Raw genomic sequence first — 46,642 nt, 5'->3', positions numbered from 1 at the left:
GCGAGCTGCTCGATCTCCGCCTCCGCCACCGGTTCTCTGACCAACACCGCGACCGTCAGCGCGCCGGCCGGCGTCACCGATCCGACACCGGCCAACAACAGCGCCACCGACGTCGATGCGCTCGGCGCCAGCGCCGACCTGTCGATCACCAAGACCGATGGCATCACCTCGGCGACGCCAGGCGGCAGCGTCACCTACACGATCACTGCATCGAATGCCGGGCCGAGCAACGCGACCGGCGCGACCGTGGCCGATACGTTCCCCGCCTCGCAAACCTGCACCTGGACGTGTGTGGGGGCTGGCGGTGGCACCTGCACAGCCAGCGGCAGCGGCAACATCGCCGGCAGCGTGAACCTGCCGTCGGGCGGCAGCGTCACCTACACCGCGAGCTGCTCGATCTCCGCCTCCGCCACCGGTTCTCTGACCAACACCGCGACCGTCAGCGCGCCGGCCGGCGTCACCGATCCGACACCGGCCAACAACAGCGCCACCGACGTCGATGCGCTCGGCGCCAGCGCCGACCTGTCGATCACCAAGACCGATGGCATCACCTCGGCGACGCCAGGCGGCAGCGTCACCTACACGATCACTGCATCGAATGCCGGGCCGAGCAACGCGACCGGCGCGACCGTGGCCGATACGTTCCCCGCCTCGCAAACCTGCACCTGGACCTGCGCCGGAGCTGGCGGCGGCACCTGCACAACCAGCGGCAGCGGCAACATCGCCGACAGCGTGAACCTGCCGTCGGGCGGCAGCGTCACCTACACGGCGAGCTGCTCGATCTCCGCCTCCGCCACCGGCACGCTGACGAACACCGCCACCGTTACCGCGCCAGGCAGCGTCACTGATCCCACGCCGGGCAACAACAGCGCGACCGACAGCGACACGCTGGGCGCCAGCGCCGACCTGTCGATCACCAAGACCGATGGCGTCACCTCGGCGACGCCAGGCGGCAGCGTGACGTACACGATCACGGCATCGAATGCCGGGCCGAGCAACGCCACCGGTGCCACCGTCGCCGATACCTTCCCCGCCTCGCAAACCTGCACCTGGACCTGCGCCGGAGCTGGCGGCGGCACCTGCACCGCCAGCGGCAGTGGCAACATCGCCGACAGCGTGAACCTGCCGTCAGGCGGCAGCGTCACCTACACCGCGAGCTGCTCGATCTCCGCCTCCGCCACCGGCACGCTGACCAATACCGCCACCGTTACCGCGCCAGGCAGCGTCACCGACACGAACCCGGCGAACAACTCGGCCACCGACAGCGACACGCTGGGCGCCAGCGCCGACCTGTCGATCACCAAGACCGATGGCGTCAGCGCGGTCGCCGCAGGCGGTAGCACCACCTACACCATCGTCGCCAGCAACGCCGGCCCGAGCGCTGCGCCGGGCGCCACCGTGACCGACACGTTCCCGGCCGGCCAGACCTGCACCTGGACCTGCGCCGGTGCCGGCGGCGGCACCTGCACCGCCAGCGGCAGCGGCAATCTCAGCGACACGGTGAATCTGCCCAGCGGTGGTAGCGTCACCTACACCGCGGCCTGCGCGATCTCGGGCGCCGCCACCGGCACCTTGACCAACACCGCCACGGTGACGGCGCCGGCGGGCACCACCGATCCGACCACGGGCAACAACAGCGCCAGCGATACGGACAGCGTCACCGTCACGCCGCCGAGCGGAGCCACGCTCAGCGGCACCAAATCGGTGAGCGGCAGCTTCCTGGCAGGCACGAACGTGACCTACGTGATCGTGCTGAGCAACAGCGGCGCGGGTGCCCAGGCCGACAACACCGGCGACGAGTTCGTCGATGCGCTGCCGGCGGGCCTCACCCTGGTCTCCGCGAACGCCACCGCGGGCACCGCCTCCAGCGCCGGCAACACGGTGCGCTGGAACGGCGCCATCCCGGCGACGGGCAGCGTGACCATCACCCTCGTCGCGTCGATCAACGCGAACGCGAGCGGCCAGATCACCAACCAGGGCACGATCAACTACGACAGCGACGGCAACGGCAGCAACGATGCCACCGCAGTCACGGACGATCCCACCCGCCCCGGCACCACCGACGGCACGGGCTTCGCCGTGGTGGTCGGCATCAGTCCGCCGGTGCCGGTCCCGACGCTCGATCGCCTGGCGATGTTGCTGATGCTGCTCGGCCTCGTCGGTCTCGCCTGGCGACGCTACGCGACGCGATGACGGGAAGCGCCTGCCGGCATGCCCTGCCGGCAGGCGTCACGTCGAGGGCCAGCGCACGGTTGCGCTGCTATGCGCAGCAACGCTGTGCGTTTCCGGCATGCCCGAATCACCGTTGTGCCACCCGCTATCCACGCGTGCACACACGGCGCAGGCGACAGCGTTCCGCGTTTCGTTCTCCGCTTCGTGAAGACGTCCTCGCCTCGCCGCTGCGCTTCGCTCTACAGTCGCGCGGTCGGCCCACAAGGGGCATTCGGGGTTATCCATGACGACAGCAACACAGGAACAAGCGGCCAGCGCGCCAGCGATGACGTCGGCCGAATGGCCGGCCGCACTCACGGCCTTGCTCGCCCCCGCGGCCGATGCCGATGGCCGCCTCACCGAGGCCGTCTCGCTCGCGGATATCGCGCGGTACATCGCCGACGGCGAGCCCGCCGGCCTGCCGGCGACCCTGGGCAAGCACCCTGCCCTGTCCAAGCTGCTGCTCGACAACAGCGCCACCACCTGGAAACGCGCGCTGGAGCCGGTCTATGCGCACGTCGCGTCCATCGACCCGGCGATGCTGGTGCGCTGGGGCGAGATCGTCGCCAACCTGCTGGAAAACCCGTACTACTGGGCGGGCGCGCTGCAAGTACCGCCGCGCGCGCGCTGGGCCGAAGCGCTGATACACCAGATGATCGGCTGGTCGCGCCTGTGGCCGGAGCGGCCGCTGTACCGGCGCGTGACCTCCACCGTATTCGAAAACGCGCTCGCCGCCGATGGCCTTCCGCCGTCCGCGCTCGTGGTCGCCGCGTTCGCGACGCCGCTGGAGCATCACCGACATACGGAAACCTGCGCCCTGTCGATCGGCGCACTGTGCGATCTCAGCGATGCCGTGCTGCGCTACGCCGATCTGATACTGCCGCACCTCACACCAGCCGACGCCGCCCAGCGCCTGCACGTGCTGGCACTGCTATCGCCGTTGAGCGCCGCTGCGCTGAAGCCCTTTGCTGCGCCGCTGGCCGAGCTGTCCTGCGCCACGAGCAAGCAGGTGAACAGCCTGGCCCAGGGCCTGGCCTGGAAGGTCATCGACGATGTCGTGCCCGTGCTGCGCGAGATCGCGCCCAAGGCCAAGCCCGACCAGCGCGTGCAGGCGCTGCGCTTTCTCGACGACATTGCGCGCCGGCGCAACGACGCGACGCTGCGCGACTTCGTGCGCGATACCGCACGCGCCGACAAAGCCACCTCGGTGCAAGCGCTGATCACGGAGTGGGAAGCCCGCGAAGACGCCGCGCAAGGCCCCGTCAACGCCTATACCGTTCCCGTGATCGCCTGGAGCGTGCCCGACGACGCCGCGCTTACAGCGCTGCTGGAGCCGTTCTGGCACGAAGTCGACGCGGCCATCGAAACAGCCAATGCGCGCGTCGCCCAGGACAACCACCGCGCGCCACCCATCACCACGCAGACGCGCCAGCAGCTGCGCGACTATCTCGTGGCGGCCGAGCCCACGCCGGCGACACCCCTCACCCTGCACCACATTGCCGAAAAGGCCGTCTACGCCGCGCTGGAACAGATCCCACAACGCGACGGCGCATCGCTGGTGCTGCTGCTCAAGCTGTATCGCTACTTCGGACTGCTGGTGAATCACTCCGGATGGCTCAACCACCACGGCATCGACGCGGTGGAGAAGCTGCGCCGCCGCACCGGCCAGCCCGCGATGCTCGGCTACGCCATCGCGCTGTCTGAACTCGGCGTGCCCACGGACAAGCTGCTCTACGCGTTCGGCCACGTGCGCGAGCGCCTGCGCCCCGGCGAACGCAGTGCCGAAGACCGCTGGCCGTTCTTTGCGCACTATCTGAACGCCGTGGTGCACGCGCTGAAAGGGAACGTGCAGAACTACCCCACTGCCGACCACAGCGCGCGCTTCCGCGCCATTGGCCTGCTGCCGCAGGTGCCGCCGGAACTGGTGGCCTGGCTGCTGGAAGTGGCACTGACCGGCCCCAAGGCGCAGCGCGGCCCAGCCCGGGCCGTGCTGGCACGCCTGCCCCAGCGCGACGGCCATGTCATCGCCGCGCTGTCCGACGGCAAGGCCGATGTCCGCGCCGCTGCCGCTGCGTGGATACGCGACCTGGCCCTGGAAGCCGCCGTGCCCGCGCTGGAAAAAGCCGCCAAGGCGGAAAAACAGGAAGCCGCCAAAGGCGCGCTGCTGGAAACGCTGATCGCCCTGGGCCGCAGCACCGCGCCCTTCGTCGATCGCAAGGCCCTGGCCAAAGAGGCGGAAAAAGCCTGGGCCAAAGGCGCCGGCAAGGATCTGGAGTGGTTCCACTGGGAGGCCTTGCCCACCGTCACCTGGGCGGACACCGCCGAAGCGGTCGACCCCGTGCTCATTCGCGGCATGGTCATCCAGGCCGCCAAGCAGAAGACGCCGGAACCGCATGCGCTGCTGCGCCAGTACTGCGCGATGTTCGAAGCGCGCAGCCGCGAAGTCCTCGGCCAGCACCTGCTCGACGCCTGGATAACCGAAGACACCCGGCCCATCGACAAGGCACTGGCCACGCGCGCGGCCCAGGAAAGCGCCCGCAACACGCACCAGTTCATGGCGCAGTATCCCCAGTATTTCACCGGCAACCCGCAGCTCAACTACACCATTGAACAGTTATACGAAGCGCTGCTGCCGAAATACCTCAAGCAGCCCTCCGGCAGCGCCATCGCCAGCAAAGGCATCCTCGCCCTGGCCGCCGCCTGCGCCAGCGGTGGCGCCGTACCCGTGGTGGCGCGCTATCTCAAGGACTACTACGGCACGCGCGCGGCCCACTGCAAGGCACTGATCGCCATGCTGGCCTGGATTCCGCACCCGACCGCCGTACAACTGCTGCTCGCCGTCGGCAACCGCTTCCGCACCAAGGGCATCCAGGAAGAAGCCGCGCTGCAGGTCGACGCCCTCGCCGAACGCCGCGGCTGGACCGTGGCCGAACTGGCCGACCGCACCATCCCCGCCGCCGGCTTCGACGAAACCGGCAGCATGACCCTGAGCTACGGCGAGCGCGCCTTCACCGGGCGATTGATGCCCGACCTGACCCTCCAGCTCCAGGACGAAACCGGCAAGACCCTCGCCGCCCTGCCCGACCCGCGCAAGGACGACGACGAAGCCCTGGCCAAGGAATCCAAGAAGAGCTGGACCGACGCCAAGAAAACCCTGAAGACCACACTCACGCAGCAGACCGACCGCTTCTACGAGGCGCTGTGCACCCAGCGCGAATGGCCGTTCGAAGACTGGAACCGTTACCTGCTGCAGCACCCCATCGCCCGCCACCTGGTCGAATCCCTGGTCTGGGCCGTGGTCGACGGCAGCGAGGTCAAAGCCACCTTCCGGCCGCTGGGCGACGGCTCCCTCACCGACGTCGACGACAACCCCGTCACGGTGGCCGACACCGCGAAAATCCGCATCGCCCACGCCTTCATCCTGCCCGCCGAACTGGCCGCCCGCTGGCAGCAACACCTCAGCGACTACAAGGTCATGCCGCTATTCCCCCTGTTCGGCCGCGGCGTCTACCGCCTGCCGGCCGAGCTGCACCAGGCCCAGGAACTGAAAGAGTTTGAAGGTTACGTATTACCCAATTTCACCTTGCGCAGCCGCGCACAAAAACTCGGCTACGCCCGCGCCAACCACGGCGAAAGCTGGTTCACCGACTACACCAAGACCTGGCGCGGCCTGGGCATCACCGCCACGATCGAATTCAGCGGCAGCAGCTTTCCGGAGGAGAACAAGCCAGTGGCGCTGCTCAGCCTGAAATTCCTGCGTGCCGACGGGGACTACCAGGAAAGCCTCACCCTGGGCGAGGTGCCCGGGCTGTTGCTGTCGGAGTGTTACCAGGATTTGCGGCAACTGGCGGCGGAGGGCAAGGGGTTTGATCCGCAGTGGGCGAAGACGTGTGGGGTGTGAGGTGAAATAGGGGGGCACGCGACCAGCCACGGCGCTGAGAGTCCGCCTGCAAGGAATCGCCCTCTCCGGAAAGGGTTTTTGTCGTTCCGGAAGGGCTTTTTGCATGATCGATCGGGGGACTGCGTGGGCCGGCGTATGGTCCCCGGGGGCGCGGGCGCAGGCCGGTGGTTTCGCCGTAGCGGTAGCGCGTGGACGGACGGCTGGTACTCGACGGCGCACCTCGTGCACCCGGTCGGCTACCTTGCGTGAAAGGTTCGAAGCCTTGCGCGCGAGGTCGAAAGCGCGGAGTGCGAGGTCGTTTTTCGCTCGTTTTGGGGGCCAAGCCGCTAGGACAGGTCGAAAAGACGTGGCAGCGGCGGTTGGGGGCCAAAATTCCGGAAAACTCGGGCTTGGGGCAAGGGTTTGAACCTTGCGGTTAAGGTTCCAACGGCGGAGTGCAAGGTGGAAAGCGCGGAGCGTGAGGTCGGCAAGCTTGCGCGCAAGGTTCAAACGGCGAGGCTTCGGACTTTCGACCTAGCGGTAAGGGGTCTGAAGCTTGCGGACACGGTTCGGCACCTCGCGTTCAGGGGTTTTGACCTTGCGGAACGGGACGGCGACCTCGCGTGCAAGGGTATTGACCTTGCAGATCTGGACGAGGGGCTCGCGGTTTCAGTCGGCAGTTTCGAGCGCGCGACGTGGCGCACGGCCGGTCAGATCTCGGTTTCGGGCAGCGGCTTGGGGCTACGCGATGCACGGCGTTGCCCCCTCACCCTACCCTCTCCCCCGACAGCAGTCGGGGGAGAGGGAGTCGCGTTGTAGCCACCGTGTCGCGTGGTTATAGATTCTTCAGTGGCCAATACGGCCGCGTGCTTGACGGTGCGGTTGACAGTGCCCTCCCCGATTCCGAACTGCTTGGTTAGGACTACTCCTAGCCATCAGAAGATTGGGCACGATGGCGTCATCTCCTCGAAGTTGTTTCTGAAAACAACATCGGCGGTATTGAGCACCGTGACTCTCAGCGGTGAACTCGTACTCGTTCCATTGTTTTGATCGCCGTTGTAGCGTGCGGTCAGGTCGAAGGTGTCCTGGCTATTCGACCCGATCGTCGCAAGTGTGCTGACCGTGCAACTGGCGCTGCCGGCAGTCAGCGCCACCCTGTCGCAGAGAACGTCTGGAGCACGCTCGAACGTCACGGTACCGGTGGGGCTTGAACCGCTGACGGTCGCGGTGAGCGTGAACGGCTCGTTGTTGATGAACGTCGTTTGGCAGTTCGTGGACACGGCCGTCGCGCTGGATACCGGATTGACGACCTGCGACACCGGCGGCGATGTCGACCCCGCATTGACCGCATCGCCGCTATAGGTCGCGCTGACGCTGTGCGTTCCCGTCGTGAGTGAACTCGTCAGGCACAGCGCGGTCGGGCTGTTGCTCGTTCCACCGCTGAAGGCGACCGCGCTGCAACCGGCGATGACGTTCGTTCCGTCGTTGAACGCAACCGTTCCGGTCGGCGCGTTGCCGCTGACAACGGCTGTGAACGTCACGCCTTGACCGAACGCACTGGGATTGGCACTGCTCGTGGCAGCGGAGGTCGTGGCGATTTGCGTGACGGTCAGGCTCGCGCTGCCGCTGTTGCCGGTGAAGTTCGCATCGCCGGCATAGGTGGCCGTCAGCGTCTTGCCGCCGGCAGTCGTCGGCGTGAGTTGGCAGGTGCCGGCGCCGTTGCCGTCGAGCGTCGGGATCGTGCACGTGTCGCCGGTGCCGTCGCTGATGTTGACGCTGCCGGTTGGCACTCCGGCCGCCGGAGCCGCCGCGGTCACCGACACAGTGATCGGGTAGGCGCTGCCCACGCTGACCGCTCCACTCGGCGGCGAGATCGTGACCGTGGTACCGCCTTTGTTCACCACGTGCATTTGCGCCGCACTGGTGCTGGGCGCGAAGATACCGCCGGCCGGGGCCCCGTAGACCGCGGTCAGCGCGTAGGTGCCGGTGGCGAACCAGGCGATCGTGCACGTCGCGGTTCCGCCCGAAAACGTAACCGGTCCGCAGGTATTGGGCGGTATCGCATCGTCGCTGACGCTGATCGTCCCGCTAACAGGCGTGCCGCCGGCCATGCTGACCGTTACGGCGATCGCATAGGGCTGCCCTGCCACCGAAGGCGCCGTGGACGTGATGGTCGTGGTAGTGGCCCGGGTCACCCAGACCGTGCTGCTTGGGGACGACCACGGCCCGGTGCCTGCGGCCGTGTTCGCAGCGACAGTAAACGTATACGCGCCCCAACCGATCGGATTGAAGACGATGCTCGTGCACGGCGCGGTGCACGATGCTGTCGCCCCTCCCGGCGTTGCCCTCGCGGTGTAGCTCGTGATGGGGGTGCCACCGTTGTAGAAAACCGGCGTGAAATTCACGGTCGCCTGCTCGATGGCTGCGCTCGCGGTCGGTGTGGCCGGTTTGCCGGGCATCACCGCCAGTGTGCTGTAGCTCGCAGCGCTGGGGACGCCATTCACCCACGCGCGCACCAGCACGGGGCCCGCGGGGAAGCCGGCGAACGCCGTCGCACTACCGGTGAAACTCGTATTCGAATAGTTCACCGTCGGGTCGTTGGCGATGAATATCCTCTGCTGGTTGTCGAGGCGCTCCACTTGAAATACCGGCACATTGGATGCCGAATTGTTCACCTCACTACTACTGCCCTCCAGGCTCGGCCGAAAGCCGCTGCCAGTCACCGCGAGCGCACTGGTCTGAAGTACAAAGGCGTTGCTGGTCGTGATCGTCGGCTGGCGCGCTGGGTCGGGACTCAAGCCGGGATTGGCGAGTTCCGCCGAGCTGAAGCCCGTACCCGCCGCAATGAGCACCCGACCGGAGGGCAGCAGGCTCGCCGTGTGTCGGCCGCGCACCGTGGCTATCGGGTTGATCGTGGACCACGAATTGCTGATCGGATCGAACAGCTCGACCGAGCTGAGATATCCAAGGATGTTCACGCCACCGACAACGAGCACCTGGGACGATGGCAGCAAGGTCGCGGTATGCGCGTAACGCCCTGTTGCGAGCGGGCTGGCTGCCGACCAGATGTTGGTGACCGGATTGTAGATCTCGACCGAAGCCGCCACTCCGCTACTGAGCTGGCCACCGGTCACGAGCACTTTCCCCGAAGGCAGCAGCGTTTGCGTATGCGAATAGCGTGCGCTGATGAGCGAACCTGCCGCGGACCACGTATTGCTCGGCGGGTCGTAGAGCTCGCTGGTACCCAAGGCACCGCCGCTTTGACCACCGGCCACGAGCACCTTGCCCGAGGCCAGCAGCGTCGCCTTGTGCAGGTTGCGCGCGGCGGCAAGCGATCCGGCCGCAGACCAGGTGTTGGTCGCCGGATCGTACAGTTCGGCCGTGGCTATCGTCGTGGCGGTATTGATTCCGCCAGCCACGAGCACCTTGCCCGAGGGCAACAAGGTTGCCGTGTGCGAATCGCGCGCTGTTGTCATCGAGGCGCCTGCCGACCACGTATCGGTGGCCGGATCGTAAATCGTCGACGAAGCGAGCGTGGCTCCGTCGATGTCGCGACCGCCGGCAACGAGCACCTTGCCTGACGGCAGTAGCGTTGCAGTGTGCGAGTAGCGCGCGATGGCGAGCGCGCTGGCCGCGGACCAGGTGTTACCGGCCGGATCGTAGAGTTCCGTGGAGACAAGTCCCGAATTGCCGAGTTGGCGACCGCCAGTGATGAGCACCTTTCCCGACGGCAGCAGCGTCGCGGTGTGCAGGTCCCGTTCGGTGGTTGTCAACGACCCTGCCGCTGACCAGGTAACGCTGGCCGGGTAGAACACCTCGCTGCTGCCGACCGCGCTGCTGCCGTTCAGTCCACCGGCTTGCAGCACCGCGCCGGAAGGCAGCAAGGTCGCGGTGCTGTAGGCGCGTGCCGTTGCGAGGAAATTGGACGCCGGCGACCACGCATTGCTGGCGGGATCGTACGTTTCTGCCGACAGCAGCGCGCTGCCTCCGCTCACGCCCGCCGCAACGAGCACCTGACCCGAAGGCAACAGGGTTGCCGTATGCACGTAGCGTCCGGCCGCCAGCGAGCCCGCTGCCGACCAGGTATTGGTCGTCGGATCGTAGAGCTCCGCCGCGGCAATGCCGGCGAGGGTACCGGGGCTGCCGCCCACGACAAGCACTTTGCCGGAAGGCAGCACGCTCGCGGAATGCAGACTGCGGGCTGTCGCGAGTGTGGAAGCGGACGACCAGATGTTGGTGGCCGGATCGTAGATCTCCACCGAAGCCAGAGACCCGGTGCTGCTGGCTCCACCCGCAACCAGCACCTTGCCCGACAGCAACAGGGTCGCCGTATGCTGGTAGCGTCCGGTCGCGAGCGAGCCGGCCGCGGACCACGCGTTGCTGGCGGGGTCGTAGAGTTCGGCCGACGCGACGAAATTGCTCGCGTTGTCCCTCCCGCCGACGACGAGCACCTTGCCCGAGGGCAGTACCGTTGCCGTGTGGTACCTGCGCGCCTTTGCGAGCGAGCCGCCGGCGGTCCACGTGTTGCTGGCCGGATCGTAAACCTCCGCCGCGGCGACAAAGCCGGTACTGTTTTCGCCACCGGCGACGAGGACCTTGCCGGACAGCAGCAGCGACGCGCTGTGCAGATTGCGTGCACTCGCGAGCGGGCTGGCAGCGGCCCAGGTGTTGCCGGCCGGATCGTAGAGCTCGACCGAAGCCAGAGGAACGGCGTTGTAACCGCCAGCAGCGAGCACCTTGCCTGAAGCCAACAAGGTTGCCGAGTGGAAGTAGCGGGCGGTTGCTAACGAGCCGGCCATCGTCCAGACGCCCGGACCGTAGAGTTCGACCGATGTGAGTGCTCCGCCCGTGCCTTGACCGGCAACGAGGAGCACCCGGCTCGAGGCGGGCAGCAACGTGGCGGTCTGGTACTTGCGAGCGTTTGCGAGCGAGCCTGCCGAGGACCAGGTGTTGCTCGTCGGGTCGTACAGCTCGGCGGAACCCAGGGTGCCGGCGGTACCTGTCCCGCCGACAACGAACACCTTGCCGGTCGGCAGCAAGGTGGCGGTGTGGTAGTAGCGCCCGGTCGCCAGTGGGCCGGCAGCGGACCAGGTGTTGGTGGTCGGATCGTAGAGTTCGGCGGAGGCCAGGGAACCGGAATTACTGTTTCCACCCGCAACCAGCACCTTTCCCGACGGCAGAAGGATCGCCGTATGACGATAGCGTGCGGCGGCGAGCGGGCTCGTCACCGACCACGTATTCGTGGCCGGGTCGTAAATCTCGGCGGAAGCGAGCGCACTGCCGGTCGAGCCTTGTCCGCCGGTGACGAGCACCTTGCCGGATGCCAGCAAGATCGCGGCGTGGTTGGTGCGCGCGGTCGTGAGAGTACCGCCCGCCGCCCAACCGACGGCGACCGGATCGTAGACCGCCCCTTGAGGAAGAACCCCATCGGTTCCGTTGAAGCCACCCACCACGAGCACCTTTCCGGATTGCAGCGAGGTCGCGGTATGGCTTTCGCGTGCCCGGGAAAGTGCCGGAGTTCCCGACCAGGTATTGGTCGTCGGATCGAAGAGTTCGCTCGAGGTTGTGATGGCGCTGCCCGAGATGCCGCCCGTCACCAGCACCTTGCCCGACGGCAGCAAGGTCGCGGTATGGCGTTCGCGTTTCGTCGTGAGCGAACCGACCGGCGTCCAGGTATTCGCCGTCGGATCGTAGAGTTCGCAGGAGGAAAGATTGTCGCTACCGCTGTTACCGCCCGCGACGAGCACCTTGCCCGACGACAAGGTGGTCGCGGAATGCAGGTAACGGGACTGTGCGAGCGAGCCACCGGCCACGAACCCCGTCGCATGAACCAGCGGAGATGCCGCGAGCGCGATCAAGCCGATGCCGCAGATGTGCGTACGCGATGTTCTCGCGGTTGTCGAACCCGAGCGGTGATGGCGCACGTCCATCTCGGCGAACGGCCTCGACAAAATGCGGACCACGCAGCGCATGCTGTCGTTTGCGGCCCGAAGAATGGCCGCCCAGGTGACGAAACGCACCAGATCACCACGCGTGCAGATGCTGAGCTTCAAGGAAATTTCTCCAGTAACGAAGAGTCGGCAGCGAACGTCCGCGAACATCAATGGGAGCAAGCGGACTTTCCCGACGGCTCACACTGGAACATGCTGGCTGGACATGCTGGGGCCGCCGGCAGTCGCTAGCGCAGAGGGGCGTCCCCGGCTATCAGTCTTGTCGTCGTTGCTGTCGGGATGTTGCTGCGCGCCACTAGTTGACCAGGGAAACGCGTTTCTGCGCGAGGGCACGGACCAGGTCGGCCGGTGCCCGATTCATAGAGAACAGTGCCGCTCACAGTGCTGAATGTGACCAATCTTCAGTGCGCCGAGATGCTCAGCTTCGAGCGCGCGGCAACAGGCAACGGCAATCGGATCTCCCCGAGGGTGATGTCAAAGGCGCCGGCAATGTCTTTGTAGGTTCTCATGAAGTATCCCCAGTCCTCGCTATTTCGGCGGTTCTCGAACCAGGAATCCGGCGCTGCCAGAATCAATGCGCGCCTGATATCGCCGCCATTCTTGCGTTGGAGTGTCGTTGCGAGCAGGTGGAGAAAGTAGCGTATGACTTGGGAGTCGGCTCTGCCGTAGCCCAGCACATGCGTGTATTTGACTTCGATGATGGTCCGGTTTTCGCCCGACGACGTGGAGCGGATAACCACATCCGGTGTCATATTCCCGGTGATGTCGATCAGCACGTTCTTGTGCTGATTCCAGTTGCTGGTGTCCGCGAGCAGTTCGAAATCCTTGTCGCCAATCAGATCGGCGAGGTTCCTTGCGTCGCTTGTGCTGTTGTCGATTCGTACTTGCTCCAGAGCATGGGGATCTCTTGGCAGTATTCGTTTGCAAAGTTCCGACTCAAGCTGCTTTTCGTCCTCGCATTTCTGCTCGGTCATGGTGAAGCCTCCGCTGGCTGCTGATCGTAATCCTGCCGTCGTGCCAAACCGTTGGCTGGGAAGAGGCGCAGCGCAATCCCAGCTCTCCCTCGCGTTCCCGCACGCCCTGGAATCGGTGCGATAGGAACTGCCAATACTTTGCGCTAAAAGATATTGGTATAGCAGACCCATCCACCGGACGACCGATCGGCGCTAGTGCTGCCAGGGTGCTGCACGGCGGCCGTTTGGCATCGCGCTCCCCCTGAACGGAGTCCCGCCCATGAGCGACACCACCGAGACGAACGAGGCTACTTCCGCGCGCGCCGAAGGCGACGCATCCACTACTGAGAATCCGCGGCCGGTCACGTATCCGCGTGACCGGCGCAAGTACACGCGCTTCCTCGATCCGCTGTACACGGGGCCTGGTCTGCAGTTGTTCGAAGGGCCGGAGCACGAGGCGTTTGGTGATGGACTGTGGTTCGTCGACGGGGACGGCAAGCAGTTCCAGCAGTCGGCGCCGAGCACCAACTATTTCCTCAGCCAGGGCGGGCAGTCTTTCAGTTTCGGGCAGATCCTCGCACTGGCCGGCGATTTCTACGGCATACCCAGCCAACCCATCTCCGACGCCCCCGACCCGGCCTCGCAGCAGCAGGCGTTTCTCAACGCGTTCAACACACTGTGGACGGAGCCGCTGGTCATCCTGTTCAACGCCAACGTGTCGCCGGCACAGAAGATCCTGTCGTTGATGCAGCAGCAGTCGGCTGACGCGACCAATGCGCAGGCGGCCATCCTGGCCAACGACCCGACCGCGACCGACTCCTGGTCGCAGGCCTATTCGCAGATCAACGACGACGATCAGTACGACATCGCCTACAACAACGCCACGGGCGGGAATCCGGATATCCACCCGTGGTGGTGGTCGCAAGGACGCTACCTCAAGCTCGCCGCCACCAACTGGGACCATTTCGGGGCCAATGCGCTCGCCGCCTACAAGGCCGGCCATACCGCGGCGCTGCAGGCGGCGGGCCAGGGCAAGTGGTCGCAGGCGTACGCGATGGAGGCCTTCGCCTGCCACTTCCTCACCGACCTGTTCTCATCGGGCCACCTGCGCACACCGCGCAAGTCGCTGCACACGGGCAACTCGTTTTCCGATCTGTGTTCGCGGCTGATGCACGACGAAGACTGCTACAACGGGCTGGTCGTGCAGAACAACCGTGGCGACTCCTGGACCGCCTACGGCGACAAGCGCCTCAATGATCTGGCCAACAGCCAAAGCTTCTCCATCGCGCGCAACGCGGTCCAGGCTTCGCTGCAGGACGTCTGCAACGCGGTGACGTCGGGCGATGGCAGTCCGGTGTTCAGCGCGCTGGACTTTATTCCGAATCTGGATTCGGCGTCGGACCGCAACAGCCCCTACAACTGGTCGCCGCTGTTCGTCGTCGACAACGGCACGGTCAAGTTTCGCGAGGTATGGAACGACCTGACCTGCCGCTACTGGACCAGCAACTTCTACTATGCGTCGGTCTACGACGTGGTGCCCAATGGCGGCGTGCACAGCATGGCCGGCGCACCGCCGCGGCAGGGGGCGGGGCCTGCCCACGCGCTGAGGTGGCAGAACAACCGCATCATCGGCAGTAGCGAGGACGACCTGGCGCCGGCCGCGGCCGTCGTCACCCTGAGCACGACGATCGGCAACACCCAGCCCACCGACGAGTTGAGCCCCAGCCAGCAGGAAACCGCGCTGAATGCGGCGCTGCAGAACATCCTCTGCGTGGTTTTCCGCAAGACGAGTACCGACAACTCCAACCACCATCTGCATTTCCTTGCGATCCCGATGACGGACGCACCGGCCTTCAAGATCTATACGCCGACGGAGATCGCCGTCGGCGGCCAGTCGCACCTGACCAGCGACGGTGGCGATCCCGCTGTCGTGGCGCGGCCGGGGTCGCTGCTGATGATCTATCCCGACAGCAACGGCGTGCTGCTGCAGGCGACATGGTCGGCGAACCAGCAGACCTGGTCGTCGCCGGGAACCGGCTCGCAGCAGGCGGCGTTGTCGAGCACCGACAGCGCCAACTACAAACTGCTCGCACCGGCCTCGGGCAGCAGCGCGGGGCCGCGCGCGGCGCTGTGCAACGTCAACAGCCAGGGGCTGTTCATGGTGTTTCCGTCACGCGTGTCGCAGAACGGCGCCAACCTTGTGTTCTGCAGCTGGAACCCGGCCAAGAACCTGTTCAACACGCCGATTCCGGTCTTCTTCACCGGCATGAGCGGTTCGCTCACGGCCGCGAGATCGAGCATGAGCGTGGGCATGACCGAGTACGGCGGTTCGCTGGTGATGGCCTTCGTCAACGCCAACGGCAACAACAGCATCTGCGTGCTGCAGATCGACGGCGGCGAGGCCTGGTCGATGCTATCGCCCATCGCCGAGGACCCGTTCGGGCAGATCATCACCACCCATTCGGTGGTCAGTCTCGCCACCTACGGCGGCATGCTGCTGCTGCTCGTCAACGACGACAACGGCAACATCATCACCTACGCCTGGCGTCCGCAATCGCAGTGCTGGACGTACTACCAGATCCAGGGCACTACCAACGGCGGCAAGACCATCACCGCGCTGCAGACCCGCTACCCCCTCAGCCCGGTCACCTACGAAGGCGCCCCGTACATCGTCTTCACCGACAAGGCCAACGGCGCACCGAGCATCATGACTACGGCGACAAGCGTGATATCGGGGCCTGCGGAGACGTAAGCGAATTGACTTGAGCTGTCCGAAGCAAGCCGTAGGAAATTCAACCGCAAGTTCCGGCGTCGGATAGTTCCAGCTGGCCACACCGTGCTCCCTCTCGCCCGACAGCTGTCGGGGGTCACGACGTCGTTGCGAGACAGGACACCCGGCTGCAGTGCTCCGATCGTTTGCGTCACTCGAACGGCGACGCAAAGATGGTGTCGCCGACAGCCAGCGGGTAGGCAATGACGCCGCGCGGGCTGGCGGAAAAATAGATGCGGTCTTCGGCCAGCAACTGCTGCATGCTGCCCACCGGCGCAATCCAGCTGTCCAGCGCCGCGCCGTCAGATGGCGCGAGCTCGGCGTTGCCATGGCGCGGCTTGCCGCCGACCTGGGTGAAATAGCCGCTGACGAACAGGCGCCCGTTTGCCGTCGTACCGACGCCATACACACTGTTATCCGGCGAGGGATCCCATTCGCGCACCTGTACCGGCGTCGTCGACGACACGCGCGCCAGATGACGGCGCGGCACACCATTGACGCTGTCGAAATAGCCGCCGATGAACAGGTCGCCGTCGGCGGCCGGGGCGATCGACAGCGCCACGTAGGATTCCATCGCCACGTTCCAGTCCGCATCCAGCGCGCCCGTGAGCAGCGAGAGCCGGCGCGGCGAGAAATCGCCGTCCGACTGGATGCTGATGTAGAGGTCATTGCCCACGCGCTGCAGCCCGCTGCTGGTCGTCGGCAACAGGCTCGTGCCCCAGCTCCCATCCATGGCGCCGTCTGGCAGCAGGCGGCGCACCGGCCGTTCCACGCGGTATCCCGTCAGGTGCACGCGGGAGATGCTGTCGACATACAGGCCGAACACGGTAGACGTATCGGTGTCCGCAACGTAGTCCGTCACGGTGGCGCCGGTGGTGCCGTCGAGCTTGCGCAGACCGTTGCTGACGTCCACGCCGTTGACGCTTTCCAGGTAGCCGCCGACATAGATGCCGCCATCTGGACCGACAGCCAGTGCATAGGTCCAGCCATCGACGCGAGGCGCCCAGGCCATGTCCATCGAGCCGTCGGGTTGTAGACGCAGCAGGTTGCTGCGGTCCACGCCGCCGGCACGGTCGAACTTGCCAGCAACGATGAGCGCTCCGTCGGGCTGACGCGCGAGCAGAGTGGCGCCGCCGCGGCTCTCGACCAGGGCCAATGCCGCGGGCTGTGCAGCGGCCGTGCCGAGCAGCGCGAGCCCCATCGTCGGCGTGTCGCCCAGGCGGGCAAAATCGCCGGCAGCCGCCACGTTACCGTCAGCACGCGCAGCGAGGCTGTGCATGGACTTGCGATTGCCCTCGATGGGCCAGCTGGCCAGCACCTGCCCTGTCGAACCCGACATCCGGCACACACCGCGGTATCCGCCCACGTAGACATCGCCGCCGCTTGCCCGCGCGAAGGTCTCGGCGCCCGGATACGGGGCGAACTGCGGCCAGCCGCTGGCGCTCTGTCCCGTTGCCTTCGACAGCTTGTCCACGCGGCCGTCCGCATACGCCAGAAAGACGAAACCGCTCGAAGGCTCTGCCGCGCCGCCGATCAAGCGGCTTCCGGGGTGGCCCCGCGACTGCCAGTTCGTATCCAGCGCTCCCGTGGCAATGAGCACACGGTTCAGTCGGTAATCCGTCTGTTGAATCAGGCCGCCGCTGCCGTCATAGACCAGGCTTCCATAGGAATAGCTCTGTCCCAACCAGTCCGGATCGTAGTTGCCCGTGTCCGCCCGGATGCGGCGCAGGCCCTCGGGCGAAACGAAGTAGACCCAGCCCGCGTCGTCCAAGGTGACATCGACGGGCACACACCCCCCGGCATTCTCATACCAGGACGGCACGGCAGCCGGGTTCGGGCCAGCCGTCAACTTGACGCCGCAACCCAGCTGCCACTGGCCGTTGAAGTGGCTGATATTGCCGTGCACCAGCACGCCACCGTCCGGCAGCGAATAGATCCGCCGCGAAACCTGCATGTCTCCCCAGCGCACCGGCGGGTTCCACTGCGGGTCAAGCGAACCGTTAGGCAACAGCCGTGCAACCCCATTGCGCGGCACCCCATTGACCGACGTGAACGTGCCGACCAGCAACAACGCGCCATCAGGCTGGTACGCGATCGAACTGATATCGCCCGCCACGGTCAGCGGCAGATTCGGCGTGGGCAAGGGTGCGGGCACCTGAGCCTGCGCCGCGGCAGCCAGTGCGCCGACGGCAAGCAGGCACGACAGCGCGCGCCGCAGGATGGGATGCAACTGGAACATGGAAAACCCCCGGAGAATTGCGCCGATTCTAGCAGCCGGCCATCGCGTCGACGGCCGCACCTATGCACTGACCGTTGGTCCGGATGGCGGCACTTAGGTCGGCGCGCGTCGACGGCGAGGACGTGTAGGGTGAGAGGAAATATTCGGACCTTACATCGTATTGTCAAACAGTCCGTGGCCGCAGACGTTAAAAGCAAAGCCGCCAGCTGCGAGATATCCAGACGGTTTAACTACGAAAACGCATACGATGTCGACACGAAAGTCGGAGCCTCAAATGGACAAAAATTTCATCGAACAAATCGTTCGTCAACAGCGCGAGTTTGAGATCCAGTACAAGCCCATCGCCGACGGAATTCAGGCGACGCTCAAACAGTTTGAAGAGCAGGTTGACGCACCCGCTATCGTCGCTCTAAAGGAATATTTAAAGCAGATTGAGAACCAGTTCAGTAGGCCTGTGGCGGCTATAACACAGGGACTAGAAAAGCACTTTGAGTACGCGTCGAGGCTGGCAAAGCAGGCTCAATCAGCCTTTGAAGCGATTGCGGAGTTGCCATCATCTATCCGCGCAGAGCTGGGCGTCCTTGCCGCGCGAGGTTGGTATCTTGATCCTGAACTGCCAGCCTCGGCGCCAGCGAAGCTCAGAAAGGCAATCGAAACCGGAGATCAGGAAGCCGCGGACGCAGCACTTGTCCTGCACTTTACCAGTGAACTGCCAACGATCAGGAGTCACCTGATAACCAAATACCCAAAGCGTGCCCATATCTTCAACCGGGCGGTTGATGCCCATGAACAGGGCGCGTATGAGCTTTCGGTGCCGGTGCTTTTGACCCAGGTTGACGGTATATGTTGGGACATGACGTCGTTTCTACTATTCAAGGCTGACAACAAACGACCTCAAGTTGCAAAGTACGTCGATCAATTTTCGGCGAATGCCTACAGACATGCCTTGTTAACGCCATTGCTAAAAATGCACCCGATCTCTGCTTCAGAGAAGGCGCGTCCTGCAGGTTTCGATGGGCTGAACCGCCATCAGGTTTTGCATGGGGAATCGGTGACGTACAACACCGAGATGAACAGTCTAAAGGTTGTCTCGCTTCTGAAGTATCTGTCTTGGGTATTGCACTTCGCCGATGAAGACGGCGACAGCACCTAGTTAGTGCCTTTACATTTCTTAGTCGTCCTATGAACCCAAGCGCGTTCAGTACCTTTCTTGCTGGTGACTTTCTTGTTGAGCTTTCTCGGTCGAATGCCCTGGCCGACGGATAAATCTATCAGCCGACAAAAATTCCGTCCATCATTCGAGGCGAGGCTGTTTCCGCACACGCCCAAGAGTCGATGGCTTTATTTCCCATGAGCTTCGACAAATTCGAAGCATCGATTGAGTCCAGCCACTCAATTGGGCGACGAAGACTTTGACGCAGAAATCTTTGGCGAGGCGTCAATTGTCACAACATTCTCAGCGTCCTCTTGGCCGATTTCTTTGAGTATTCGATTTACTGTACTGATCTCGCTTCTCGTATAACAAAGAATGACCTTGATGTCGTTCACAGATCTTGAGGCCTTCTTATAAATGGCGGTTTGCGCCTTAAGATTCCTCTTCATTGAGGACGATGAACCAAGCTTGAACTCTACTATTGCAGAATCCCTTTGACCGAACGAGATCTTGTAGTCCGCTGGACCTCGCCCATTGTTTACCTCTGAATTGACGTCGTAACGAGAAGCAAACCACGTGAGGCGAAAGATCCTTTGTATCGTCTCCTCGGAAGCAATCGGCTTCCCACCTTTGTAGAATATCCGATACCCATCGTTGTCCTCGATAACTTCCTTCAGAAATCTAACCCTCTGCAGCGCGGCTGCGTAGCTGCCCAAAGGAATCGCGTAAAATTGGCTTCTCTCAGCAAGATACCGTCCGAGCATACTTAAGGGATCGAGTAGCTCTCGTTGCAATCGCTCAACCTTTTCGGCCGAAATTGGCGCAGCCTCGCCTCTATTTCTTTCCCTATCGAGAATGTAATAGTCAAGCATCTCGGGAAACTTTCTAACTGTGATATCCACTGCTCGAGCAATATCTTCCTTCGTCGGATTACGGCGAAGGTTGCTCCTGAAAAACTCGTTTATGGAGTGTCGAAGCGACGCATTGTCCAAGGCGTTCGCAATGACTCTGAATCTCCGCGCCAAATCTCCATGCGAAATGAACGCATCGTCCTTGGTCAAGATATCCAGTGGAGTTAGTATGATGAAGTCGCCACTGTCGCCATTTTTGTAGAAATACGGAAGCTCGAAAAGACGCGGTTGCCGTACTAAGCTTTCTTCGTCAAACCTACATCTAATCGAGAAGAAAGCTCTTTGGTGTGGAGAAAGATATGTCTTGGCAAATTTTTCTGTGTATTCAAGCAAGTACTCTTGAGCCAAGTTGGTTGTAAAATCACTGATAAAGTCTCTACCAATGCCCTCACCAACAAGGGTTAGTTTTTCTATATGTGAAGATTTTGTTAGCGTTTCCTTGCCGAAATTCGAGTAGAACCCGTTAAAGGAACTAATAAGGTTCTTTGCAAATTTCGGCCCAAGCCCCTTTCCACCATTCCCCCACTTGGAAAAACCAAGCCAATTTTGCCTAATCTCTGGAAATTGAAACAGAGCTTCGTTGATTTGAGAGTTTTCACAGGCAAGATCTCTAAGCCTTGCCAGGTGTCCCACTATTTTCCTGTGGAGTTCTTTATAAACAGACCTATCAGAAGAAAACAGGAGGAATGGATCGATGAATAGAGGCAGATCCGCCTCAATGCAAACATCGAGGGCTCCATACTTCTCGACGGCGAGTCGGCCAAGGTCAAAATAGTCTGAGAAGAGCAGTTCTGCTTTCATATATTTCAGTCCAGGAAATCGGGCTTTGACATGGACTATTTCCATGTACGCATTAGATTCTGGTACAAGGTGTTTATAGCTAGGCTTTTGGCTCTGTCAAGCGAAGTGGCTTACGCAAATCCAAGTGTCGCGGCGGCTCCATTGCTGACAGGGGAGCCAACGGGGTCAGATTTATTTCTGCACACCCATCGTATCGTCGATCGACAAACGAAGCCATATGAACCTCCACGCCAGCTTGAACCGCCTAGGTATCGCAAGAAGCTAACCTGGCCGCGTTTTCATTGCCCATGCGCCGCAAGTTGACCTGAACCCGTTTTCACACAGTGACTGAGTGGACGGCCCGCGCGTCTTCGAGTGTCGGTCGTCTAGTTGCACACGACTAGGGCGGCCAGAACTGGGCGCTAAAGTTGTTTAGCCCACCGCCATACGAATCCACTCTTACGCGAAAAGTTTTCGGGATAGTTTCGGCGTCGCCACCTTGTCTGAAAAAGTCCCTGACGGCATGTAGCGACAGCTGCACTAGATGCTCCCATTCACGATAGAGAATTTCCTGTCGATCCTCCTGCTGCTTTCTAGTGCTTGGCTTACGTTTTGGCGCTGGTATGGTGTAGTCGATCCGTATTTCTACATCGTGAGCAAAAGTAATGCTTCCGAATTTCCATTCATCATTTATTGTTGAGCGCCATCGATAGCTCACATAAACGGAAAGGTTTTCGCTCAAGCGGACTGGCGTTAACACATGGTCGTCGATTTGAAACAGCTGCATTTCTTTCTCTTCGACTTCTACCCGCTCTTTCATTCGGTCGATGGAAAACTGCAAATCGCTCCCTGCACGGCGAGCCCAGTATTCAATCTCCGAGTACTTCTTTGCAGACTTTGCTGAAGCGAGATCGCGTAGCGTTCTCTCGAACGCGCGAAGCTTGGCGCCTACGTAGACCCCGCAACGATCAAGCCGAAGCCCCTTGGAGCTGACGCACCTGTCGCGCAGTGCCTGCTCGACAAGTTCGTCGACTGCGGCACGGTCGATCTCTTTCAGAGCCTCTCGTTCCTCACGAGAAAGATAAATTCTTTCCACACTGTCCTCCGCAGGGTAGTTAAGGCGCCATCAAGACATTGCAGTGACGACTTCGAATCTCTGGAAAGCCCGAGGCGATTGCCAATGGATGGCACTCTCAGGGCTGGCAAAAGAACCGAAAGCCGTTGCCTTCCAGAAAATCAGATCATGCCCGTTTTGACAGAAACGTCGGTTGTAGCTCTATTCCGGAGGGGCTCTGCGTCTATCCGGAGGCGGTCAAAGCAGTCCGGGACTTTCCGGAAGTGCTGTCAAGTCTTTCCGGAAAGGCTGGGAGTGTTTCCGAAAGGGCTGGGAGCCCTTCCGCAGGGGCTGCGAGACCCTCCGGAGAGTCTGGGCGTCCTTCCGGAGGATCTGGGCGTCCTTCCGGAGGATCTGGGCGTCCTTCCGGAGGGTCTGGGAGTCCCTCCGGAGAGTCTGGGAGTCCCTCCGGAGAGTCTGGGAGTCCCTCCGGAGAGTCTGGGAGTCCCTCCGGAGAGTCTGGGAGTCCCTCCGGAGGGTCTGGGCGTCCCTCCGGAGGGTCTGGGCGTCCTTCCGCAAGGGCTTTGGGCCTTTCGAGAAGGGGAAAAAGTCTTTCCGGAAGGGCTTTTTGCACGATCGGTGCGTGATCCGCGTGGGCCGGCGCGTGGCCCTCAGGGCTGTCTGAATTTTTGTGTTCGAGTGCTGTTATCAGGGGCGTCAGAACCTTGCGGTTCTGAGCGACTCCCCGCTCACCGCCCAATGCAGTCGGGGGCTAGTGCGGCGCGCTGTAGACACGGTGCCGCATGCGTGTAGGTTCTTCATGGGCGGACACTTTCGCGTGCTTGACGCTGCGGTTGACGGTGTCAACAATGCGCACGTTGCCGCCAATTCGGCAACCGGGCTTGGCAGCCCGCGGAAGGCGCACACCGCGCCGCACGAAAGTCTGGCGTTTTTTTGTGCCCGATTTTCGTGCGGCGCAGGCTGCCGATTTTCTGGCGGCGGTGTGCGGGGAACCGCAAGGTTCGCCGGTCCTTCCCGGTCTGCCAACCCGCACATCGTTCGCCACCCCTTTCTCATTGCATCTGCGGTGGCGACCCTAGCGAGGGAGTTGCCATGGAAGACCGCTACCTGTTCGCCGCTGCCGGGCCCTGCCCCGGCGTTTTCTTGTTGGCTGTTGACTGCCGTGATTCACGCGGGAGGGCGCAGCCATGAGTCGTCACGGTTCGTTTCATCCGCTGCGCCGTGATGTCGACTCGGCCGAACCCGTGTTGTTTGCCCTGGTGCTGGATACGCCAGCCCAGCGCGATGCGCTGCAGGACGAAGTGCTGGCACGCGCCTCGGCTATCCACCATCTGAGCGAGGCGCTGGTTACGGCACGCCTGGAGGCGCCGGATTCGCGCTCGCACGGCGCCATTCTGGAAGCGGTGGCGATTCTTTCGCGGGATGTGTGTGGGTTGCTGGAGGCGAGTACGCATCCGGGTCCGTAGTGGCCGTGGTCGAATCCGGGGCTGCGACTCTGCTCACTGGCGGGGTTTGTTCACTCGTGTCGTTGTGATGCTACCGGCGACAGGTTGGCACCTGCGTTGGGGGTGCTGATCTGTCGCTGCGTTCTTTTTTGCAGTAAGTCGCCCTGCCCCATTTCCCGGCCGGCGCCAGATTCCCCTGCGCGAACGAGTCCGCAGTGGCCTTTGTCAGGTAGTGCCCGCGACGGCGTACGTCCCGGGAACGGACACTACTTCGCAGGTCGCCCATGCACGCTGCACGTTGCCTCTCGTTTCTGCTGGCCCTGCTCGGTGCGAGCACTTGCCTGGCGCGCGACGGGTTGCTCGACCAGAGCTTCCTCTACCGCGGCTGGTTTCAGTTCGACGAGTTCATCAATGGCGACCGCGGTCGCTTTCAGTCGCTGCGCGATGCGAAGTTCGACGCGCAGGGCCGGGTGATCGCGATCGGTTCGTTCTCGCATCCCGGCACCAGTGCGAACGGCGATTGCCTGGTGTTCATCTCTACACTGGCGGGCCGCGACCTCGACATTCAGCAGCGCCTGGTGCTGGATCGTGGCGGCAGCAATTACGAGCTGTGCACGTCGCTGGAGGTGCTGCCGGACGGAAAACTCATCGCCACCGGCTACGCCAACACCGCCGGCGATCGCAACACCGGGGTGGTCGTGCGCTTGAATGCCGACGGCACGCGCGACGCCACGTTCTTCGATAACGGCGTGTTCGAGGTGAACACGCAGGTCAGCTGGATAGATCCCGCGGAAGCCACCCTGCTCATCGACTCGCTGCTGGATGCGCAGGGCCGGCTGCTGGTGGTGGGGCGCGTGCAGGCCAATGGCGCAGCGCGCGGCATCCTGCTGCGGTTCCTCGCCGATGGCTCGTTGGATACCGGTTTCGGCGTGGACGGCGCCGTGCCGCTGGCGGATTTCAGCACGCCGCTGGTACAGCCCACTACGCTGACGGTGGACGCGCAAGGCGGCATTCTCGTGGCAGGCACCACGCAGCAGGCGGGCACGCCGCGCCACGGCGTGATCTTCCGCGTGACCGAGGACGGCTCGCTGGATCTCAGCTACGGCGCCGGCATGAACGGCCCCAACGGCAATGGCGGTGGCGGGCGCGGCTTCGTGCCGCGCTGCGATCGGGTGGCCAGCATCGTGGTCGACGGCGACGGCCGCACGCTGATGGGTTGCGAACCCGATGTGTCCGGCGCCACGCCGGGGCCGATCCTGGCGGTGGGTGTGTTGCGCCTGGGCCTCGACGGGCTGCCAGACCCCGCGTTCGGCGGCGACGGCCTGGTCGAACCGCTGGGGTTCACCTCTTCCCTGGGCACCTTGTTAGGGCCGCCGCGTATCGCCCTGCAGGCCGACGGCAAGATCGTGCTGGCCGCCTCGCTGGACGTGGCCAACCAGCCCGGCAACGAAACCGACTGGTACGTGACGCGGCTCAATGCCGATGGCTCCACCGATTTCGGCTTCGGCTACCAGCCTGGCTACAGCGTTCTGCGCGTGGGCGATCCCTACCTTACTGGCAGCACGGAGTCGTACTGGGAGAGCGTCAGCAACCTGGTACTCGACCCGCGCGGCCGCCCGGTGATCGTCGGACAGCGCGACTTCGGCACCCAGGCCACGCGGTTCCTGATCGGGCGCCTGGGCATGGCCGATCCCACCGCCGTCAGTGGTTTCCTCGATCCGGATTTCGGCTTCAACAACGGCTACCGCCTGCAGCATTTCGACGAGTTCCTGGGCTCCGGACCGCGCCAGGACACCACGGGCACCGACGTTTCGGTGGACAGCAGTGGCGTCATCACCACCCTGGGGCGTCTGCGCTTCGACACCAATCCGTCGCCGACGTACCTGTGCGTGGTGACGCGCTCGCTGCCGGACGGCAGCGCCGACACCACGTTTGCACCGCCCAACGGGCGACGCACGCTGAGCCTCAGTGCCGCCGGCAACAATTCCCAGCTGTGCAGTGCTGTCATCGCCATGGACGATGGCAGCACCCTGATCGCCGGCGCCGTGGGCGACAACGGTACGGTGATTCGACTGCTGCCGGACGGTAGCGTCGACACCGACTTCTTCGGCAACGGCGTGCTGGAAACCTGGACCGACCTGAACTTCCAGGCGCAGAACCGGCGCATGACGTTCAGCGCGATAGAGCGCGACGCACAGGGCCGTATCCTCGTCGCCGGCAGCTTCGCGCAACCGGGGCCAACGGGAACCGAAACGTTCGGCCTGGTGCTGCGCCTCACGGCAAACCTCGCCGTCGATACCAGTTTCGGCGACAACGGCGTGGCACGCCTGCACACCACCACCAATCCCTTCCGCCTGTACATCGAGAGCATTGCGCAGGATACGAATGGAAACCTCTACTTCGCCGGCTCCGAAGGCCAGAGCGGCACGGCCCAGGAAGGTGGCGTGGTGCATCGCCTGCTCGACGATGGCTCGGTCGACACGAGCTGGCCCGGCGATTCCAATTACGTGCATCTGGTCGGCACCTGCGTGGCATCCGGCGACATCACGCTCGACGCACAGCAGCGCCCCCTGGTCAGCTGCTATCGCAATGGCGAAGTCGGCATCTTGCGCCTGCTGCGCAATGGCCAGTTCGATCTCAACTTTGGCACCGGCGGCGTGGCGCGGGTGAATTTCATTCCGCCGTCGCAGAGTGTGCAGGGCCGCACCACCAGCCTGCAGCAAATACTGCCGCTGCCCGACGGCAAGCTCGTCGCGGTCGGTACGCACATGAACATGAACGGCAACGAGGTGTTCTTCGGCACGCAGGATATCGGCGTGGCGCGCCTGCTAGCCAACGGCTCGCCGGACCTCGACTTCGGCGCAACCAACGGCGCAAACCTGTTGCGCTTGCCCGAACTCTTCGGCCGCTTCGACGAATTCGCCAACGCTGCGACACTGCAGCCCGATGGGCGCGTGCTCGTGATCGGCTCGCAATCCGACCGGCGCCCCGGCGTGCCGATCGACGACAGCACGCAGCATCTGCTGCTGCGGGTGGGCAACGTGATGCCTTTCGTCGAGGAAAATCCGTTGTTTGCCGATGGCTTCGAGGGGTGATTCCCCTGCGCCGCCCGATGACGGCTGGCGCTGCTGCCGGCGCTGCGACGAAGCGGGCGCCAACGGGATCAGGCTAACTTCTGCGGTGCACGTGTCGTCGATGCACCGCAGCACATTGAACTGACCTCGCTTGCGCCGGCGATCTTGAGTACGCGGCGTAGCGCGCAGCTCGGTGGATCTGGGTGGGCGTAGCAGGTCTGTACATACGGCGAGCACGACGCACGATCACGCGTCGGGAGCGATTTCAAGACCGGCGCCAACAATGCGCAACCCCGTGGGAAACCGCCGCTATCCGGCAGCGGCACTGCCGAAGCCCGCAGCCGCAGCTATTTTATCGGGAGCCGGCGCCGGCTCGGCTTCCGACTCTTAGGCGAACAGGCGCAGCAGTTCACGTATCGACAGCGGCCCGCTGCCGCCCAGCGATGCGGGGCGCGGGGTTGCGGCGAGGGTCAGGAACTGGCCACCGGGCATGCTTGCCGCATAAGCGTTTTTCAGGCGAACCGATACGGCATTCAGTGTCTGGCGCTGCGTTTCGGTCAACTCGTCGCGCTGCAGCTGGCGCACCAGGACTTGCGCCAAGTCGAACGCAGCCGTGGAACTGGGCAGTCCCCGTATCAACAGCAGCCGCAGTGCCTTGACCATTTCATCGCGCGGGTCAGCGATGCCGAATGGATTCGTGCTGCCCCGCGCGAGCGCGGCCCGCACGGATTCGGCCCAGAGCACGGCGCCGTCGGCGCGCGGAAACCAGTTCATCAGGTTTCTCGCCCAGTCGCGGCCGCGGTGGAGCTGCCCGACGCTGGCGAGCAGCAGAAACCCCATGGTTGCGGCGACGGGCGCCTGCAGTTTGTGGTGTATTGCGTCCATCAGCATGGCCGGATCAGCGCGCCTGGCCGCTTCGAGCAGGCTGCCGAATTCCGACTGCTGGGTCAGATCCCAAAGATAGTCATAGTACGGACTGCCGGTGCCGGTGCCCGGACCGAGCCGCAGATCGGCTTTCTGGATGCGTGGCTGTGCCTCGTTGTCCGACTTCAGAATAGTCAGCGTGAGTCGGTACGGTACGTCGCTGTGCGGATCTCGCGGCAGCGGCATGACCAGGCGCTGACGCTGCACAGAGTCCGGGTCGTCAAGCGCCAGGAACAGTGCCTCGTCGCCGGGTGCGAGCAGGAAATCGACGCGCACAAGACTGCTAAGCGCATCGCGTTCCACGGCGCGAATCTTCAGCCGATCGGGATCCGCCGGCTGCGCGTCGGCGGTATAGAGCGTGACCCCGCCCTTGCGCCAGATTTCCGAGGCGTATTCGTGGCCGAACCGCCGGTACGCCTCTCCGGGCAGCGCGAGATCGCTCAGCCTGATGGGCGTATCGACACGGGCTGCGTCGAACAGCGACTCGGACGCCGCTTCCGCTGCGGTCAGGCGCGTTGAACGGTCGCTGCCCACCCGCTCGGACAGACTGATTCTGCGTCGCACGGCTGCCGGTTTCGTCGGCTGCATGGATTCCAGACCCGTGCCGTTGCCGTCTTCGGGTCCCACGCCGGAATCGTCGCCTGCCGGCTCGACCGCCGGTGGGGGCAGAAACTCGGTGACCACGAAATCGTCGTCACCGTACAGGCGCTGCTGCGCGGTCTGCTGCGCGGGCGATCCGCCGGCCAGACGAATCAGCTCGTGAATGCGCGGACGCACATAACTGAACAGTTCCAGGAACTGCACAGCGAGGCTTTCATCGCGTGCAGCACCGGCCAGGCGCTCCATCACGGCCCTGCCGAAGAATGTCTGGCGTTCGCCGGGCACCTGGTACGACTGTGCCGTCGGCAAGGTCGAATACAACGCCACGGTGGATCTGGGCCCGCTGTGGCCCGGCGCGTTGCGCGGCAGCACCGTTTTCGCAGTGGCGCCTTTGGATGCCAGGGGCGAGAACTCGTTACGACAGGCATCGATCAGCGCAATATGTTCGGTGGCAGGATGGGTTTCGGCCCAGGCACGCAACTCGTCCACGCTGACGCAGTTCTCGAACATCGGCGCACCGAACGCAGGATCGAGATAGTCCGACGGCAATATCAACGGTACCGCATTGGACTGCACGCCGTGGCCGCTGAAAAAGAACAGCGTGCGGCTGTCGCGGGCCTTGGCACCTGCGGGTACGTTGCCGGCCCACATCTGCATTGCCCTTTGCAGCGTCGCGTTGTCGGGAGTGGCGTAGTGTGTGCCAATGGCCGGATCGAGCAGCGGCAGTTCGTCTTCGCCCGGCGAAAGCAGCAGATAGCACCAGACGACGGGGAGATCCTTGCGCAGGAAACCCCGGCGCAGCCAGGCGAAAAAATCCGCTGCCGTGGTCGCTGACGAAACCAGCTGGCCCAGGTCGAAGGTATTCGGCGCAACAGCACCCCCATTTTTCAGGTGCGGATACTTGCTGATGCCGGTCACGATCGCGTACACGCCAGGCATGCCGAAGGTCCAGGCCGGGTCGCGCCACAGGCCGATCGTGTTGTCCACTTTCTCCAATGCCATGAGAATTACCTCAAATTAGACAAATGGAAACAGCTCGCACCGGGCATGCTCCTGCAATTTTCCGGGCTCCCATGGGCTAGCCCAGCCGCGGCGGCAGCGGCGGCTCCCGCAGAGGGCCCGGCGCCTCGCGCCCCGACAGCCGTTCCCAGGCCGCCGGCTGCAACAACACCAGGTCCAGCGCCGCCAGGGTCCGGCCGTGCCCGTGCTCCCGATACACCTGCAGGCGCAAACGCCGTTGCAACGATTCGCCGCGCAGGCCGATGGGTTGCCGCTGTCCCGAGGCATCGACGAGGGCACACAACTGGTAGCCATTGTCCGTGGACAACTCGCCGCTGCTGCCATCGACCGGATCGTCCAGCACGATGCGGGCGACGGTCGGCGCATCTTCCATCCAGGCACCCAGCCACAGAACCGTCCCTTCGGCGCAGGGAACAGACACCGTTTCGCCGTCCGCATGCAGCGGCGCTGGTCCCCAGCTGCGCAGTCGCGCATCGGCGCGCCAATGCGACGCCGCGATGCGTTGCAGGTTTACCCGCAATGCATCGTGTATCAGCACGTCGTGTTCCAGGCGCCAGGCCACTACACCGGCCGCTCAGGCGTAGAGCTTTTTGATGGTCAATTCATCGCCGGCCGATAACTTCCACGACGGCATGAAACTCTTGCCGTCGGTCGTCCAGTTCGACGGAATCGTATAGATCATCACCGATGCCTTGTCGAAATTCGTCGTAATGACCTCGGACGCATCGAACTTGGCGAAGACATTGTCGTCGACCTGTTGCTTGGTCCACTCGTTGGGCGGTCCTTCGAGATCGGCGTAGACCGCAGGTCTGCTCCACTGGATACGCGCCTCAGGATGATTGTGTTCGTGCAGCAGGCCCAGCGCGTGGCCGAATTCGTGGATGACGACGCTCCAGAAATCTTCCTTGGGCGTCTGCAAGGTAGCCCAGCCCAGGTTCATCGTCGGCTGGGTCTGGCGGATGCCCAGGGCATCGGTGCCGACATACGACCAGGAGCCGTCACTGGCGTCGAAGGCGATGCGCAGCTGAGCCTTTTCGCCACTCTTGGCCTTGACCAGATTGAGGCGGACGCCATCGACCAGCCACGATCGAGCCGCTTCCATCACCCGCGCATGCAGCGCGTCGGTACCTTCCAGGAACCGTACCTTCAGCTCAGTGCCCGGCTCCCATAGCTTGTTCTTCGCCGCCACGCCCATCGACACCAATGAGGTCGACGGTCCGACCAGACGTTCGCCGCCGTCCACGTCCAGCGTCGCGCAAACCCACTGTGCCCTGTTGCCTTCGCTCATCTCAGTTCTCCGGTTGGACCGACGAAACGGGCAGTGATCATGCCCGTGGATAGAGATCGATCTTCGCTACAAAAGTGTTGCCAGCGTCCCGAAACTCCCAGAGCCGGCGCACCAACTATCGAGGCCAGGTCAACTTCCACGCCGGGCGTGTCTTCGACGCAATGCAGCAATTCAACCGGGCCGCTTTCCGTTTCTCCGGTATGCCTTTTGGTTCTATCGCCCCTGAGGCGAACATCCTTGCTTTTTCGTGTTTTCCACTCTGGCGCACGGTCACGGGGGACTGTGCGCCAGTCGACATTCATTATCTACAACAATGATTTTGGGAGGAAAACCAATGTACAAACTTCTCGCAGGACTGGTTGCACTCGGCCTCATGGGCACCGCTAGCGCTGCCGGGCTCGACGTTGCCTTGTCCGAACCGCTCGCCAAGAGCGACTACGGCAGCGGCAAGATCCACTATTCGCTGACCAACCACACCGACCGCACCCTGCATGTGCTGCGCTGGCAGACGCCGCTCGACGGCCTTTCCAGCGAGCTGTTCCAGGTGACCAAGAACGGCGAGCCTGTCGCCTATGACGGTGTTCTGGCCATGCGCACGGCGCCGACGGCAGCCGACTATGTCGAACTCGCGCCGGGCGCCACGCTCGCGGCCGAGGTCGACCTCACGGCGTACTACGACATGAAGGCCGGCGGCCAGTACGAGGTGCGCTATGCGCGGGATGCGCGTGATGTGATCGCCGAAGTCGGCCAGGGGGCCAAGGGCGGCCTTGAGGCGGGCTATCTCGACTTCGACCGGGCGGCCGCAACCGCGATCCACGTCGACACGGCGGTCGATGCGTTCGACGCGCCGGCGCTGAAGGCCAGCCCCGGCCTGCTCGCCGCAACCAACAGCTTTGAAAGCTGCTCGACCACGCAGAAAAACGCGATGCCCGCCGCTCGCTCGCAGGCGACCACCTACGCCAATACGTCGCGCAATTACCTCAACGCCGGCAGCACGGGCACGCGCTACACCTGGTGGTTCGGTACGTACAACGCGTCGCGCTATTCGACGGTACGCTCGAACTTCACGCGCATCTACAACGCGCTGTCGACGCAGCCGTTCGTGTTCAATTGCACCTGCCCGGCGGCGCCGACTGCCATTGCGTACGTCTATCCGAACCAGCCGTACCGCATTCACCTCTGCTCGTCGTACTGGGGCTATCCCAATGCCGGGGCGCCCTACTCCAAGGGCAGCATCCTCGTGCACGAAGTCAGCCATTTCGACGTCGTGGCCAACACCGACGACGTGACCTACGGCACGACGAACTCGCACAACCTGGCGGTCAGCAATCCGGCGTCGGCGGCGCGCAACGCCGACAACTACCACTACTTCGCCAACAACGCGAACAACGGCAACTGATACGGCTGCCGATGGTTTGACGCCTTCCCTGAAGGACTGCACCGCCCGGTTCGCCGGGCGGTGCAATGGCGCATCGGGTCGAGGCTGCGGTTTCCCGGTGATGCCTCGCGATCGGCGCAGCGACGGCCTGGCCGTGCACTCTCATCCCTGATCGCGAAGGCGCAGGCCGATGCCGCTCGCCTCGTAGATCCGTTCGCCGTCGACCCACAGGCTCGCGTCGGCGACGGCGTAGTCGGGGCCGGTTTCGGTCACTTGCAGGGTGATCGTCACGTCGCGGTGGTGCGGCAGCACTTGCCCGCGGTATTTCCACGTGTGCTCGCGGCCGAGCAGCGGCGCCACGACGCCGGACAATGTACCGCGTGTCGCGCGCAGCCATTGCTCCAGCGTCTGCAGCATCGCCTGTACGCCGAGCGAACCGGGTTGCACGGGGTCCTGGAAGAAGTGGGCCTTGAAGAACCACTCGCCGGCATCGACCCGTTTGCAGGCGCGAATCGCCTCGGGCCAGACACCATCGACGCGGTCGATCATGCGCAGCATCGATGGTTCGTCCAGCGTACGCCCGGCGTTCGGTTCGCGGCCTAGCAGCGCCTCGTGCAGCGCGCTGCGCGGCAAGCCGGCCTGCGCCGCGAGCGCGGCGATCGGGAAGAAGCCGAATACCGTCTTCAGCGTGTAGACCTCGCGCGCACCGGCCGTGCAGCGCACGTCGAACGCGACGATGATCATGCCGCCCGACGCGGACACTGACGTGAGCGTGGCTTCCGTGCTGAGCGTCTCGCCGCCGCGCAATTCGGAATGCTGGGTGCCGCGGCCGTCCAGGTTGCGGAAGCGCAGCGCTTCCTCGCTGGCCAGCGCGCAGCCGGCCCAGCTCGACAACCAGCCGCAGGGTTGCAGCGCGGCTTCCTGCAGTACCGCGAATGGCGCCACGCCGGCAGCGTCGAGATACCAGGCGTCGTGCGGCACGTCGTATTCGGCCACCACGCGCGCGCCGGCGCGCCTCTCGCCCGGTGTACCGTCGACGCCCGCGATGCGGCTCATGCACAGGTACGGCGGTGCCGGCAGGCGCGGCGCGCGCAGCGTGCCGTCGAAGCGCTCGTACATGGCCCCGAACGCGCGCGACGGGCGGCCGAGCGCCGACGCGAGCAGGCCCTCGCTGTCCGCGGCCGGAAAATCCGGCACCAGGCGCAGGGCAAGGCGCCGCGCGTGGAACGCCTTCAATCCATCGACGGTGCACAGCAGGTCGGCCCAGATCGTCGGCACCGGCCCCGCCGCTATCTCCTCGACGAACACCTCGGTCACCAGCAGCTTGGCGCTCGGGATCACCTGGCCGCGGCACTGCAGTTTGTAGGCGAGTTCGGGCACCGGCTCGAAGCGCGCCCCGTCGTGCTCCAGCGTGTAGCCGCAGGCGGCGAGATGAAACGCGAGCGCCTGCAGGCAGCCTTCCAGCATCAGCGTGCCGGGCATGCACGGATCGTTCTTGAAATGCCCGTCGAAGAACCAGCGCGATGGATCGATGTCCAGCTCGGCCCTGAGGTACCCGCGCCCCCAGGGGCCGCCACGCGGCTCGCACACGCTCACGCGGTCGAGCAGCAGCATGTCGCCGGACTGGATGCGTGGGCTGCGCGTGTGCGTGCGCGCCAGCTCGAAGCCGGTACCGAAGCACGCCGGCGTGTCGCCGTTGGCGAACGCCTCAAGGGCGGCGCGATCGAAGCGCGTCTGCGTGCTCGTCGCGCGCGGCGGATCGAGGCGCGGGTTGGCGACGATCTCCTGGCCTTCCGGTGTCCACAGGCAACCCGCCGAGCCCGCGAGTTCGGCATCGGTGAAGAATCCGGCCTGGCCGTTTCTGACCGTCAATTGCTTGCGACTGCCGTTCATGCAGTCGTAGTGGAAGAACATCAGGCGCACGTCGCCCTGTGCGGCGTGGCCGTCGAGGTGGATGTCGAAGGTGATCGTCTCGCCGGTGCGCGGCAACTCGCCGTGGTAGGTGAGCTCGCAGCCGAGCAGGCGGTAGACGCGCTCGCTCTGGTTGAGCGCGTCGACGCCGAGCCAGGAGATCAGCATCAGGTCGGCCTGCCCTGCCTCTACCATCACGCCGCCCGGCATGCGGCCCTGGTGCAGGTACCAGGGCTCGGCGCCGATGTCGGTCTGCGTGGTGATCGAGCCCTTGCCCATGCTCATCGGCTCGGCGTGGAGCGCGGTCACGCGGTCGGCGAGCAGCAACGGGGGACGCGGCATGCGGACCTGCCGCGTGAAGCCGTCCTGCGCGGCGAATGGCGCGCCGAAGATCGCTGAAATGTTGCCGTCGGCGTGGACCAGGAGGTCATCGCGCGTGAAGCGCACGGCGCGTTCGGTCACCGCTGCAAAAGCGGGGGCCGAGCGGTTTTGCCCTGGCGTCGGGACAGCAGCGTCGCGGGTTTCCCGCTTGATCGGCCAGGCAGTGTCTCGCTCTTCCGGCCCGCTGCGCGGGTGTCGCTTCGCTTCGGGGGGGACTGACGGCAACGGAATCGCAAGCGGGCTCGCGCCCTGTCGTCCCGCGCGCAACAGCACGTCGGTCGCTTTGGCCTGCACGGCAAGGAACTGCGCGTGCGCGCGGGTCTGCGCTTCGGTGAACGCCTGTTGCGCCGCGGCCAGTCGCGCAAGCTCGGCGCGGATGCCTTCGAGCGCGGGATGCGTCGCGCGCACCAGGGGTGATGCGACGCGTGCCGGCGCCGCGACGGGCAACGCGACAGCTGCAGGTTCGCGCATGGTTTGTTCAAGAATCGGGGGGGCGACGATCAGGCGTTCGAGGATCGCCGGCAGCTGCGGCGCGGGCGCCATTGTCTGCAACGGTTGCTCGCGCGGCGGCAGGTTCACCGGCGGCGGGTGTGCGTCGAAGCGGCGCGGACGCTTGGGTTCGATGCGCGGCACCGGCGCGAGCGCGGCTTCGAGTGCCTGGTGATCCACCGCCACACCGGCGGCGAGCAGCGCTGCGGTCGCGCCGAGCACGGTCTCGATGCCGTCGCCCTGGCGGTCGAGGCTCACCACGAGCGCCTCGCGCGCGCCGAGCACGTGACGGATCGCGCGGCCGAAGGTGCCGCCTGGCCCGTGTTCGATGAACACGCGCACGCCGTCGTTCCAGGCATTGTCGACCAGCGCACGGATGTCGATGGTGTCCACCGCTTGCGCAAGAATCGCCTGGGCGCAGGCCTCGCTGTCCGGCGCATAGGGCCGGCCACTCGCTGTGCTGTAGACACGCCCGTGGCGCGGCGCCGATGTCGCGCGGCGATGCACGGCCAGCCAGGCGCGCTCCACGCCGCGCAGCTCGGGCACATGCACCACGAGCGAATAGTCCAGCTGCAGGCAGCGCGCCGCGCCAAGCCGTTCGACCACGCGGGCGCACGAGACCGCGGCGCCCGCGACGAGGCAGCTCGCGTCGTCGTTGACGATGGCGATGTGCACGCGGTCCAGGCCCGCCAGCGCACGGCGCACTTCATCCAGCGACGCGGCGACGGTCCAGCATTCCCACGCCGCGGGTTCGCCCCACGCGCGCGCCAGCACATCGAAGCGGCCGGCCAGCTCGCGCTCCAGCAGCCCGGACGATTCCATGTCACTCATCAGCGCGTCGGGATCATTCCAGACTCCCGCCGCGATCAACGCATTTGTCTCGCCCGAGGAGTAGCCGAGCCATGCATCGGCTTGGAGGCCGAGCAAACCTTCGCTCAAGGCCAGATGCAGCTGCGACAGCGCCGAGGAACCGCACAGCTGCTCGAATACGCTCGGCGCCGCGTCGCCCGCCGCGAAGGACCCATCGAGTGCGGTCGCCAGGCGCTGACTGCGCGCGCGCAGAGGCTCATGCAGTTGCGGCAGGTGCAGCAGCAGGTCGCGGCCCATGCCGCGGTACGACGCGCCTGCACCGGCAAACGCGAAGGCGATCTCGCCGACTATCGGCTGTGCGCGGAAGAACACGCCGCGCCCGGCGGGCGCGCCTGTTTCCAGGTGCGCAATTGCTCGCGCACGCACCGTGGCCAGCGACGCGTCGGTCGCGACGAGCACGCAGCGTGCGGGGCCGTCCAGACCGCGCCTATCCTGCTTCAGCGCAGCTATCACTGCAGCCTTGTCGGCGCCGGCGAAACAATGCAATCGCGCGACGGCGTGTTCGGCACGGCGTGGATGCGCCGAGGCTTCGACCAGATTCGCCGCACGGCGGGGCCCGGCGCTGAGCCACGGCGCGCCGTCGAAGTCGCGCCGATGATGCAGCGCCAGCGCCGCGGCGGCGGTTTCGAGCAGTCCGAAAGCGGCCTGCGCGTAGCCAAAGCGTGCTTGCAGCAGCGACCGCAGTCGCGACGGCGGCGCGTCGGTCGCGACGGTGGTCGCACTGACGAAGGCATCATCCACCAGCGTGTCATTGTCGATCAGGGCATAGACCCGATCGCCATCGCGCTGCGCGTCTTCGAGCCGCTTCAGCACCAAGGCCACCGCCGCGTCGCCGGGCACTTCCCCTTCCCTGCTCGCCGCACGGTGCACCGCTTCGCAGCCGAAATCGACCGCGCCGACGATGGCCGCATCGAGCTCGCCGCATGCGAGCGCACGCGCCGCGATGCGCAGCGCGTGTGTGCCTGAGGCAGCACCCGCCTGCAGCGTGAACGACGGACCGCCGAGGTCGAATTGCGAGTTCAGGCGATTGGCGGGGATGTTCGGCATCGAGCCCAGCACCGCGGCGGCCTCGAGCGCCGGCACCAGCGTGGCGCGTGCGCGTGCCGCCCAGTCGTCGTCACGGCCGTTGGTGAGCCGCCAGCGCGCACCGTGGCGCGCGACTTCCGGGTCGGGCTCCAGGCCGACCAGCGCCGCACTGCGTTCGCGCGGCAGCGGCGTCGTCTCCGCGAGCGCCTCGCGGGCGGCCGCGAGCAGCGCCAGTTGCTGCGGCAGCGCCTGTTCGAGGTCGCGCGGCGGAAAGCGCAGACCCTCCATATCGAGCTCGACGTAGTCCATGCGGCCGTCGCGCGCTGCGCCAGCGTCTGAATCCGTTGCGCCATCGCGCGCTGCATGGTCGGCGAACAGCGCGCGCGCAAACGCGGCACGATCAGGCGCATCGGCGACCTTCGCGCCGATGCCGACGATCGCGACCGGGCGCGCGACGGCAGCGACGCGCTCGCCACCGATGCGGTTGTCGTCTTCCGAAACGATCAGGTGCGCGTTATTGCCGCCGAAGCCGAAGGCAGAGATTGCTGCGACGCGCGGGCCGTCGCTGGTCCACGGCTCGGCGTCGTGCAGCACGCGGAACGGCGTCTGCTGCAAGGCCGGCGTGGGATCGCCGCACTGCACGGTCGGCGGGCGCACGCGGTTGTGCATCGCTTCGAGCAGCTTGATCAGGCCCGCCGCACCCGCGACGGTGATGAGGTGGCCGAGGTTGGATTTGAGCGAGCCTATCGGCAGGTTGTGCGCCTGCGCGAACACGCCTGCGCTGCTGCGCAACTCCGTGGCATCGCCCACCGGCGTGCCGGTGGCGTGGCATTCGAGCAGCGAAACCTGCGTCGGCTCGATCCCCGAGGCCGCATAGGCCGCGCTGATCGCGCGCCGCTGCCCCTCTTCGCTCGGCGCCAGGAAACCTTTGCCGCGGCCGTCGTTCGACAGCCCGATGCCGCGGATCAGCCCATGGATCGTGTCGCCGTCGCGGCGTGCGTCGGCCAGGCGCTTCAGCGCCAGGAACGCCGCGCCTTCGGCCGGCACCAGCCCATCGGCGTCGCGATGAAACGGCCGCGAACGCCCGGACTTGCTCAGCGCACCGAGCGCACAGAAGCCGACGTGGAGGAAAAGATCGTCCGCGCGCTGTACCGCTCCGGCGAGCATCACGTCGGCGCGGCCATCGTGCAGCGCGTCGCAGGCGAGCTTGATGGCGTACAGCGACGATGCGCACGCGGCGTCGAGACAGAAACTGCCGGCCTGCAGCGCCAGCGCGCGCTGGAGCATGGCCGCGGTGCCACCGCTCATGAAGCGATTGCGCGGATCGACATCGCCCTCGCCAGTCCACACCTGCTCGCAGAAGGCGGCCATGTGCGCGGTCGGGAAACCGAGGTTGCCGAAGATTGCGCCCACGCGTCCCGCAGAACGTGTCTCGCGCAGTGCTTCGCGGGCGCAGTGCAGCGTCCAGTGCACCAGCGGGTCCAGCCCCTCCAGCTCGGCTGCCGCAACCGCGAAGCCCTGCGGATTCCAGATCGACGCGAAGCCTTCCACGTAGCCGCCGCGATCCGACCACGTGCGATCCGGCTGCGGCGCTTCGGGCGCGCACAACGCGTGCCCGGGGGCGAGACGCCAGCGATCCGCGGGCACGCGCGTGACCAGGTCGCGTCCGTTGACCACGGCGTCCCAGAGCGCGGCCGGGTTCAACGCACCGGGCAGCACGCAGGCGCGTCCGACAATGGCGACGGGCTCGAAAACGGGCTCGATCATGCGATCAGTTCGGCAGCGCGTGGTTTTGTACGCCGAGCATCTCGGCATAGCGCTTTCCGTTCTTGTCGGTCAGCACGATGTCCGTCGTCGTGTCGCTGGTACCGACCTTGCGCAGGTACGCGGTGGCGGTGACCGGGCCGGTGATCGGCTCGGCGCCGAAGTGCCGCAGTTCGGCGATCGCCGTCGGCAGGGTCTGGCCGCCGAGCATGCGCCGGCCGTGCAGCGCGGCGATCTGCAAGCCGCCATCGAGCGCCGCGACATCGAGCGACCAGGGCTCGCTGTCCCAGCCCGCGGCGTCGACGCCGCGCACTGTCGCGCCGATGCCCTCGTCGGAGATGCCGTGTACTTCGTCGATCAGCTCGAACTGCTTGCGGTGGAACAGCAGCTCGGGATAGATGCTTTCGCCGCTCCACGTATCCAGGCTGAGCCCTGGCGTCTCGCGCCGGGCTTTCGGCGGCTCCGGCAACAATTCCGCGCGTGCGCTGTAGTTCAGCACGCCGCGCGCATCCCGCACGGTCATCAGCAGCTGCGCGCCGCGCGCGCTCGGCAGCGGCGTCGCCTCGATGCGGCAGCGATCGCCGCCGTTGTCGAATCCGCCGAGCCGGATGCCCTTGAGCACCTTCAGCTCGTGCAGGCTGGCCAGCGCCAGCCCCGGACGGAAGCTGCGCGCCGCGCGCGCCAGCCATTCGGCGACGAGCACGACCGGCACCACCGGCGTCCCTTTCACCGCATGACCTTCGAGGAAAGCGTGGCTGGCGCGCGAGACGATGAGCTCGACGCCCTGCACGCGCTCCTGCGCGCCATCCATCAGCAGCGCTTCGCCGCGCGGCTCGCCGCCGAGCACGAGTTCGATATCGGCGGTACGCGAATCACGCATCTCGTCGGCGAACATCGTCGCGCCGGCGTCGAGCGGAATCATCGGCACGCCCAGCTCGGCAAAGCGCGCCTTCAGCGCCGGCGTGACCATGCCGCCTTCCCACGGGCCCCAGCCCAGCGACTTCGCGCGCAGGCCCGGGCGCTTGCGCGCCTCGGCCGCGACCACCTTGGCCAGCACTTCGTTGGCCATCGCGTAGTCGCTCTGCCCGGTGTTGCCGCAGCGGGCCGACACCGACGAGAACACGCACAGCAGCTTCAGCGGATCGGCCGCGGTCGCGGCAAGCAAGGCGCGCAGCCCGCCTACCTTGGTGCCGAACACGAGATCGAACTGCGCCAGCGTCTTGTCGGCGATGCGGCGGTCGGCGAGCACGCCCGCGGCGTGCACCACACCGGCAATCGCGCCCCAGTCTTGGCGCACGCGTTCGAGCGTCGCGGCGAGTGCGGCGGCATCGTCGATTGCGACCGATTCGTAGCGTGCCTGCGCGCCCTGGGCCTCGATCGCGGCGAGCGTCGCGCGGATCTCGCGCGCGCCGCGGATGCGATCGACTTCCCGGGACAGTTCGTTCGGCGTGAGCGAGGCACCGCGTGCGAGCACGATGCGCTTCAACGGCGCTTCGTCGACGACGCCGGCGCAATCGGCCGGTTCGTCGCGCAGCGGCGTGCGGCCGATCAGTACGAACCGCGCCTTGCACTGCCTGGCCCACTCCACCATGCACGCCGCGGTCACCCCGCGTGCGCCGCCCGAAACGACGACAACGTCGCCGGCATCGATGGCAGCGAGCGACGGACGCACCGCGCGCGCGACGCTCTTCAGCGTGTAGCGGCCGCCAGCGGCGGGCAAGGCCACCTCGATCTCGCCGCCGCCCCGCAGCAGCTCGCCGGCGATGGCCTCGGCGAGCGCTACGTCGTCGCGCGCGCCCCGCTCCACGTCGATCGACTTCAGCGTCGCGCGCGGCCATTCCAGCGCCGCGGTCTTGACCAGCGCGGGCAGGCCCGCCAGCCAGGCGCGGCGCGCATCGGCGTTGCGCACGCCGAAATGGCCGCCGGTGTCCTGCACGGTCACGAACAGCGCATCGTCGACGCTGGCCAGACGCTGCGCGGCGACGAAGGCCTCGCGGTTTACCGCCATCGCCTGCGCCTCGTCCTCGACGCGACGCAGGCCGCCCAGATAGACGCAGCGCTTGGCGCCATCGGGCAACGCATCCACGGCGCGCGCGTCGACACCGTCGCTGCGCAGCGCGGTCGCGACTGCGGTATCCAGGCCGGCCGCGCCGAATACGTAGACCGGCTCGCCGTCGAGCAGGCCCGGCGCGGCAAAGCCGGCCGCGGGCGCGGGGATCAGCTCAAGCACGAAACGGCCAAGTTCGGCGCGGCGCATCGGTTTCGCTGTTGGCGCATCAGGGACAGGCACCATCGCCGCCGGGGTGACGCCGAGGTACGCCACGATGTCGGCCAGCGTGTGCAGCGCCGACGGGACCGCACGGTCTTTCGCGATGCCGGGCACGCGCTCGGTCATCGCGGCAAGGATTTCCACGCGCTTGATCGAGTCGATGCCGAGATCGGCTTCGATGTCCATCGCGAGGTCGAGCATCTCGACCGGATAACCCGTCTTGTCGGCGACAACGCCGAGCAGCATCTTGGCGATGTCGTCGGCGGCGGCGGTTGGGGCGACGGGTGTGCTCGCCACGGGTGCGCTCGCCACGGCTACGCCCTGCAGGTAGCCGGCGATCTGCCGCAGCGTGTGCAGCCCGGCCATCGTCGTGCTGTCGGTTTGTGCGATGGCCGGGCCTTGCGTATGCAACGCCGCCAGGATTTCAACCCGCTTGATCGAGTCGACGCCGAGGTCGGCCTCGAGGTCCATGTCGAGGTTGATCATCTCGGCGGGGTAGCCGGTCTTGTCGGCGACGATGGCGAGCAGCAGCGCGGCGAGGTCGCTGCCTGGCGCTGGCATTGGCGCGGGAACGGCAGCAGGTGCCGCAAGCATGACGGGCGCCGGTGGTGCGACGGGCGCTGGCGCGGCCGTCACGACCGGCAGCGGCGCCGCGATTTGCGGCGCAACGATCTGCGGCGCCGCGATCGGCGCAGCTGCGGTCGTGACCGACGTAGTGACCGCAGTCGGAGCGGTTCCGCCGAGCAACGCGGTGAGACCGTTGAGCGCGCTCTCGGCCAGCTTGAGGTATTGCGTGTGGCTGTCGCTCAGCGCGCGCTGGTGCGCGGCATGCGCGTTCGCGGTCTGCTGCTGCACTTCCTGGAACGTGGCAAGCCAGGCCGGCGACAGCGACGATTCTTCTTTCACGGTGCGTACCTCGACAACGGGTGCGGATTCCGCACGCGGCGGAGTGGAACGTGCTGGATTTGGAGCAGGCAGCTGCGACGGATCCGCTGGCGGATAGGGTTTGCCGACGTTGCTGCCGCTGATCGCGATGCCGTGTTTGTGCGATGCGCGCGGCGCCTGGACGCGCACGTCGGCGAACAGCGCCGACACCTGGGTCACATGGCCGGCAGCGACAAGCTGGGCAATGCCTGCGAGCAGCGGTTCGAGATCGGACGTGCCCTTGCGATCGAGGGCTATCGCGCGATGCTCGCGCGTACCGAGGATCGCGCCGACCAGCCCCTTGAGCACCGTGCCCGGGCCGACTTCGACGAAGCAGCGCGCGCCCGCGGCGTACATCGCTTCGATTGTCTCGACGAAGCGCACCGGCTCGGCGATCTGTCGCGCAAGGACTGCGACGACGTCGGCGCTGTACGGCGCTGCGTGCGTATTCGCATAGACGGGCATGCGTGGCGCGGCGAATTCGATCGCCGCGAGGAATTCGCCGAATGGCGCGCACGCGGGCGCGACCTGGGCCGAATGGAATGCCGCGGAGACCGGCAAGCGCTTCGCCGCGACACCCTGTGCCTCGAGTGCGGCGATCGCCTCCAGCGGTCCCGACACGACGACTTGCTCGGGCGCGTTGTGATTGGCGATGGCGAGCGACGGACCCATCAACGTGCGAGCTTTCTCGATCGAGCACGCCAGCGCGCACATCGCGCCGCTGCCGCTCGCGGCCGCATCGCGCATGAGTTCGCCGCGGCGGCGCGCAATGCGCAGGACGTCGGCTTCGGCGATGACGCCGGCCGCGTGCAGGGCGACGATCTCGCCGAAGCTGTGGCCGGCAGCCATCGTGCCCTCGACGCCGAGTTCGCGTAACAGGTTGAGCAGCGCCATCGATGCCAGGCCCAGGGCGGGCTGGGCGTTTTCGGTGCGCGTAAGCGCATCGCCCGACGAGCCGAACACGATCTCATGGATGCGCAGTCCGGCCGCGCGATCCCACACCGCACGCGCCGCGTCGAACTGCATCGCCACGGCGGCGCCCATGCGGTGGTATTGGCTGCCCTGCCCCGGAAACAGCAGCGCGAGCGCACCGTCGGGCGCGCCGACGCCGTAGCTGGTGCCGTCCGGAAGCTGGAACGCCAGCGCGGGGGCGGCGGCGATCTTGTTGTGCGCGAGGGTTAGCCGTGCGTCGAGGTCGGTGGCGCTAGCCGCGACGACGGCGAGGCGCAATGCCGCGCTGTGGTCGAACGCATCGCGCGAGGCGCGCGCGAGCGAAGACAGCGGGATAGTGCCTGCGCAGGACTGCCGCAGTTGCGCGATCCGCTCGATCATGGCGTCGGCACTGGCCGCACTCAGCGCGATGAGCTCGTGCGACTGCGTGGCGAGCCGCTCCGCGCGCGGCGCCGGGCCGACGTATTCCTCCAGCGCGAGGTGGAAATTCGAGCCGCCGAAACCGAACGCACTGACCGCCGCACGGCGCGGGTGGGATGCGTCACGGATCCAGGGGCGCGCCGACGTGTTGAGATAGAACGGGCTTTGCGGCAGATCGAGCTTGGTATTGGGGGTGTCGGCCTTGATCGTCGGCGGCAGCACCTTGTGGTGCAGCGCCATCACCGCCTTGAACAGGCCCGCGGCACCCGCGGCCGCCTTGGTGTGGCCGATCTGGCTTTTCACCGAGCCCAGCGCGCACCACTGCGTGCGCGTGGCATCCGCGTCGGCGTAGACGCTGCGCAAGCCTTCGAACTCGGCGGCATCGCCGGCCTTGGTGCCGGTGCCGTGCGCTTCGACGAGTTCGACGGTGTCGGGGCCGAAGCCGGCTTGCGCGTAGGCGCGGCGCAACGCGACCGCCTGCCCCGCCGACACCGGCGCGTATACCGATTTGGCGCGGCCGTCCGACGAGGTGCCGACGCCGCGCAGCACCGCGTAGACGCGGTCGCCGTCGCGCTCGGCGTCGGACAGGCGCTTCAACGCGACCATGCCCAGCCCTTCGCCCAGCATCGTGCCGTCGGCCTGGTCGGAGAACGGCCGGCAGTCGCCGCTCGTCGACAACGCTGGTGTCTTGGAGAAGCACATGTACATGAAGATGTCGTTGAGCGTGTCGACACCGCCGCTGATCACGAGGTCGGAATCGCCCAGCTGCAACTCGTTGACTGCCATCTGGATCGCGGAAAAGCTCGACGCGCACGCCGCGTCAGTCACGCAGTTGGTACCGCCAAGACCGAGCCGGTTGGCGATTCGCCCCGCGACGACGTTGCCGAGCAGACCCGGGAACGACGCTTCCTGCCACGGCACGTAGTGCGCGGCAATGCGCTCGCAGGCGGCCTGCACCTCGTCTTCGGGCAGGCCCGTTTCGCGCAGCGCCTTTTGCCAGACCGGGCGCTGCAGGCGCGACACCAGCGAGAACAGCAGTTCCTGCGCGCTGGTGACGCCGAGGATCACCGAGATGCGCGAGCGATCCATGGTCTCGAACTGCTCGCGTGCGGCGTCTTCGAGCACGGCGCGCGCCGCGATCAGCGCGAGCAGCTGCGAGGTGTCGGTCGCGGGGATCGTCGACGGCGGGATGCCCCACCCCAGCGCATCGAAATCCATCGGCGCAAGAAAGCCGCCGCGGCGGGCATAGGTCTTGTCGGGTGCCGCCGGATCCGCGTCGTAGTAGTCGTCGATGCGCCAGTGCGTAGCCGGCACGTCGGTCAGCAGATCCTTGCCGGCGAGGATGTCGCGCCAGAAGCCGTTCGCGTCGTGCGAACCGGGAAAGATCGCGCTGACGCCGACGATGGCGATCGGCTGGCGCTGCAAAGAACTCATGCGAGTGTCCTGTCCGGTTAGTTGCTTGAAGGGATCGCGCCCGGCATCGGTCGTGAATCCAGGCGCGCCGACGAGTCGTACTGGCAGTACGGCGAGGAGGCGCAACGACGCGTCGCGGCCGAGCACAGGTGCGAGGATTCATGTGAACTCATCGGACAGGACACTAAGAGGCCTCGGACGGAAATCGAACGCGGATGGCGGGATCGGCAATCCGAAGGTACGCAGCTGCTGCGCGCGCGTGACAACCGCGGCGCCTTCGAGCAGGTTCAACGCGACCTGCACCGCGGTGCGCTGGGCGGGGGCTTCGAGGAAACTGCCCGCGGCCCAGGTGTTGAACGCGCCCATGGCGGGGCCGCACCAGATCTGGAAATCGCTCAGCCGCTCGTTCACGCCCTCGATGGCCCAGCGGCTGGAGAGGCCGAGGTACGAGCGGAACACCAGCGCCATGCGGTGTTTCGGATCGGATTCGGCGCGCGCGACCTGCGACGGATCGCGCGAGGACCAGAATGCGCGCGTCGAGGCCCACGCCTCGTCGAAGCCGGCACGCAGCATCTCCTTCTCGATCTTCGCCCGCTCGGCGGCGGGAACCGCGTCGAGCGACGAATACGTGCGGTAGATCTCGTAGAGCTTCTTCGCACGCACCGCAAACATCGTGCCGCGGCGCAGGACCTGCACGTCGACGCCCATCTCGAACATGTCAGCCGCCGGCGCCATGATCACATCGGCCATCGAGGCTTGCGCGAGCATCGCGCGCGCGCCGGCGCCGAGACCCGACTCCACGCAAGCCTGGTTCACCGAGCCGGTCTGCACGTACGCCGCGCCGAGTGCGAAGGCGGACGCGAGCGCACCCGGCGTGCCAAGGCCGCCCGCCGCGCCGACGCGGATCGGCCGCGCATAGCGCTGGCCGGCCACGATGCGGTCGCGCAGCGCCATGATGGTCGGCAGCAACGCGGCCAGCGGACGGTTGTCGGTGTGGCCGCCGGAATCCGCTTCGCAGGTGATGTCTTCGGCCAGCGGCACGCGTGCGGCGAGATCGGCTTCGGCGCGCGTGAGCTGCTGGCGCGCGACCAGCGCATCGAGCAGCGCGACCGGCATCGGCGCCATGAACTGCTTCGCCACTTCCTCGCGCGAAACCTTCGCCAGCACGCGATGGCGGCGCGCGATAGTGCCGGCGCCGTCGACCGTGAGGCCGCTGGCCGCGTAGCGCACGATCGCCGGCGTGAGACCCATGAACGCCGACGCTTCGACGCAGCGCACGCCGCGCCGGATGAACAGGTCCGCGACCGCGTCTTCGATCGCGGGCTCGCTCGGGCTGTGGATGAGGTTCGCGCCCCAGGGCAGTCCGCGCGGATCGAGTTCGCGGGCCAGTTCGTCGACCGCGGCTTCGACGCGCGCCAGCGACAGACCCGCGGCACCGAAAAAGCCGAGGCAACCCGCGCTCGCCATTTCGATCACGAGCCTGGTCGTGGCAATGCCGTTCGCCATCGCACCGGCGACGTAGGGAAAACGCGTGCCGTGCGTCTCGTTGAAGGTGCGGTCGCCAAGCCACTCGGGATACAGCGGCGGCAACAGGCCGAGCACCGGCCAGGCGCCGCTTTCGCCCGCGGCGACCAGCGCGCCGTCGAGCCCGACGCCGAGCCGGCCGTCGCGATCGTCGCGGATGACGACGGCGGTGCGGCGCACCTGGGCGCAGGCGCCCGCGAGCTCAGCCGGCGCGAACACCGGCGCGCCGCCGCGCCAACGCGCCGGCGCGTGGGGGTCAATCGGGGGAACACTAGCCAAAACTGGCACTCAGTGGCATTTTAGAGGATCGCCGTTATAGCCGTGCTGGAGCGGAAATGCCACTGCGAGAAGCAAAGAAGGCCGCAGTCCGTCAGGCGCTGGTGGCCGCGGCGAACCGCCGCTTCCACCGCCACGGCTTCGAGCAGACCACGATCGACGAGATCTGCGCCGACGCCGGTGTGAGCCGGCGTACCTTCTTCCGCTATTTCGAGAACAAGGAAGCGCTCGCGTTTCCGCACCGGACCGAGCGCTTCGAGCGCTTCCTCGCCCTGCTCGACGGTGCCGGTCACTCGCCCAACCCGGTCGACGGCCTGCGCGCGATCTGCCAGACCTTCGCGCACGAATACTCGGCCAACCGCGAGGCGATCCTCGCGCAGCAGCGCCTGGTCGACTCCGTGCCCGCGCTCGCCGCGCGCGAACACGAGATCGACTGCGACTGGGAGACCGCCATGGCCGCGACGTTCCGCCGCCGCTTCGGCCGCGGCGCCGCTGCCGAGCGCCGTGCGCGCCTGATGGCCGGCGCCGCGATCGGCGTCATCCGCGCGACGATGCGCTACTGGTACGAAAAAGACGGCAAGCCCGATCTCGCGCGGCTCGGCCAGGAAGCGCTCGACGGGCTGGAGCACGGGTTCCTGTCCTGAGCGTTGCGTGTCCTCGATGCGTTGCTGGTTGTCGCCGGGCCTGACCGTTCTTGCCGATGCCTCGTTGCGCGGTAACGCTGTCAGTTTCCTGCCCGCCCAGACTATCGCCATGTCACCAGCTATCGATT

Annotated in this window: 19 protein-coding genes; 8 read left to right on the top strand and 11 right to left on the bottom strand. The window is 65.7% G+C overall.

Features of this window, described 5'->3' with window-relative positions:
* On the top strand, nucleotides 1–2,193 hold a 2,193-nt coding region (locus tag DFR29_RS15910), incomplete at its 5' end, for a beta strand repeat-containing protein (protein WP_166654133.1).
* A 262-nt stretch (nucleotides 2,194–2,455) separates the two neighbouring features.
* A complete protein-coding gene (locus DFR29_RS15905; protein ID WP_133819600.1) occupies nucleotides 2,456–6,112 on the top strand; it encodes a DUF4132 domain-containing protein in 3,657 nt (1,218 codons plus the stop codon).
* A 914-nt stretch (nucleotides 6,113–7,026) separates the two neighbouring features.
* On the opposite strand, the gene DFR29_RS15900 is transcribed toward DFR29_RS15905, so the two are convergent.
* Nucleotides 7,027–12,144: a Kelch repeat-containing protein gene (locus DFR29_RS15900; protein WP_166654132.1), complete on the bottom strand. Its 5,118-nt coding sequence runs from the start codon at nucleotides 12,142–12,144 to the stop codon at nucleotides 7,027–7,029.
* 299 nt (nucleotides 12,145–12,443) lie between these two features.
* Entirely contained in the window at nucleotides 12,444–13,016 is a 573-nt protein-coding gene (locus tag DFR29_RS15895; RefSeq protein ID WP_133819598.1) for a hypothetical protein, read from the bottom strand.
* A 259-nt stretch (nucleotides 13,017–13,275) separates the two neighbouring features.
* Between DFR29_RS15895 and DFR29_RS15890 the strand changes: the two genes are divergently transcribed.
* The gene (locus DFR29_RS15890) at nucleotides 13,276–15,747 is read left to right on the top strand and encodes a hypothetical protein (protein WP_133819597.1); all 2,472 of its coding nucleotides are present in this window, start codon (nucleotides 13,276–13,278) and stop codon (nucleotides 15,745–15,747) included.
* Between the two features lie 169 nt (nucleotides 15,748–15,916).
* On the opposite strand, the gene DFR29_RS15885 is transcribed toward DFR29_RS15890, so the two are convergent.
* A complete protein-coding gene (locus tag DFR29_RS15885; RefSeq protein ID WP_133819596.1) occupies nucleotides 15,917–18,004 on the bottom strand; it encodes a delta-60 repeat domain-containing protein in 2,088 nt (695 codons plus the stop codon).
* A gap of 274 nt (nucleotides 18,005–18,278) precedes the next feature.
* On the opposite strand from DFR29_RS15885, the gene DFR29_RS15880 reads away from it, so the two are divergent.
* On the top strand, nucleotides 18,279–19,157 hold the full coding sequence (locus DFR29_RS15880; RefSeq protein ID WP_133819595.1) for a hypothetical protein: 879 nt from the start codon (nucleotides 18,279–18,281) through the stop codon (nucleotides 19,155–19,157).
* Nucleotides 19,158–19,396: 239 nt separating this feature from the next.
* Here DFR29_RS15880 and DFR29_RS15875 read toward each other — a convergent pair whose 3' ends face one another.
* Together DFR29_RS15875 and DFR29_RS15870 are read right to left on the bottom strand one after the other, a co-directional pair.
* A complete protein-coding gene (locus tag DFR29_RS15875) occupies nucleotides 19,397–20,869 on the bottom strand; it encodes a hypothetical protein (protein ID WP_133819594.1) in 1,473 nt (490 codons plus the stop codon).
* A 379-nt stretch (nucleotides 20,870–21,248) separates the two neighbouring features.
* Nucleotides 21,249–21,944: a hypothetical protein gene (locus tag DFR29_RS15870; protein WP_133819593.1), complete on the bottom strand. Its 696-nt coding sequence runs from the start codon at nucleotides 21,942–21,944 to the stop codon at nucleotides 21,249–21,251.
* Nucleotides 21,945–23,110: 1,166 nt separating this feature from the next.
* Between DFR29_RS15870 and DFR29_RS15865 the strand changes: the two genes are divergently transcribed.
* Together DFR29_RS15865 and DFR29_RS15860 are read left to right on the top strand one after the other, a co-directional pair.
* Nucleotides 23,111–23,389, top strand: coding sequence for a hypothetical protein (locus DFR29_RS15865; RefSeq protein WP_133819592.1), 279 nt, complete (start codon nucleotides 23,111–23,113; stop codon nucleotides 23,387–23,389).
* A gap of 263 nt (nucleotides 23,390–23,652) precedes the next feature.
* A complete protein-coding gene (locus DFR29_RS15860; protein ID WP_133819591.1) occupies nucleotides 23,653–26,463 on the top strand; it encodes a hypothetical protein in 2,811 nt (936 codons plus the stop codon).
* A 366-nt stretch (nucleotides 26,464–26,829) separates the two neighbouring features.
* Here the strand turns inward: DFR29_RS15860 and DFR29_RS15855 are convergent, their stop codons facing one another.
* The 3 genes from DFR29_RS15855 to DFR29_RS15845 form a co-directional block, all read right to left on the bottom strand.
* Nucleotides 26,830–28,968: a caspase family protein gene (locus DFR29_RS15855; RefSeq protein ID WP_133819590.1), complete on the bottom strand. Its 2,139-nt coding sequence runs from the start codon at nucleotides 28,966–28,968 to the stop codon at nucleotides 26,830–26,832.
* A 76-nt stretch (nucleotides 28,969–29,044) separates the two neighbouring features.
* Nucleotides 29,045–29,524 (bottom strand): hypothetical protein, encoded by a 480-nt coding sequence (locus DFR29_RS15850; protein ID WP_133819589.1) that lies wholly within the window; start codon nucleotides 29,522–29,524, stop codon nucleotides 29,045–29,047.
* 36 nt (nucleotides 29,525–29,560) lie between these two features.
* Complete coding sequence (locus tag DFR29_RS15845; RefSeq protein WP_133819588.1) at nucleotides 29,561–30,274, bottom strand: M12 family metallopeptidase; 714 nt, start codon at nucleotides 30,272–30,274, stop codon at nucleotides 29,561–29,563.
* Between the two features lie 334 nt (nucleotides 30,275–30,608).
* Here DFR29_RS15845 and DFR29_RS15840 point away from each other — a divergent pair, with 334 nt between their 5' ends.
* Nucleotides 30,609–31,673, top strand: coding sequence for a M35 family metallo-endopeptidase (locus DFR29_RS15840; protein ID WP_166654131.1), 1,065 nt, complete (start codon nucleotides 30,609–30,611; stop codon nucleotides 31,671–31,673).
* Nucleotides 31,674–31,814: 141 nt separating this feature from the next.
* Here the strand turns inward: DFR29_RS15840 and DFR29_RS15835 are convergent, their stop codons facing one another.
* The 3 genes from DFR29_RS15835 to DFR29_RS15825 form a co-directional block, all read right to left on the bottom strand.
* Entirely contained in the window at nucleotides 31,815–38,096 is a 6,282-nt protein-coding gene (locus DFR29_RS15835) for a beta-ketoacyl synthase N-terminal-like domain-containing protein (protein ID WP_133819586.1), read from the bottom strand.
* 4 nt (nucleotides 38,097–38,100) lie between these two features.
* Complete coding sequence (locus DFR29_RS15830) at nucleotides 38,101–44,091, bottom strand: type I polyketide synthase (RefSeq protein WP_133819585.1); 5,991 nt, start codon at nucleotides 44,089–44,091, stop codon at nucleotides 38,101–38,103.
* Nucleotides 44,092–44,229: 138 nt separating this feature from the next.
* The gene (locus tag DFR29_RS15825; RefSeq protein WP_133819584.1) at nucleotides 44,230–45,813 is read right to left on the bottom strand and encodes a PfaD family polyunsaturated fatty acid/polyketide biosynthesis protein; all 1,584 of its coding nucleotides are present in this window, start codon (nucleotides 45,811–45,813) and stop codon (nucleotides 44,230–44,232) included.
* A 161-nt stretch (nucleotides 45,814–45,974) separates the two neighbouring features.
* On the opposite strand from DFR29_RS15825, the gene DFR29_RS29220 reads away from it, so the two are divergent.
* Complete coding sequence (locus DFR29_RS29220; protein ID WP_208113614.1) at nucleotides 45,975–46,514, top strand: TetR/AcrR family transcriptional regulator; 540 nt, start codon at nucleotides 45,975–45,977, stop codon at nucleotides 46,512–46,514.
* Nucleotides 46,515–46,642: the final 128 nt, after the last annotated feature.

It is taken from the genome of Tahibacter aquaticus, from assembly GCF_004363655.1.
In the GTDB taxonomy this organism is placed as follows: domain Bacteria; phylum Pseudomonadota; class Gammaproteobacteria; order Xanthomonadales; family Rhodanobacteraceae; genus Tahibacter; species Tahibacter aquaticus.
The sequence above is the reverse complement of the archived record's forward strand: the minus strand, read 5'-3'. Positions and strand labels throughout refer to the sequence as shown.

Coding starts and splice junctions, on each gene's coding strand:
- DFR29_RS15905 (WP_133819600.1), top strand. CDS start 2,456: ATGACGACAGCAACACAGGAACAAGCGGCCAGCGCGCCAGCGATGACG.
- DFR29_RS15895 (WP_133819598.1), bottom strand. CDS start 13,016: ATGACCGAGCAGAAATGCGAGGACGAAAAGCAGCTTGAGTCGGAACTT.
- DFR29_RS15890 (WP_133819597.1), top strand. CDS start 13,276: ATGAGCGACACCACCGAGACGAACGAGGCTACTTCCGCGCGCGCCGAA.
- DFR29_RS15885 (WP_133819596.1), bottom strand. CDS start 18,004: ATGTTCCAGTTGCATCCCATCCTGCGGCGCGCGCTGTCGTGCCTGCTT.
- DFR29_RS15880 (WP_133819595.1), top strand. CDS start 18,279: ATGGACAAAAATTTCATCGAACAAATCGTTCGTCAACAGCGCGAGTTT.
- DFR29_RS15875 (WP_133819594.1), bottom strand. CDS start 20,869: ATGAAAGCAGAACTGCTCTTCTCAGACTATTTTGACCTTGGCCGACTC.
- DFR29_RS15865 (WP_133819592.1), top strand. CDS start 23,111: ATGAGTCGTCACGGTTCGTTTCATCCGCTGCGCCGTGATGTCGACTCG.
- DFR29_RS15860 (WP_133819591.1), top strand. CDS start 23,653: ATGCACGCTGCACGTTGCCTCTCGTTTCTGCTGGCCCTGCTCGGTGCG.
- DFR29_RS15855 (WP_133819590.1), bottom strand. CDS start 28,968: ATGGCATTGGAGAAAGTGGACAACACGATCGGCCTGTGGCGCGACCCG.
- DFR29_RS15845 (WP_133819588.1), bottom strand. CDS start 30,274: ATGAGCGAAGGCAACAGGGCACAGTGGGTTTGCGCGACGCTGGACGTG.
- DFR29_RS15840 (WP_166654131.1), top strand. CDS start 30,609: ATGTACAAACTTCTCGCAGGACTGGTTGCACTCGGCCTCATGGGCACC.
- DFR29_RS15835 (WP_133819586.1), bottom strand. CDS start 38,096: ATGATCGAGCCCGTTTTCGAGCCCGTCGCCATTGTCGGACGCGCCTGC.
- DFR29_RS15830 (WP_133819585.1), bottom strand. CDS start 44,091: ATGAGTTCTTTGCAGCGCCAGCCGATCGCCATCGTCGGCGTCAGCGCG.